Raw genomic sequence first — 47019 nt, 5'->3', positions numbered from 1 at the left:
TTTCTGCTGACGGAAGGGTTTAGACTGCAGCAAGATCACAGTATTTTCGTTTCCACCGCTTCTTGTCATGGATCTGCTCTCCGGTTTGCTTCACTTCTCCTAGCCCCCGACCTTTACTCCCTTAACGAAAGGGATAATCGTGCAAAGCGGCATGCAGAGACAACAAGACTCGAACCTTATTGATTGACAGGAGGATTTTCAGTTAATTATCCAATATTGTCTACTTACCAATTATCTAATTACCGCCTTGGGAGGTGGAACGATGCGGAAAGGGCCGGCGTATGCGCGGGAGGGGAAGACCCGTAATGCACGGTTTACTCAGAGCACCCGTAGCGCCCAAAGCACTCAGAGCACCCGGAAAATCCGGACGTGGCTGATCGCTAGCCTCGTCGTCGCGGCCGGCTTGCTGCTTGCCGGATGGAGGCTTGCTACGGACTCCGATGACGTGGCCACAGTAGGCGGCTACGAGATCACCGGGCAGGAAGTCGCCTTTCATATGAACCGCCTGCAGCCTTTGGTGCAAAACGAATTTCATAGCCGATACGGCGTGACGCTTGGCAAGCAGGATTGGACCCGCGCGATCGAAGGGCAACTTCCGCTGAATGTGCTGCAGGAGAAAGCACTGGAAGAAGCTTTGCGGGATAAGGCGATTTTCATGCTGGCGAAGGAAGAGGATTTGATCGATTCGGCCGATTTCTCCGATTTGATCCATGCGATGGAAGCGGAGAACCGGGCCAGGGAGGCCGCGGTAAGGCATGGAGAAGTGGTTTACGGCCTGGTTCGATTTACGATGGAGTCCTATTATGCCCATGCGTTGACCACTTTGCAAACCGAATTGAAAAACAAGCTAAGCCAAAGCGAAGGAGATCCGCTTTATCTGGAGAGGGGGGATGTGGAGAGCTATTACGAGGAGCATAAATCGGAATGGGCGGCCAAAGCGACGACCTATCGGGTGACCCGGCTTGAGGTTCCCGTCCCGCAAGAGGAGAAGGAGGCGGCGAGACGTCTCCTAAACGAGCTGGCCGCGCAGCGGATGGGATTGGAAACGATGGCGAGCCGGTTCGACGGGGCGGAAATCACGCAAGACGCTTTGACGGAAGCGAGCGGGGCAAATCTGAACACGCTAAGCCAGGAGATTGCGGCGAAACTCCGGGACGCAAGCCCCGGCGAAGTGACGCCGCCCGTGGAAACCCGCGAAGGGCTGTCGGTTTACCGGCTGGATGATGTGTTGGTTGATGAACAGCAGGCCTTGCAAGCCTATGCGTATCCAATCAGGCAACAGCTGCTGGAGGAACGCTTTGCATCCTATGTGGAGCAATACCAAAAATCGCTTTCGGTTCAAGTAGACCGGAAGAAGTTGGCCTCGATCCCGCTCACAAGCTCCTGAACCTGCCGTAAATGGAGGCCGGATAAACCTTACCCATAATGGAGGCGAATTATGTACAATACGAGAAGTCGTGCTAGATTGGTATGTTTATCGTTGTTTGCCATGGTAGTCACTTTGTTCTCGCCGGCGGCTGCGTATGCCGCCGAGACGTCCCCGGCGTCTCAAACCGCCGAAGCGTCCGCCGTTGCCGGGAACCGTCCCAACCCCTACGGGGGAACCGATTACTACATCGATGCGACGAACGGTAACGACGCCAACAGCGGAACCTCGAAGAAAACGCCCTGGAAAACGCTGCAAAAGGCGAATGCAACGGTGTTTTCGCCGGGCGACCGCATTTTGTTGAAGGCCGGGGAAACCTGGAACGACCAGCAGCTCTGGCCAAAGGGCTCCGGGACTGCAGGAAAGCCGATCGTCATCGACATGTACGGGAACGCCAAGGACGGTAAACCTTATATCGCTGCGGGCGGCAAGGTGGAGAATCCCGTCCGATACGAAAACGGGGATTTCAAGAAAGACAAGAACAAAGTCGGCTTGACGGGAGCCGTCGTGCTGCGGAACCAGCAGTATTGGGAAATCCATAACCTGGAGTTGTCCAACGACGACGACTTCGCCACCGATATCGACGTTTCCGCGAAAGTCCAATCGTTCGTCCGGGACGGCGTATCCATCACGATCAATGCCGATCTGCTGGAAGAGGGCGACAAAATCATGAATTACTTCCGCATCAGCAATCTGTACATCCATGATATCGACGGCCCTACGGACTGGCAAAAGATCCACTACGGCGGCATCGTTTTTCAAGTGTTCGGCGAAAAAAGCTACAAGGAATACGATCAAGGCGCCTACTACTTCCAGGACGTCCGCATCGAAAACAACCATTTCTACAAAACGGAGCTCCATGCGATCCAGTTTGCCTTCAACTGGTTTTACGACCGCGACGCCAGCTCCGGCGAATACGACGAAACCGGCAAATACCATGAGGGTTGGGAGCAGCTTTGGGTGAGAACCCGCGACCTTTACAGCCGCGACGTCTATATCGGGCACAACTATGCCGAAAGCATCGGCCAGGGGGCCATTCAACTGGCGGACACCAAAAACATGACCGTGGAATACAACGAGGTGAACGGCTATCTGGAGAGATACGATGCGGTCTCCTGCGGTCTGTATCTCTGGGCCGGGGCCGATTCGGTCATGCAGTTTAACGAGGTATACGGCGGACCTTACGGCGAATTCGACGGCACCCCGTGGGACCTGGAATACACCAACTTCAACGTGACTTATCAGTACAATTATTCCCACGACAACGCCGCGGGCTGGATGGCCTATATGGGCAACAGCTCCAATTCCGTGGCGCGGTATAACCTGAGCGTTAACGACAACGGCGTGCTGGTGAAAAACATGTTGTCGACCAACTATGCGCCAACGTATTTTTTGAACAACGTGTTCGTGTACGACGCCGAAAAAATGGACTGGTTCCACGATGAAGTGTTTAAGGATACGGTGTATTTCCTGAACAACGTCTTCTACAACATGTCCGAAACGACGCCGACGAAATGGTTCCGGAAAGAAGGCGCTTTGGATAAGGCGGTATTCTCCAATAACGCTTTTTACGAAGCGGGGGGCGTCTATTCCGAGCAGCAGCCGGACGATGCGCACGCCGTATTCGCGGACCCGATGTTCGTCAAAGATCCGAAGGATTACAAGAAGAGCAACGGGGTAGACCATATCGTGGACTCGGCGGCCAACTTCAAGCTGAAGAAGATATCCCCGCTCATCGACGCCGGCCGTTACAACCGGAACGTCGGCGAGGAAGACTTCTTCGGTACGCATCTCTACTATGGCAAAGGGATCGATATCGGCCTGCATGAATCGCCGGTCGGCAAGAAGGTAAAGGACCCGATCGACACGAATCCGATCGAGGACGAGGGCCAGTCGGACCGCGTCAATCTGGCGCTGCATAAGCCGATCGAAGCCAACTATACCCACCCGAACCCGGGGCTCGAAGCGGACAAGCTGGTCGACGGAAATACCGCAACCCGCTGGGCCAGCGCGGACCCGGAGGACATGACGGACGGTTATCCGATCGTCATCACGATCGATTTCGGGCAGCCGGCGACCTTCGATGAAATCTATCTTGATGAATACTCCGACGGCGGCACCAACCTCAGGATCCAGGAATTCGAGCTGCAGAAGCTGGGCCCGGAAACGCTGGAATGGGAGACGTTTAAAGCCTCGTCGGATGGCATGGGACATGACCTTACCCTTGACGACTTCGGCAGCGTGACCAGCAGCAAGCTCAGATTGGTGATCGCGAAGCAAAAAGAGACCGAATACTGGACGCCAACGATGACCGAGATCCAGGTGTACAACAACGGAAGCACGAATCTGTAAGGCAGATCCGGAGACCGGATTGCCCAATATCCCGCCCAAGAAAAAAAGCTTCGGAGGGCCGCAAATAGGCGGCTTTCCGAAGCTTCTTCCGTTTTGCTCGATCACCTTATTTTTGGGAATACTATCGGCGGATAAGTGTGATAAATGTCATGAACATTGTATAAACTAGACTGGAAAATAACTGGAATAAGAGGTGGGTTCATGAATTACTTCGACCAAGGGCCGGGCTCCTTGATCATCGGTATTGACGTTGGCTCGACCACCGTCAAAGCAACAGTAGTGGATACGAAGAGCATAGCGATCCTTTGGTCGGACTATCAGCGCCACCATACGAAGCAGGCGGAAAAGGTCATGGAGTTGCTCATTGCCATTGGCAACGAGTTCCCGGACGTCAAGAAGGAAAATGTCCGCGTCTTTGCGACGGGTTCCGGCAGCGGCCCCATCGCTCCGCATATCGGGGCTAAATTCGTGCAGGAAGTCAATGCCGTCACCATGGCGGTGGAAGAGTTGCATCCGGATGTCGGGAGCGTCATCGAGCTCGGCGGCCAGGATGCGAAGATCATCATTTTCAAAGAGAACGTGGAGACAGGAAGCAAGCAGGCGATCACGTCCATGAACGACAAATGCGCGTCCGGCACCGGCGCCACGATCGACAAATGCATGATCAAAGTGGGGATGCCCATGGAAGAAGTGGGGAAGCTGCACTTTGACGCTTCAAAATTGCACCATGTGGCCGCAAAGTGCGGGGTGTTTGCCGAAACGGATATCGTCAACCTGGTGAAGAGCGGCATTCCTTCCCCGGAAATCATGTGCTCGCTGGCGGATGCCATCGTGATGCAGAATCTGTCGGTGCTTACCCGCGGCAATACGTTGCGTCACCGCGTGCTTCTTTTGGGCGGGCCGAATACTTACCTGCCTTTCCTGCAGGAATGTTGGCGGCTACGGATTCCCCAGACCTGGCGGGAACGGGGATACGATTATCCGCAAGACGCGGAGATCGAGGACCTGATTTTCGTGCCGGACAATTCGCAGTATTACGCCGCCTACGGAGCCGTATTGTACGGCCTCCACGAACCGGCGGACGTCGGGTTGTATCAGGGACTGGAGGGGCTGAAGGAATTTATTGCCCACGGGCGCAAAGCCAAACTTGGCGAGAAAGCCGGTCCTCCCTTGGTGGAGAACGATGATGAACTGGAGCAATTCCGCAGAAGTTACAGCATTCCCCGGTTCGATCCCGCCTTATTCGCTCCGGGCCAGCACGTGAGGGCGGTGATCGGCCTGGACGGCGGGTCCACTTCGTCCAAAGCCGTTCTGGTGGACGACCGCGGCCAAATCCTGCTGAAAGAATACCAGCTTTCCAAGGGGAACCCGCTGGAGGACACGAAAGAGATGCTGCTGCGCATCCAAGGCAAGGTGCGGGAACAGGGGGCCGAGCTGGAGATCATCGGCTTCGGCGCTACGGGGTATGCCGCGGACGTTTTGGAAAAAACGTTGAAGGCGGACGTTAACATCGTCGAAACCGTGGCCCACATGATGAGCGCCGTCCACCAATTCGGCGATATCGACGTGATTTGCGACATCGGGGGACAGGATATCAAAGTGCTGTTTTTAAAAAACAGGGATATCCGCAACTTCAAGCTGTCCAATCAATGTTCGGCCGGGAACGGAATGCTGCTGCAGGCGATGGCCGACCAGTTCGGCATTCCGGTTCAGGAGTATGCGAATACGGCCTTTGGCGCGGATCTCAGCCCTAAATTTTCTTACGGCTGCGCGGTGTTTCTCGATGCGGACCGGGTGAATTTCCAGAAGGAGGGCTATTCCAAAGAGGAACTGCTCGCCGGGCTCGCCCTCGTCCTGCCGAAAAACGTGTGGCAATACGTCGTGCAGATTCCGCGCATGGCGGAACTGGGCCGCAAGTTCGTTCTCCAGGGCGGCACCCAGTATAACCTGGCCGCAGTCAAGGCCCAGGTGGATTATATCAAGCAGCGGGTTCCCGATGCGGAAATTTACGTCCATCCGCATCCGGGAGAAGCGGGCGCCATCGGAGCGGCGATGGAGACGCTGCGCGTGGTCAAACGGCGGGGATACTCCACCTTTTTGGGGCTGGATTCCGCGATCCATCTGCGATATACCAGCCGCAACGACGAATCGACCCGCTGCAATTTCTGCCCCAACCACTGCAGCCGCACCTTTATCGACTCCGAGACGCCGAACGGTCAAACCGCCCGTTATATTTCCGGCTTCTCCTGCGAAAAGGGGACGGTGGAGGATCAGGACGCGGTCATCAAGTTAACTAAAGAGCGGCAGGAGCTGAAGAAGCATTACCCCAATCTCGTCGAATACGAGGCGCGCCGCATGTTTCAGCATTTTTACGATCCGGAGCCGCTGCCGCAGTCGCAGCCTAAGGCGGAGGAGGCTCGGCCCAAACAAGGCCTGCTGGGACGGCTGGGTAGGCGCGCTGAACCCGGCCAGCTCCGGTTTGCGCGTTCTTCCGCCGAGGCGATGGAGCGGCGCGGCCGGATCCGTATCGGGATTCCCCGCGTGCTGAATATTTGGTCGACGGCGCCTTTTTGGCGGACGTATTTCGAAACGCTGGGCATCGGCGGGAGAAACATCGTGTTCAGCGACCACACCAGCGAGGAAATGTGGCAGGAAGGCGGCAAATACGGTTCGATCGACCCGTGTTATCCGTCGAAAGTGGCTCAGGCTCACGTGCACAATCTGCTGTTTAAGCACCATGAGCAAAAAGCGCTGGATTACATTTTTTTTCCGTGCATCACCCATATTCCGACGCATCTGAACAACGTGATGGATTCGACCAGTTGCCCGATCGTGGCCGGCGCCCCGAACGTGATCAAGGCGGCTTTTACCAAGGAAGTGAATTTCTTCGCCGCGCGCGGAATCGCCTATTTGGATCCGGCGGTGACGTTCATCGAACCGAATCTGATGAAAAGGCAGCTCTATGAGGCGTTTGCCGAGCTTCTGCAGATCACCGAGGACGAAAGCGATTTTGCCGTGGAGCAGGGATGGAAGGCGCTGGAGCTGTTCGACGCGGAGATGCAGGAGAAGGGGCGCCAGATCCTGGAGCAGGTTGAACGGGAAAACCGCCTCGCCATTTTGATGATCGGGCGTCCCTACCATTCCGATCCGGGCCTGAATCACGGCGTGCTCGAAGAGTTCCAGGTGCTGGGCTACCCCGTGTTGTCGATGCGCTCCATTCCCAAAGACGAAGCCTGGCTGCGCCGCTTTTTCGCCAGCGACCTGAAGAGCGGGCGGGTTCAATCCGCGCTCGAAGTCAGCGATGTGTGGCCGGAAAATTTCAGTTCCAACAGCGTGCAAAAAGTGTGGGCGGCCAAATTTGCCGCGCGCCATCCGCATGTGGCCGTGCTAGACTTGTCCAGCTTCAAATGCGGCCACGACGCGCCGACCTACGGGTTGATCGATTCGGTCATCAGCGCCGCGGGTACCCCTTACTCCGCGCTGCACGAGATCGATGCCAACAAGCCGGGCGGTTCGATCAAGATCCGGGTCAAAACGTATGCGCACAGCTTGGGGCTCCATGAGGAGCGCCTGGAGGACCTGGCCCGCAAAAAAGCCGAGCTGCAGCAGCGCCTGGAGCAAAAACGAGCTGAACTACTAGGTTTGAAGCAAGACGAGCAGGCCGGAGCGATTTAACCGGAGCGATATATTTCAAAGGAGTGAAACGACCTTGACTGTGGCCAAAAGAAAGATAAAACCCGCCGGACCGTCCCGGCTAGAGGACATTCTGGCGGAGTATCAGAAAGAACAGGAACAATTGCTGGGCTTGGAACAAGAGGATAAAAAGCATTGGTTCGACCCCGTTCCGCGCCAGTTTTTGGCCAAAGACAAAGCCGCTACGACGATTCTGTTCGGGGGGCTGACGATGGCTCAGGATTATCTGGTTGAGGGGGCGCTGAACGGGCTCGGGTACCGGGTGCGGCATATGGATTGCCCGGACAACGAGTCGCTGCGCTACGGCAAGGAATTCGGGAACCGCGGGCAGTGCAACCCGACGTATTTCACGGTCGGCAATTTGATTAAGTACCTGTGCCACCTGCGTGATGTGGAAGGCAAATCCAAGGAAGAGATCGTCGGCAATTACTTGTTCGTGACCAGCGGATCCTGCGGCCCCTGCCGCTTTGGCACCTATGTGACGGAATACCGGAAAGCTTTGCGCGACGCGGGATTCGACGGTTTCCGCGTGCTGCTGTTCCAACAGACGGACGGCCTGAAACAGGCGACCGGCGGGGAATCGGCGCTGAAGCTGGATACCTCGTTTTTCCTCGGCTTTCTGAAGGCCGTTCTGCTCGGAGACATTCTGAATGCTCTGGCTTACCGGATTCGTCCCTACGAGGTGGAGGAAGGCGCGACGGACGCCGCATTGGAACGCTGCAAACGGCTGTTATATGAAGCCTTGAGCGAGCGCAAGCGGTTGATTCCGGCCTTGCTCCGCTGCCGCAAAGAACTGCGGGCCATTCGTGTGGATCGCACCAGGGTGAAACCGAAGGTTAGCATTATCGGCGAGTTTTGGGCGATGACGACCGAGGGAGACGGAAACTATCAGCTGCAACGCTTTTTGGAAAGCGAGGGAGCCGAGGTGGAGGTGCAGTCGATGACCGCCTGGATCCTCTTTCTCATCTGGTCGGCGCGCTATGATACGTTGAAACGGATCTCTCTGCGGGAAGCCGATGCCGGGAAACACGGCCTGAAAGGGAAGAATCCGCACTCGCGCCTGCGCCTGTTATGGCTTGCGGATCGCGCCGTTCGCGTCATCTTTCAAAGCTATGCCAAAACGATCGGCCTGCGGGGCTACCATCTTCCCGATATGGAGGAGATCGCCCGTGTCGCCCATGAACACTATAACAACCAGGTGCGCGGTGGAGAGGGACATATGGAGGTCGGCAAGCTGATTTTGAACGTAGTGAAGCGGAAAGTAAACATGACCATTTCGGTCAAGCCCTTCGGCTGCATGCCGTCTTCCGGCGTTTCCGACGGGGTTCAATCGCTGATCACCGAAAAATACCCCGACGCGATTTTTCTGCCGATCGAAACGACGGGGGATGGAGCGATCAACGTACACAGCCGCGTGCAGATGATGCTGTTTAAAGCGAAACAGGCGGCGCAGAAGGAATTTGAAGAAGCGTTGACGCAAAAAAAACTGACGGCCGACGGGCTCCAGCAAAAGAAGTACCGGTTCGGATTCGCCGATCCGCTGCGGGCAAGCCGTCACGTCGTTGCTTGTACGGCAGCGAATGGGGTATACGGCTTGGCGAGGATTGCGAACGGTTTTGGACTCCGGAGAAATCAGCAAAATCTTCAAAGGATATAAAGCTTGGACTGAAGTTGACGCACAGAAAGGACCTTATCTTCCATCCGATCGTGGAATTTAAGGTCCTTTTGTATCTTGGCGGGCGTTACCGCCGCAAGGCGGGAAACGGCGTCAGGAATTCCCTTTAAGTCTGGCAGTAAAAAAGATTTCGTTATATAGAAAGCATTTTCGGAACTTTTTCAACACTTGGCAATCATACTGCTGATTTATAAATAACCGAAGGTAATCCTTCTCATTTCGGATATAGTTTCCGTCGTCATAGCGGGTCATGAACCAGTTATTGAAACGGTTTTCCTGACATAAATAAGGTTCAATGACGGCCAAATTTCCACCGGGCTTCAAAACCCGGCGGAACTCATATAAATAGTCTTTGACCAGCTCGTTCGATATATGGTGAAGGACCGCAACAATCAAGATGAGATCGATGGTTTGATCCGGTACCGGGATTCGTTTCCCGTTGAAAGGCATAAACGTATAATTCGGAAATAGACGTTTGGCAAATTGGATTCTTTTCAAATCGAGATCGATGCCGCAATACTGATCGACATGACTCATGCCGCAGTTTGCTCCGGTACCGCAGCCAAAATCAAGAACCATTTTATTTTCCAATGTGAAATGGCTTTTGATATGGTTGTGAATATATTTTTCGGTAAACCATCTTGGGCGTACCATGGAGTGATACAATCGTGGAGTTAAATACATGGAATCGACCTCATCATTTCATTCAGTTTAATTGGATTCGCGGTGAATGCTGCCGAATTCGGTCTTTTGAAATGACCTGGCTAACCATGGGGCCATCCCACCCGAACCAATCCCTTCCCTTTGTTGAATTTCCAACAAAATTATGTCCTAATTAAGTCGAATTATGCAGAAGCAAAAAAATGGTATATAAGCTTGAATTAAAAAACAAAATAAACCCTCCTGTTTGATGAAACAGGAGGGTTTATTTTGTTGGCGGAGTGAAAGTTTGTTCTATTACTGCGGCTGCTCCCCTGGGACATTCACCTGGAAAGTAACGCCGAACTTGTCCTTTACGATTCCGTACAAGGGGCTCCAATCCGTCATCTGAAGGGGCATGACGACTTGTCCGCCGTCTTCCAAAGCAGCGAAGATTTCTCTCGCATTTGCCTCTTCACTGGGATGGATAGCAATCTGAACCGTATCGCCTGGCTGATAGGGCATGCCCGGGAACGTATCGGAGAACATAAGGTCCGCGTCGCCGACTTTCAAGTGCGCATGCATGACGCGATCCTTCATGTCATCCGTCAACGGATGATTCGGGTCCTCCGGCATATCTCCGAACGTCATGATACCTATTACTTTCCCGCCGAGCACTTTCTCGTAAAAATAGACCGCTTCTTTCGTGTTTCCGTCAAAATTCAAATAAGGGTTCAAACTGATGGACATCATTCAGCAGCTCCTTTGACACAATTTGGACAACTTTATTTATTATACACCAAAAAGAAGCCGAGTAAACCATTTTTACGAACATATGATCTTATTTTTACAATGCGAGAACGCAAGCAGAGTTTCTTCCACTCGTAATACCGTCACTTGTTAGTACTTCCAATCCTTTAAACAATCCTTCAGCGGGATATATGACTTGAAATGAATAATTAATAAAGACCTGAGATACGCTTTACCTTGGGGGTGAGACTAACCATTGCTTTGGATCATTTTAGCTATTTCACTATTGGTTATCCAAATCATCGCGGTTATTCTCCTGGAATATTCGCGTCCATATAAAGCGATCGCATGGATTGTCATCGTGCTTATGGTTCCTTTGTTCGGTTTTCTGCTCTATTGTTTTATAGGAAAAGAATACTCCCTCAAACGTTCCGCAAGTCGGGCAGATCACACGGCGCTGGAGCAAATCGAAAAACAGCTGTCCGGCCGCTGCCGACACAAACGCGAGGAGGAACGGGGTACCCCGGCGGCTTTACCCGAGGGAATTCATTCGAAACTAAAACATGCGGCTTCGCTTCCCGTAACCTATGGCAATAAAACAACCGTGTACGCGGAAGGCGAAGAGGCGTTTGAAGACATGCTTCAGGCCATCGCTTTGGCCAAGCATCATGTTCATATCGAATTTTATATTATCCGCGATGATCACCTCGGTTCCCGATTTCGGCAATTATTGACCCGCAAGGCAGAGGAAGGGGTAAAGGTGCGGCTGATCTATGACGGAATCGGCTGCTATCATAAGTTAGGCAAATCTTATATGAGACGATTGCATGAGGCCGGCGTGGAAACCGGATGCTTTTCCCCTCCGCTCAGCTCCTTTTACAAGCAGTGCCTCAATTACCGAAACCACCGAAAAATCGTCGTCGTTGACGGGGAAATCGCGTATTTCGGCGGTTTGAACATTGGGGACGAATACCTGGGAAGAAATCCGAAAATCGGCTATTGGCGGGACACGTTTTTCCGCATCGAAGGCGATGCGGTGTTGTGGATTCAATATACGTTTCTGACCGATTGGCATTTCGTGAAAGGGGAATTGGTGGCCGGTCCGGACTACTATCCGCTTCAGGACAGCAAAGGGAACGAAAGGGTTCAAATCGTCAAAAGCGGTCCGGACGATCCGTTGCAGGAGCTCATTTTTTCCTGCTTCGTTTCCGCCAGGAGAAGGATCTATATCGAATCGCCATATTTCGTGCCGGAGGCTAGCGTTATGTCGGCTTTGAAAACGGCAGCTCTCAGCGGAGTCGATGTTCGCGTCGTCCTGCCTGCGGTTCCCGATTCCAAAGTCGTTTACTGGGCTTCGTTGTCTTATGTGCAGGAATTGCTGCAAACCGGGGTTCGCTTTTTTTTGTACGAAAAAGGGTTTATCCACGCTAAAGTGACGATTGCCGACGACCTGGCGTTTTCCGGATCCGCCAATATGGATTTTCGCAGTTTTTGCGGACAATTCGAACTTGATGCTTTTTTTTACAATAGGAAGACCGTTGACCGTTTACTGCGCGATTTTTACAGCGATTTGAACGTAAGCAAGGAGATCAAGCTAGGGCAATATGAAAAACGCCCGCAGCTTCAAAAGTACAAGGAAGTGTTCGCCCGCCTGTTGTCGCCTTTGTTTTAGAGACCCGCAAGCCAGGTGCATTTAGCCGTAAAAGCCGCCGCTTGCGGGCCTTTTTTTAGATATCGGAAAAGGATAAATATCGGAGCCTACGTATCGACTGAAACTTGAACAAGGCTCAGGCGCCGAGGAACATGCGCATATCCTCTTCCACGCTCGTAATGCCCCCGATGCCGAATTGATCGACCAGGACTTTGGTTACGTTCGGCGACAGGAAGGCCGGCAACGTGGGTCCGAGATGGATATTTTTGACGCCGAGATATAACAGAGCCAACAGGACGATAACGGCCTTTTGCTCATACCAGGCGATATTGTACGAAATCGGCAAATCGTTGATATCATCCAGACCAAACAAGTTTTTCAGTTTTAGCGCGATGACGGCCAGCGAATAAGAGTCGTTGCATTGACCGGCGTCCAGGACGCGCGGAATCCCGCCGATGTCGCCCAGTTCCAGCTTGTTGTATTTGTATTTGGCGCAGCCCGCGGTCAGGATCACCGTATCGCGGGGCAATTCCCGGGCAAACTCCGCGTAGTAGTCGCGCGATTTCATTCGCCCGTCGCAGCCGGCCATCACGAAGAATCTTTTGATCGCCCCTGTCTGGACCGCTCGGGCGATCTGATCCGCCAGGCCGGTTACCGCATGATGGGCAAATCCGCCCACGATCACGCCGCTTTCCAGCCCGGTTGGTGGCAAGCAGCGTTTGGCGTGGGCGATGATTTCCGAAAAGTCTTTAGATTGGCCGTGCGGGGCATCAGGAATATGCTGTACGCCGGGATATCCGGTGTTGCCGGTCGTATAAATGCGGTCCGCGTAGCTTGACTTCGGCGGGACAATGCAGTTGGTGGTCATCAGAATCGGGCCGTTGAAGGATTCGAACTCCCTTGTTTGCTCCCACCAGGCGTTGCCGTAATTTCCGACGAAGTGGTCGTATTTATTAAAAGCCGGATAATAATGGGCCGGCAGCATTTCGCTGTGGGTATAAACGTCTACCCCGCTTCCCTCGGTTTGCTGCAGCAGTTCCTCCAAATCCTTCAAATCATGGCCGCTGATTAAAATGCCTGGGCGATTCCGTACGCCGATATTTACTTGGGTCACTTCCGGATGACCGTAAGCGCTAGTATTGGCCCGATCCAGCAGGGACATGGCGTCCACGCCAAACTTGCCCGCCTCTAAAACCAAGGCGACGAGTTCGTTTGCAGTCAAGGAGTCGTCTATAGTTGCTGCCAGCGCCCGACGCATAAATAAGTCGATTTCCGCATTGGCATGGCCCAATTGAAAAGCATGATACGAATAGGCGGCCATCCCCTTGAGTCCGTAGGTCAACAGTTCGCGCAAGGAACGGATGTCCTCATCGGCGGTGGAGAGGACGCCAACCTGCTTCGCTTTGGCTTCAAACGAGGATTCGTCCTCGGCCTGCCAGACTGCGGCATCGGGCAGCGCAGGCGCACCGCCCGCATGTCGTTCGTCCCAGGCACCTCGCACGACGTCGCGCAGGCCTAGGGCTGTACGGATGCTGCCGACGAAGACGCTGCGGTCAAAATTGGCATTCGTAATCGTCGCAAACAAGGAGTTCATCGTGAAAGCGTTTAGCTGCCGCTGTATTGGTTCCGGCAGTTCGGCATCCAACGCGAGGAATGCCATGCCTTTGAGGAGATAGATAAGCAAATCCTGCAGATTGGCCACATCCTCCGACTTTCCGCAGACGCCCGCGATCGTGCAGCCCGTTCCGCCCGAAGCCTCTTGGCATTGGTAACAAAACATGGATGGACTCTGATGCTTGTCGGCATTTGAATGGCTTTGATTCATTGGGATAACCTCCTTGATTTGAATTGATAAGGGAGGCGGCTGACCTTATGTAATTAATTTCACATAGATGCGATTGAGAACGGTCGGACGGTATAACTAGCCAGTAAAGCCGTTGCGCCTCCGATTATGCCAGAAGCATACCGCCGGTTTTATAACGGCAGAGTGATTGCAATCACATTTTTTTCCACAAAAAATAAAAACAATTGGCGCAGCGCGGAGACATCCCGGGCAATCGCACGCGGGGTAAGCCTTGGAGTCAACGTGGTGATTTACATACTGGACTATTAGGGGGGGAGGGAGATACAATACGTTTTGTTGACCACTAAAGCGTGGAATTTCAAATGAGGTGAAACGATGCAATTTACACAGAGTATGCGGAAGCTGGCCGTGACCTGCGGCCTCGCGGCCATGATCGCGGGCATGTTGTCCGGCTGCGGAGGCAATGCGGGCAACAAGGCGGAAACATCCGCTACGGACCCGGCTTCGAGACAATATTATATTTTCGATACGGTAGTTAACATCAAATTGTACGACGATGACAAGGCCGAAGCGCATTTGGACCATATCGACGCGATGCTGAAGACGTTGGACGTGGAGTTAAGCCGGACGCTGGAAACAAGCCAGTTGTACAAGGTTAACCAGGAGGCGGGGAAACAGCCGGTCGAGGTGTCGAAGGACACGATGGCCGTCGTCAAACGGTCGCTCGATTACGCCGAATCGACGGACGGGCTGTTCGATCCGACGGTCGGCGGCTTGGTCGATCTGTGGAACATCGGGAACGAGGGGGCTCATGTTCCGGCTCCGGACGATTTGCAGCGCGAATTGGACCTGGTCGGATATAAGGACGTGGTCGTGGATGAATCCAAACAGACCGTATATCTCAAGCGTCCGGGCATGATTCTGGATCTGGGCGGGATAGGGAAAGGGTATGCCGCGGATGAAGTGGCGGCCTATTTACGCAATGAAGGCGTGAAAAGCGCTTTGGTCGACGTGGGCGGCAGCAGCATCATCGTCGTCGGCAGCAAGCCGAACGGCGACAGCTGGAACGTCGGCCTGCAGGACCCCGACAGCTCGCGCGGCATCACCGTCGGCACGATTCGCCTGAACGATCAGGTCATCGACACCTCGGGGATTTATGAGCGCTATTTCATCGAGGACGGCGTGATGTACCATCATATTCTGGATCCGCGAACCGGTGCGCCGGCGCAAAACGACCTGAAAAGCGTGACCATCCTCGCCGACAACGCCACGGATGCCGACGCATTGTCGACTTTTGTTTACGTCATGGGCCTTGACGAAGGTTTGAAGTACATTGAGGAGCTTGACGACGAAACGGAAGCGATGTTTATCACGAAGGACGACAAAATCTATGTGACCTCGGGATTAAAGGATGCTTTCCGCATTTCGAGCGAGCAATACTCGTTGGTTGAGTAGAAGGGGCGGACGTTCAAGCGATTGAGCGTCTTTTTTGTTAAGATATCTTCCTCATTCTTTTGTCGGGAGACTCTCCCCAAGCCTGCACGAAGGGAATAAGGGGATAAAAAGTCCTTATTTGGTTTAGAAACGTTCATTGGGCTCCGCTCATTCGTGAGCAAAGCGGTCAATACGAGCTTTCGGTGAATTTACAAGTTCCACGTTATAATTATTATACTGGATGATTCTCGCCTTAGCGGGTGATGGAAAAGGAAAAGGAAAAGGAGATGGCAAACGATGAAACTCATGTTTATATCCGATATTCATGGATCGGGCGCGTGGCTAGACCGGGCGATCGCCAAGGCGGAGGAAGAACGGCCGGACCAAATCGTCATGTTGGGCGATTTCTTGTACCACGGGCCGAGAAATCCGCTGCCGGAAGGTTATGATCCGAAGCGGGTGGCGGAGACGCTGAACCGGCATAAGCAGTGCATCGTGGCCGTCCGCGGAAACTGCGACGCCGAGGTGGACCAAATGCTGCTGGAATTTCCGATGATGGCCGATTATGCGATGATTTTCGCCGAGGGACGGCGGATTTACGCGACGCATGGGCACGGGTTTAACATCGACCAGCTGCCGCCGTTGACGGACAAAGACGTATTCATTCAGGGGCACACGCATATCCCGGTGGCCGACCACAAAAACGGGGTGTTCGTGCTGAATCCGGGGTCGATAGCCTTACCGAAGGAGAATTATCCGAACTCCTACGGCATCTTGCACGACGGGGAGTTTGCCGTCAAGGATTTTGACGGAGGCATCGTCAAGCGGATCGCTATATCTTGACCGATCATGACCCGAACCTGAAGAACGGCCTGTTGGCCGCTCTTTTTTTGTGCCCCGAAGGAACGGAGGGCGCTATAATAGTCCATGTACAAACTCAAAAGGGTGGTCTCTAAAAATGAACGTTGTGATACAAAACAAGCTCCGGGAGCTTCCCGCTTCACCGGGCGTTTATTTGATGAAGGATGCGGCGGGAGGCGTTATCTACGTCGGCAAGTCGAAAAATCTCAAGCAACGGGTCCGATCCTATTTTCACGAGTCCCGGGCCCGCTCCGCGAAAGTGGAAAGACTTGTGCATAACGTCAAGGATTTGGAGATCCGGCTGACCGACACCGAATTCGAAGCTTTTATGCTGGAATGCCGGCTCATTCATGAGCTCAAGCCGGTTTACAACAAACAAATGAAAAGCCCGCTCGGTTATGTATATCTTGCGATCCGGGACAAGCAGGGGAGCTGGCGAATGGAAGTGACGGGAGAGCCGGAGAACGAGCCGAATTTGGCCTGCTTCGGTCCGTTTACCGCCAAACGGAACACCGTGGAGCAAGCGGTTCAGGGCATACGGGAATACCTGAAGATTGCCTGCAGCAAGCCGGCTTCCGCCGGACGTGCGCCATGCTTGAACCATTCGCTCGGTTTATGCCTCGGGACGTGCCTGGGCGGCGAAGCCGTGCGGATCAACAACGAACGCGTCGGCCGGTTCATCGCGGTGCTTGACGGCAGCGATCCAAGCTTGTATGAAGAGTTGGCGGAGTCCATGCGGGAGGCGGCTGAACGGTACGATTTTGAAGGGGCGGCCAGGTGCAGGGACGCGCTGAGATCCATCGACTTACTCTTGCATCAGGAGCAAATCGTCGGATTCACCGTGCAAAGCCGAAACATCGCCATTCTGGAGCCCCTGAGCGAAACCGAGGCCAAGCTGTTTCTGGTGCGGCGGAACCGCGTTCTTTTTAGCGAAAAAGTCGGGCTTTCGGCTTATGGGAACAAAGCCATTCGCGCCGTGCTCGTCGAACAAGCGTTGTCCTGCTTCACCCGGCGAAGGTCTCCGCTGCAGGACAAGCTTACCCGCGAAGAAATCGACGAAGCCCAGATCATTTACCGTTATGTGCAAAGCAGTTCCTGCAGGCATGTCCTGATTCCGGAGGAATGGATTACGGCGGCCGACTATGCTCGAGTGGAGCATGAGCTGAAAGTTATATTTTGCTAAATCCATTAAAAAACTCTCTTATTGACAGCGCTTACATAAATAGTATATTCTAGTTATGGAAATATAAACCAAACCGAAACCAAAGGAGGATTTGTGATGAGAAGGAAAAGTACCGGTACTGCGCAAGACATCAGGATAATGCTCCGCACTTTGTTTTTATGCTTTATCATTTCGGTTTCGACGTTAAGCGGCTCGATGTTTGCGCCGCAGGCCAAGGCGGCGGAAGGAGATCAAGGCATGGGCGTTTCCCGAATCGAATCCGGCGGGTTTTTGAAAGCCAACGGGACGGTGCTAAGGGATAACTACGGGACCGGCAATATCGTCAATTTGCGGGGAACGAACCTGGGCGGCTGGCTGCTTCAAGAAGGCTGGATGTCGCCGCTCGGGGTCAAGGACGAATGGACGCTGCGCGAGACGCTGACCGGACTGCACGGCGCCGCAACGGCGGAAAGCTTGATCAAAACGTATCAGGACGCTTGGCTGACGACCCGGGATTTGGACAATATCAAAAATATGGGCATGAACATGGTACGCGTGCCGATATTGTACTTGGAGCTGATGGACAAGTACGGCAACTGGAAGCAAGATCCATGGAGCAAGCTGGATTGGCTCGTAGAAGAAGCGGGCAACCGGGGGATTTACGTGCTGCTCGATCTGCACGGCACGTTCGGCGCCCAAAATACGTTCGATAATTCCGGGGAAGCAAACTCGGATCCGCAATTATGGAAAAACCAAGTCTACCAGGACCGCACCGTGAAGCTATGGGAGGGCATTGCCCAGCACTATAAAGGCAATCCGACGGTGGCAGGCTACGATTTGCTGAACGAACCGGACCGGGTGAGCAAGGAACAGCTGAACGCTTTTTACGACCGGTTGTACAAAGCGATCCGCGCCATCGATCCGGACCATGCGATCTTTATCGAAGCGGCCTGGAGCTGGAGCCAGTTGTACGATCCGGACGTTTTCGGCTGGACGAACGTGGTGTACGAAATGCATTATTACGCCATGGCCGGCAGCGAGGCGTCGGATTGGAATGCCCAGAACAATCTGGTGAACGGAGCGCTGCAAGGGCTTCGCGATCATCAACGCAACTGGAACGTGCCGATGTATGTCGGGGAGTTTTGCTTGTTCGACTTTACCGATTTATGGGAGAAGTTTTTGGCCGGCATGAACGCCTCCAACATCTCCTGGACGAACTGGACGTACAAGGTCAGCTCGAATTACGGAAACTGGGGGTATTTCAACAATAACCCGAACCCGGTTCCGAACATCGCGAGCGACAGCCCGGCTACCATTGCCGCGAAATGGAGCAAGTTCAACACCGAAAACTTCAGACCGAACACCACGCTGCAAAATTTGGTGAAGAAATATACGACAGGGACTAACCCGCCTCCAACGCCGACCGGGTACGCTTATTTGATCTCGCAAGCCAACCAGAAGATCGTCAGCGCGGAAAACGCCGGCAGCGATCCGTTGGTTGCAAACCGGGACATCGTCCAGGATTGGGAGCTGTTTGAAATCATCAACAACAGCGACAATACGATTTCGCTCAAATCGAAAATCAACGGCAAGTATGTAACCGCCGATGTGAATGTAGGAGGCAAGCTGGTCGCCCGCGGCGAAAGCATTCAGCAGTGGGAGAAATTCCGGAAGGAGCAGCTGGACGACGGGACGATCGCGTTGTTCGCGCTCGCCAACAACAAATACGTCACCGTGGATTTGGATAACGGGGCGGGGCTGGTCGCCAATCGCGACAGCGTAGGCGGTGCATGGGAAGCTTTTTGGTTGATTAATCAGTAACGGATGCTACGGAAACGCACGCCATGGGAATTTTCACTTCCCCCAGGCGTGCGTTTTTTTGCATTGGTTACCATATCCAGTATTGTTGATATTTTCTGATCGTTTGGGGAATAACAAAACCGCATATTATTAGCTGAGAGGAGAGGTACTTTGCTGAACGATGAGCGACTTCAAGATTCGATAGAGCCAAACATAGCGATGTTCAAGCGGATCTTTGCCGGGGATACCACCATGAAAATCCGTAAATTTCAACACCCTACTACGAAAAGCATCTCCGGCTGCTTGATCCACATCGAAGGCATGGTGAGCAACGATACGCTAAGCAATAACATTATCAAGCCTGTATTAGGTTACCAATCCTCCGAGGAAAACAAAGACATTCCCTTTATGCAGCTTCTAATGGATTGGATTATCGATGCCAGCGAGCTCCGACTGTCTGACGATATGGACGAAATTCTCAACGCCCTGCTGTACGGAAACACGATACTGCTGCTGGAAGGGAACGCCGAGGCCATGATTATCGGTACGCAGGGCTGGCAGACTCGAGTCGTATCGGAACCGGGATCGGAAAAAGCGATGCTGGGGCCAAGGGAAGGCTTCACCGAATCGCTGGTGATCAATTTGACGCTCATCCGGCGGCGAGTGAAGAGTCCGGATTTGAAATTCAGGTTTATGGAGCTCGGAGCAACTACCAATACGACGGTTTGCCTTTGTTATGTGGAAGGGGCCGCTTCCACCAAAATTTTGGACGAGCTGATCAAACGTCTTGAAAAGCTAAATATCAATGCCGTACTCGACTCCGGGCAGTTGCAGGAAATGATCAGGGACGCCCCGCTGTCCCCCTTCGAAACGGTCGGCAATACGGAACGCCCGGATACGGTAGCAGGGAAAATCCTTGAGGGAAGGATCGCGGTTCTGGTTGACGGAAGCCCTTTTGCCCTCACGGTCCCTTATCTTTTCGTGGAGTATTTTCAGGTCAGCGAGGACTACTACAGCAATTACTTCTTTGCGTCGTTTAACCGGTCGATGCGCTTTCTCGGCGAGTTTCTGGCGATCAGCATTCCGGCCATCTATATATCCCTCGTCACCTATAATCAGGAGATGATGCCGACTCCCTTGCTGCTCAGCATTGCATCAGCCAGGCAATCCGTTCCCTTGCCGACCGTTGCGGAATGCTTCGTGATGCTGATCGTCTTCGAAATCTTGCGGGAGGCGGGAACCCGAATCCCGACCTCGATCGGCCAAGCCGTAAGCATTGTCGGCGCTTTGGTGCTGGGGCAAGCCGCGGTGGACGCCCGAGTCGTAAGCGCTCCGATGGTGATCGTCGTCGGCTTTACCGGGATTACGACGCTGTTGAACATCAAGATGAAAGCAGCCTCGATTTCGTCGCGGTTCGCCTTGTTGGTATTGTCTTCGTTTATGGGGCTTTACGGTTACTTGTTCGGGATGATCGCCTTGGTCATTCATCTGATGAGCCTGCAAAGCTTCGGGGTATCCTATATGCTCACGGTAGGTTCCTTTAAGGAAACGGACATAAGGGATACCGTCATTCGAGCTCCCTGGTGGCAGCCTAAGCTCAGAGCTCCCGTTTCCCAGGCCAAGCAGCGGATTCGTAAAGTCATGAGATGAGCGGAGGGAAGCTATGAAATCATGGGTGAAGTTGTTTTTCGCATGGATCATGGGTTGCCTTTTGATTTTTTCGTTGACCGGTTGTTGGAATTACCGGGAAGTCGACAAAGTGTCGACCGTGGCCGGAATCGCGATCGACAAAGGGGAAAAAGATAACGAGATCATGCTGACCGTCGAAGTGGTCGATAGTAAGGGGGGGGAAGACTCGATGCATACGGGCTCCCAGTTGGTTAGCCTGTCCGGACATACGATGTTCGAAATCGTGCGCAGGATGATCACAGAGTCCGGAATGCGGATGTATTGGGCTCACGCCAAATCGATTATTTTAAGTGAAGAAATCGCCCGAAGCGGGGCGGCGAAAGTCATCGACTGGTACGTGAGGGATTCGGAAACGCGGGCCGACATTCACATTCTGGTCTCCGGGGAAAAGACGGCAAAGGAAGTTTTGCGCACCGGCGAGAATTTAAACGAACCGCTGTCCTACCGGATCGATGAAATGCTGAAAAACGAGAAGAGCGTATCCGCTTCGCCCGTAATGGAAATTTTCGATTTTGCGGATACGATTAATACCGCGGGCATCAGCAGCGTGCTGCCGATGATTTACCTTTCGGACGAGGACGGGAAAAAGACGGCTTCGATCAGCGGTTTGGCCGTTTTCGACTTGGATAAAATGTTGGGGACGATGGATTATAACAAGACGAAATACGTCCTGTTTCTTCGGGACGAGATCAAGGGAGGCATCCTGCCTTTGGGCGGCTACGACCGGGCGCCGGGCATTTCCCTGGAGATCTTCAAGAACGAAACCAAAATTGAGCCGGTGCTCGTGGACGGGGAGGTCGAAATCAGGGTGAAGACGCGTACGGTTACGGCGGTGGACGAGGTGCAGGAGAACGTCGACTATTATACGTCCAAAGGCCGGGCGGAGATTGAGAAGATGGCCGAGGAGATGATGGTGAAAGAAATGGAGAACGTGATCGAGATTGCGCAGAAGCGGTATAAGCAGGATATTTTCGGTTTCGGCAATCGGATCCATAAGAAGATGCCGAACATTTGGAAGTCCCTTGAACCGAATTGGGACGAGAAGTTCTCCCGATTAAAGGTTACCGTCCAGGCCAAGGTCAAGATCAAAAATACGGCGTCGACCCGAAAGCCGATCAAAATGGAGGAAGAGGATTTGTGATACTATTTACGGTCATCGCTTATGCCCTCGTCGTGCTGTTTGATCAGGTCCAGACCTATAAAAACGGCTATAAGAAGGATTTCTACGTAAGTTGCGCCATGTGCCTGTTGTCTTTCGCGGTAGCCCTGCTGCTGGCGAGCGGCGTAAAGCTGCCAAGTCCGTCGCGGCCGATCGAACAATGGGTTGGCCTGTTGTTCAGACAATAACGCCGGAGGTGGTTTCGGTTGAACAAGGAATTGATTACCCGCGGCGAGGCCAGGAATATCCTGATCTTGTTCATTATGGGCAGCACGATGATCCTGGGAACGGCGGGACAAGCCAAAAACGATGCCTGGATCGCGATTCTGATCGCCATCGGCATGTCCTTTCCGGTTGTTCTGATCTCGGCGAGGCTGCTGGCTCTTTATCCCGGACAAAACCTATACGATATATTTCAGAATGTGTTTGGGAAGTTGCTCGGAAAAGTGTTTATCTTGCTGTACGTTTGGTATGCCATTCACTTAGCGGCTTTGGTGCTCAGAAACTTCGGGGAATTCATGGATGCCGAGGCGATGCCGGAAACGCCGATGCTCGTACCGATGCTGTTCGTTAGCGCGCTCAGCGTCGGCGTCGTCCTGTCCGGCATCGAAACGATGGGAAGGAGCGCGCGTTTGCTGTTTAACGTTTGCCTGGTTACGATTTTGATGGTGCTCTTACTTACGATCGGGAGGATGGAATTCGACAACCTTCTGCCCATCTTGGATAAGGGCTGGGGACCGGTCTGGGAGGGGGCCTTCTCCACATTTTCCTTTCCCTTTGCCGAAATCATTTTGTTTACGGCCATCTTCTCCTGCATAAAGAGCCAGAAGTTGCTCGTCAATGTTTTTATTCCTGGTCTTTTGATAGGCGGTGGCCTGGTGCTGTTTATCTCCTTCCGCAATGTATTCGTGCTGGGCGTGTACACGATGAGCAACGTTTATTTTCCGTCTTATGTGGCCGTAGGCCGAATCAATGTCGGGGATTTCATCCAAAGAATCGAAGGCACGGTGGCCATCGTATTCGTCATTTGCGCGTTCATGAAAATTAGCGTGTGCCTGCTTGCGGCGAGCAAAGGCATCGCAAAGCTGTTCGGTCTGAACAGTTACCGCAGCGTCGTCATCCAGACCGGGCTGCTGGTTACCTATTTGGCCCGCATCCTTTACGGCAATGTTATGGAAATGGAGTATTTTGCCATGGAAATCTACTCATATTATGCTTTTCCGTTCCAGGTCATCTTTCCCGTGATTTTGCTGCTGTTCGCGGAAATCAAGGTCCGGCGGGCCCGCAAGGCGAAGTCGGGATAGGGCACCCGGTTTACAAAAGCCGCCGGTTTGGCATATCATGGGGCTATAAATCAGAGACGGAAGGAATGTGGAGATGGAGATTAAGGAAACAAAGCTTGCACGGCCGGAAGCAATGATTTTCGACATGGACGGTACCTTGTTTAAGACGGAGACGCTGCTGATCCCGGTTTTTCATAAGGTATTCGACCGGCTGCGGGAAGAAGGGCTGTACTCCGGGAAGACGCCGCCGGAAGAATTGATCTTGGGTTGCCTGGGCATGCTGTTGCCGGAAATATGGAAAAGGGTGATTCCGAACCAGAGCGAAGCGGTGCACCGCCGCGCGGACGAACTGCTGCTGAAGTTTGAGCTGGAAGGGCTGGAGCAAACGGCCACCGAACTGTACCCGCAGGTGCCGGAAACGCTGGAGGCGCTGAAGCGGCGCGGCGTGCGGCTGTTTGTGGCCAGCAACGGGCTGGAGCATTACGTCAAAGGCGTAGCCGGCACGCACCGGATTTTCCCGCTGTTCGAAGGGATCTTCAGCGCAGGCGAACATCAAACGGCGACCAAGGTCGATTTGGTCAAGCTGCTGCTGGACAAACACGGCGTCTCCCGCGCATGGATGGTCGGCGACCGATCCTCCGACGTCGAGGCCGGCAAGAAAAACGGGCTGACGGTGATCGGCTGCGCCTATGCCGGATTCGGCGACGGCGGCGAGCTGGCCGGGTCCGACGTGCTGATCCATACCTTTGATGAGCTGCTTCAGCTCTATGGCGAAGCCGATGAAGCGTAGACTGACAAAAATATAGGGACAATCACCCGGTGACGGTTACGACAGAGGGTATCACGTTCCTACAATAACCAGAAAGCCGCTCCCCTCCTAATTGGAGGTGGAAGCGGCTTTCTGCTTGTGCATCCACAAGGCATATTCCAGCGGCTTGACGATGGCCATGCGATAAGCTTCCGCATCGCCGGACTGGTTGAACACCTCGCGCGCCGGCTTCGGGTTTACTTCGAGCAAATAGATGTGGCCGTGCCGGTTGATCGCCAGATCGAGCGCCAGCTCGCATAACGCGCCAAAAGTTTCCTCCAGATAAGCGGCCACCTCCAGGCTAAGCCTCTCGGCGGCTTTGCGGACGTCCTGCCGCCGTTCCTCGCCGGGAATCCACTGCTTCAGCAGCGTATTCATCGCCACCGCATGCCCGCCGCCATGCAGATTGGAGGTGACGCTGCGCGGGGGCCCGACCCGGCCGGCGCAGCCGGTCATCTCCCACTTGCCTTGGCCGTTCTTTTGCACGAGCATCCGGTAATCGTGAACCCGGCCGCTGGGAAGCTTGATCTGAATGCCCTGTTGGGCGATAAAACGGCCGCTTCCTTTCCAGCCGAGCAGAAAGGCGCCCAGCCGGGACTTATGGATTTTCCGGGGAGCGACGATGCTGCGGTTTTGCCGACGGCCCTGGATCAGGAACATGTCGCCATCCAGGCGTTCGACCCGGAGGATGCCGCGTCCTCCCGTTCCGTTGATCGGCTTGACGTAAATGGTCGAATGCTTCTTCAGCAGTCTGAACGCGTCGCCGCTGTTCTGGAACAGCACGGTTTCCGGCAAATTGGCCCGGAAGCGCGCTTTGTGGGATAGGGTTTGGTAAATCGTCCATTTATTGCGCAGCGGCCGATTGAGAAACGCGAGATGGCCGTACCGGGCCCTGAAACGCAGGAGCTGCTCGAAACGTTTGCTGCGCTGAATCCGGCAGCGGTCGAAGATCAGGTTCGGAAAATTACGCCACTTGCGGTACCATTTCCTATGCTGAGGGTCGTAAACGAGCGCATAAATCAAATTTTTCTTATCGGATACGTCCATCGGCGTGAACACGAAGACGTCCAGGCCGATCTTTTGCCCCTCCGTGATCATTTTTTGATAAATATGCCGTTCCTCAAGCTGCTTCTTGTCATTGAGATATAAAGTCAAGATGCCCAGGACGGGGTGTGGCAAACAAATCACCTTCTTTGCTGAAATGGGCGGCGGATTCCTCGGATTCCGGGGAGGCGAGGCTTTTCTCCAGCAGGAGGACGGGTTTCCCGCCTGGAGCATGGATCAGCCCGCTGGCGTACAGGCCGGCGCGAAAACACATCTGCAGGCTGGAGACATGGCCCAAGGCTACCCGGCAGGACAGCCGCCCGAGCAAGGCCAACTGCTCCGACAGCAGCCTTGAGCCGAGACCCCGTCCGCGGTACAGCGGATGTACGACCACGAGGCACAGCCCGCGGCCGTAATCGGTGACGCAGCAAACCGCGGCGAGCCTCTCGCCGTCTTCCGCATGAATCCTGGCAAGGAGGAGCGAGCTGCCGGGCTGGCTGAGGTCCCGCGGCGACAGCTTAAGCAAAGCCCGGAAGGCGGCGGGCGAGATGCGGCCCGCCCCATATTTCTGCGCAAACGCCAACGCTTCGCCGTGCTGCCTTTCCCAGGCGCCTTCGTCGCCCGGTTGAGCGGCTCTGATCTCCATCGCGTCCTCCTCCTTCTTCTTAATCCTAAGCCTTGATTTTCGGCTGCCGGGATAAATACTGGCTATATTGAAAAATCCGCTCAAGCGATTTTTTGCGGATATGCGGCTCATCGAATTTCATCGGTTTGGCATTGGCTTCAAAAAACCATAATCTTCCGTCGGTATCGATCCCGAGGTCCATGGACATTTCCCCGAGCGGAAATCCGGCTTCCTTCTCGATCTGCTTGGCGATCAGCAGCGAGCTCGATTTGATCCGGCTGAGCAGGAAAGAGGTCATGTCGGCACCGAACGCCGAGACCAGCAATTTCTCGGGGTCCTCGATGCTGCCTCCCTGGGGCACATGGGTCGTGATCCGCTTCGGTCCGGCGAGCCGGGCCCCGATCCCGGTGACCGTCCAAATGCCTTTGCCCGTTTTTTGCACCAGCACGCGCATGTCGAAATGCCGGTTGCGGAACGAAGTGAGCGTAATGCTCTCCTGCATAATGTACGGCGTCCCGCCGGCTTCCGCCTTGATTCTTTTCCAGAGGGCCGGAAGGCTGGGAGTTTTGTAAATGATGTTTTTGTTTTTTTTGCCTTGGATCGTCAACCGATACGGCTTGATTTCGTTTTCGTTCAGCCGCAGCAGCATGATGCCTTTACCGGCTTTGCCGCTTTCCGGCTTCAAATACAGACTGCCGTATTTCTGCAGCATCGCGGACAACGTCTTGGGCCCGAGCATTTTTTTCGTGTCGGGCACAAGCGTTTTGGTCGCCCGGTTTTTTCTCAGCCATTCGAACAGGCGGCGTTTGTTGAAGAAAAAGGGATTGAACAGATGGATCGACTCGTGCTGGATGACCTCTTCGATTTTACGGCGCACCTCCGGTTTTCGTTCGTCCTCGCGCAGCGGGATGCGGTTATAGATGACGTCGGGAAGCGGGAACCAGTGTTTTTTCCATGTTTTATCCTCCGCATGGAACACATATCCCTGAACTTTTTTGGCACTGAGCTTCAGATCCCTGGCGGTGACGATGTAAATGGGGTAATCAAGTTCCTGCCCCGTTTTCACAAGGTCCCTGAAGTTGGCGCGGTTCCCCCGGAACTGCTTGATTTCGTCATCAACCGTCAGTACGGCGACGATTGGTTTTTTCTCGCCCAGGAGCGGAGTGCTCATGAGCCATCCCTCCTCCGGAATTTGCTTAAATAAAGGCAGTGTTCAAGGATGTGGTCCACCGACGCCTTGCCTTCGGCGCGGAGCGAGGGGTGCTTGAAGATCGAACGACCCGGTTTGGCATTGGCTTCGAACATCCAGATTTGCTCCTCGCGGTCGATCCCGATGTCGAACCCGATTTCGCCGATCAGATGCTGCTGATGGGTTTCGATCGCTTCCGCCAGCGTCACCGCGATGCTCTTGGCATGGCGCAGAACCTCGTCGGACCGCGCGCCGAAAGTGCGACCCAGCGCCTGCTCGGGCGTCAGGAGGGAACCGCCGTTTTTCAAATGGGTGGTGACGCTGCCCTTGCCGGCCTTTTTGGCGCCGATCCCTACGACCACCCATTGGTTCTTGCCGTTTTTGTGCATATGGAACCGGAAATCGATCGGGCAGCCGTCGATTTCGATCAAGCGAATTCCTTGCTGGGCGACGTATCCCCGCAGCGACCGTCCGTGCCTGGCCTGCAGCGTGCGCATCAGGCTACCGAAGGAGGAGAAACGCAGCAGGGCGTTGCGGCCGTTCTTCCGATAGCGGGCGTAATAACCGCTTTTCGGGATATAGGAGAGGCGGTATATCCCATTGCCGAGACTGCCTCCGTTTGGTTTGTAATAAACCAGCGAGTGCCGCTCGAGCATCTCCTTGATTTGCTCGGGGGTTGGACTCATGACCGACTCGGGGACGTAGCGGCCCACGGTGACGTCTTTTTCCAGAAGGCGGTAGATGTCCGACTTATTGAAGAAGCTCCAGTTGAAAAAAGGGATTCTTCGGCGGACGAATCTTTCGCGCAGCTGATTGATGGGAGTCGTGGTTTCGGCCCGGCGGCTGGGCAGCCGGTTGTAGACGACGTCGGGAAGCGGCACCCGCTTCCGGATGAAACGTCCGGCTTCATTCAGAAACCAACCGTTTACCGTCTCGTCTTCCCAATGGATGTCCCGCGGAGTAAACGCGAAAATATAGGATTGCCGGCTGCCTTGGCGTAGGAGCTGCTTGATGAAGCCGGTGCGCGAACCAAACGGGTTCGTCGGCGAAGAGGTAGGACCGTCGGACAGGACGCCGATGAGCGGCCCGAGCTGGACTTCCCCTTCTTGCAGGCTGCGCAGGAACACGCTGCCCGGCTTGGGGATTTTGATGCCCCTGCGTACGCCGCTGGCGAGGTAAAGATGTTTTCCCGCTTTATTGATGCGTTTGATGGTGGCGGGAACCCGTTCTCCGCCTAATCTGAGATGAACCGACTTCTTCCCCGACAGCTTCAGGTTTTTCATTAGAGCCCCTGACACGTAGACGACCCGCTCGGGGGCCTGCGTGAAATGGACGTTGCAAAAAGTCAAACTCATGAATTTTATCCTCCTAAAAGTTTTCAGGGTTTGCTCAGCAGCAAATAGCGGGCGTATGAGATCGGATTTTCAAGCGATTTTTTGGCGCTTTCCGGGTCGCCGATCCGAAAAAACGAGGCGCGCCCCGGTTTGGAATTAACCTCCAGCACCCACACATGGCCATGGAGGTCGACTCCGAAATCAAGGCCTAGCTCCGCCAGCCGGCCGAAACGGGTCTCCAGATGCGCCGGAATCAAGAGTGACAGTTTGCGGATCGCTGCGACAGCGGCTCTGCCGCCGGCTTCCCCGAGCTCCCGAATCAGGAAAGGCAATGCTTTGTGGGCGGTTCCGCCCCCGTGCAAATTGGAGGTGAGCGAATGCTTTTGGCCTGCCCGGACGGCCATTCCCGTTAAGCTCCATTCGCCTTTTGCGTTTTTCTGCATGAGGACTCTGACATCAAAAGGCTCGCCCTCCGCGCTGGTTAGCTGCAGATAGGGCTGGATCAGGAAGGGTCTGGCTCCGGCAAACCGGTCGATCCATTCGAGGCCCGCCTTCCGGGATGAAAACCGGCGGCGAAACACCGCGTTACGGCAGCTTCGCCCCATGATCCGCACCTCGTCCCCCGGACGGTGCAGCTTGACGTGCAGCGTTCTTTTCCCGTGCGTACCGTTGCGCGGTTTCAGGAAAGCTTCGCCTTGATGGGTCTGGAGCCATTCGGCCAAGTGGGCGGGCCCTTCGTACAACGCGGTCTCCGGCAGGAACGGGACGACTTCCGGGCATTGGCTTAGCGCCTGGTAGACGGCCCATTTGCCGGCGAGCCCACGGGTTAAGTAGATGAAGGGATGCTCCTCGGCCAACCGGGAAAGCAGGCGCTGTTTGCGCAGTTGCTGCTTGCGGTCATGGGTAAAGCAACGGTCGTAGATGATGTCCGGCCTGGGGAACCATTTGCGGACCCAGGTTCCGTGCTCATAGGCGTAGGCCGGGATGCCGCTGCCGTTCCCTGCGGTAATCCAGGTAAGGCAGAAGACGTAAACGCAAAGTCCCTGCCTTTCTCCGATACGGCAAAGCTTGCGGCAGAAAGCGGCCTCGGCGAAAGGGAAAGGGCCTTCGCTTTCGGCGACCAGGATGCCGACGGCGCCTTGGGGAGCTTTATTCATGGTTGCTTCCTCCTTAGAAGAGGTAGTTCAAAAAGTCATCTTTCGATCACGAAGCAGGTCATGGGGGGATTAGGCTTTATCCAGTCTTCTCGGTGCTGAAAACCTGACTTTTTGAACCCGCACTAAAAGCCGGACAAATAACGGGTATATTCAATCACTTGCTTGACCGACGGGCGGATTTTGCCTTCGCCCATCGGGGTGTTGTCATTTTTGGACGGCTTGGAATTGACCTCGAGCAGCCATACCCGGCCGCTGGTATCCACGGCCAAATCGATGCCGAATTCGCCGAAATGCGCGGGGATCTGCGCATCCACGCTTTGGGCGATGTCCAGCGCCGCCTTCTTCAGCTTCGCGCCGACCTTCGCTTTGACCCCCGCCGGCAGCAGGCTGCGGGCGATCGCGTCTTTGACGGTGCTTAACGTTCCGCCGCGGGCCAGATTGGAGACGAAATGCTGGCTGCCGGCAATCCGCGCGACGATGGAGGTCGTATTCCATTTGCCGGAGAGATTCTTCTGCACGAGTGCGCGGAAATCGACCGGACGGTGGTCCACCTCGATCAAATGAAGCCCCTGCTGGATCTGGTAGCGGGTTGCTTTCATTTTGCCGGATAACGCCGAGAACAGCTTGGTGAGGTTCGGATAGGTTTGCCGCCGCGTACCTCCGACCTGGGCGGTGAGCGTCTGGTAAGCGCCGCCTTCCAGCCGGGAAATGCGAATGATCCCTTTGCCCAGGCTGCCTTTGATCGGTTTCAAGAATACGATCGGATGCTTCGCGCACATCGTTTTCAGCATGGCGTAGTTCCGGAACAGGTGGGATTCCGGCAAATAACGGAGGATCGAGACGTCGCGACTCAGCGCGTCGAACACTTCGGTCTTGTCGAGATACTTTTCATTGAAGAAATGGCTTCCGTAACGGGATTTTACTTCTTTCATAAAATGCTGTACGCTAGGTTTGTTCTCCAGTTTGCGTGAATTCAGCCGATTGTAGAACACGTCTGCGGCCGGCAGCTGGGCCTGTTTCCAGCCGTTGTTATAGACCCAGCCCGATACCTGGTTTGAGCTTGCGCCTATATGCTTGGGCGTGAAGAAGTAGACATAGACCCCCTGCCGCGAGCAAGCGTTCGCGAGTTCCTTGCAGAACAGGGTCATCTGGCCGAACGGTCTTTCCGGGTTGCCCGGGTAGTCCTGGCTGAGCAATATACCGAGCAGCGGCCCGAGCTGTAGGGTGGATGAATGCGGGCGGTAGGTGAGCCGCAGCGGAGACCGCGGCTGAATCCCCATTTTCCTTGCAAGACCAGAACTCATTCGAACTCCGTCGGACCTTGATAAGGGAATCACTCTGACGCGGTGCCGGGATGATCCGAAGGTAAGCAGAAGCGGAAGATGCGTCGGTATTTTCCATTGCTTGATCAGAATGTCTCCGAGCACGAGGATATCGTCTTCGAGCAGGCCCGGACTCATGATCTGTACCGTTATTTTTTTGGAGGGCATGTAGCGGATCTCCTTCCAAGCTAAGCTTGAGTCTTGGATGCAAGTAAAGATCATCTGCGTAAAATGCATGTAATGCATCATATGAGGACATAGAATCCTTGGTGATTAACCTAAGCCCGTTTTCGCCTCCGCCGGGACAGGGGAACAAACCGGCAGATTCCGCTCCGGGCGCGGGTTAAGTGCCGTCTTGGCAGGGGGCAGATAGGGCGGCAGCCTAAGAGAAGGAGGAAAGCAGGGTGGCCGATTGGCTTTTTATCGTAGTTAGCGTCGTGGTGGCTGCCTTTGTAGGCGGAGTGACCAATCATCTGGCGATTAGAATGCTGTTTCATCCGAGAAATCCCGTACATATTGGAAAATTTCACGTCCCTTTTACGCCGGGACTGATTCCCAAGCGCCGCGACGATATCGCGGAATCGTTGGGCAAGGTCGTGGCCGACTATCTGGTCACGGCCGAAGGACTGCAGGAGACGGTGCTGCGGCCTTCGTTCCGCAGCAAGGCGGAGGACACCCTGCGCGGATTCATCGAGCGCTTGGGGGACAGCGACTTGACGCTGCGGCAGGCCGCATTGCGGGTATGGAGCGAAGCGGAGTTCGATTCGCTGAAGTCGAAGCTGGCCGGCGGCGCCAAAAGCGTGGCCGTGCGGGGCTTCGAACGGCTGTGGGAGCGTTCGGACTGGGGGAGCTTGCCGCTGAATCGGCTGGTTCCCGGCTGGTCCGAGGAAAACCGCAAAGCCTGGAGCGCCGCTTTGGCCGAGGCGCTCCTGAACGTCGCCGAGGAGGAACTGTTGTCCTCGAACGGTCAGCGGATGTTGTCCAAAATGGCCTCGGGCATGATGGACAAGGCGGGCGGATTCCTCGGGACCATGGCGGCAATATTCATGGACGAAGACAAGCTGGTGCAGAAAATGACGCCCGCGCTCGTGCAAGCCTTGCGGGGCAAGGAGGCGGCGGGCAAAACGGCCGAAGCGATCGAGAGACGGCTGGAGCTGTACGGAGAGAAGCCGGTCGCGGAGCTGCTCGCTTCCCTGACCGGGGAAGGGGCGCTAGGCTGGCTCACCGCCAAGCTCGCGGGACTGCCGATCGAAACGTGGCTCGAACGGGCGGAGGACGTGCCGCTTCGTTCCCTGATCGAGCCGTGGAGGCTGCAGGCGATTGCCCTTGTCCCGTTGCTTACGGAGCGGCTGCTGCGTCTTGTCGCCAAAGGCATTCCCGCGGCGATGCAGGCTGTTCAGCTTCCTCGGCTGGTGGAGGAGCAGGTGCAGAAGTTCCCGGTCGAGCGGCTGGAGGAGGTCATCCTCAGCGTCTCGGGCAAAGAATTTCGCGCCATTACCTGGCTCGGCGTACTGCTGGGGGGCATCATCGGGTTGTTTCAGTCGGGGCTCATACTGTGGATGAGGTAGGCCGGCGGGGGCGAAAGAGCGGCGGAAGAACGACTCAACAAATAAAGGTAAAAAAGGGCCTTATTCTCGCAATATAGGGAGTGCGGCACGAAATAGAGGTATATTTTGGCTCTATTTATCCGGCCAAGGCGATAAAAAGGCGGTTTTCGGGGCGAGCGCGGAAATAAGGCCAAAATGTACCGCTATTTTTTATGAATGGCTAAATTTAGGAGGATCTTTCGATGAATATTTACGACAAAGCGCATGATCTGGCGACAGCCTTGAAGGACAGCCAGGAGGTGGCGGAGATTACGGCGGCGATGAAGTTGGTCGATGCCGATCCGGAAAGCAAACGGATGCTGGACGATTTCCGGGTTCGCCAGAACGAGGTGCAGCAGCGGATGATGGCGGGGGAGATGCCATCGCCCGAAGAAATGGAACAGATGGAGAAGCTGTTTGAGGTGCTCAGCCTCAATTTGAACATTCGCCGCCTGTTTGACGCCGAACGCAGACTTAGCCTGATCATCCAGGACGTGAACAAGATCATTACGGACAGCCTGCAGCATTTGTACGGCTCGGGAATGTAAATAAGTTGACGGACGGCTGGCAGCGCCGGCTGGTCAGGCCTCACCGCATTATTAGAAAAAAGTTTCTCTCATATTCTTGCAGCCGACTTCATAGAGATAGAAGAGACAAGTTCGACGAGGCAAATCTCGTATTCTATGAAAATGAAGGAGCTGCGGAAGATGAAGACGGTGAAGAAAACAAGCAAATGGAAGCATGTTGTCTATTTGATTCTAGCATTGGCGATGCTCGTGTATGCGTTGCCGCTGATTTCTTTTGAGCCCGGAGCCGGGTGGATATCGCTGTTTGGTGCCGTTTGGGCGGCGTTTGCTTTCCTCGTGATCGGCGCGCACCTGCATTTTATCCTGGGCGTGAACGAGGAAAAACAACGCGAGCTGGACAAGATCCGGCGGGCCAAATACCGTGAATTGGAGCTTAAGTGGCAGGAGGACGGCAAGCGGAGCGAAAATGCTTAAGCCAGGGCGGGGCGGCAGGAGGCCAAGCCGTAAGGAGAAAGGGACTCTCCCGAGAAGAAGTCAGGTTCTTCCCGGGAGAGTCCCTTTTTCTTTCCACGGCTATGCTTGGCGAATCACATGGCGTATTTACGGCATTCCTGCGCGCAATGCAAACAAATTTGCCCGCATTTTTGCGATAGTTCGTCAGGATGCTGCAAACAGTGATTTCCGCATATTTCGCAAACCTGGGCGCAATACCCGGCCAGCGATTTGGCAAACCCGCTGTGACGTGCGACGTATTTGGCCGTCAGGGTGCAAATATCGGCGCAATCCCTGAGCAGGGCCACTTGTTTTCGCCGCTGTCCCGCGTCCCCCCTTTGGATAATAGCGGAGTCGGTAAACTCGCATACGGCCTCGCAATGCTGCAAGGCTTCGAGCAGGGACGAATGAAGCATAGAACCGCTTCCGGTTTGATAAGGCATAGCACTCGTAGGATGCAAAAGGAAAACCTCCCATGGATTTCAAAATTGTTTTCTTATTAACCTATGTGCTATAGCCCGCCTATGCTCTAGGCATCGGCCTAATTTGCCTATATAGACGTCAGACGAACCAACTGTTGTTAATGGCTCCCCATCGCCGGTCAACATGTTGTCGTTGCTTTCTCCCGGCGGCACCATCGGATACACGTTTTGCTCCTCCTGCACGTTGAATTCCATCAGGACGGGGCCGGGGATGTCCAGGGCCTGTCGGATGATCGATTCCGCCTCCGAGCCGGTCCGCGCACGCAACCCGGGAACGCCGTACGCTCCGGCAAAAGCGACGAAATCGGGCGACGAGATCTGCACGGAAGAATAACGCCGTTCATAAAACAGCTGCTGCCATTGCCGGACCATGCCCAGATAACCGTTGTTCAGGATGGCGATTTTGACCGGCAGCGCGTAATCGACGGCCGTCATCAGTTCCTGCAAATTCATTTGAAAGCTGCCGTCCCCCGTGATGCAGACCACCGGACGGTGATCGGTCCCCTCAAGCGCAATCGCCGCCCCGAGCGCGGCGGGAAACCCGAAGCCCATCGTACCGAGACCGCCCGACGTCAGGAAAGAGCGGGGGCGGGAGAAGCGGTAATGATGCGCGGTCCAAATCTGGTGCTGGCCGACGTCCGTCGCCACGACCGCGTTGCCCGCCGTAAGCTTGTCGATCAGCCGGACGACTTCTTGCGGATTCAGCACACCCGGCGCGGCGGAGTAATGCGGCACTTTTTGGTGCCATCCGGCCGTCTCCGCGGCCCAGTCCGTCTTGTTGCGTTCGAAAGCGAGCGCATTCAGCTTGAATAGCAGCTCCCTGACATCCCCTTGGATCCCGACATCCATGGGGATGTTTTTGCCAAGCTCCGCATCGTCGATATCCACATGGATTTTCCAGGAATCCGGAGAGAACGACCGGACTTTGCCCGATAAGCGGTCGTTGAATCGCGTGCCCAGGCACAGCAGCAAATCCGCACGATGGACCGCGCGGTTGGCGGCGTACGTGCCGTGCATGCCCAGCATGCCGAGATGCCGGGGATGGCGGGCGGGAAAAGCGCCGATGCCCATTAACGTGGTGACGACCGGAATCTCCAACCGTTCGGCAAAACGCAGAAGCTCCTCGGCGGCGCCGGAGGCCGCCGCCCCTCCGCCGACGACGAGCACCGGACGAAGGGCGGAGCCGATCCTCTCGGCGACGCGGCGGACGTCATCCGCGGCGATCTCGGAAGCAGGGGCGTAGCCGCGGATGGCCGCTTCGGCCGCCGGAAGCAGGCCGGTTTTGGCGGTCATGACATTTTTCGGCAAATCGATCAGCACCGGGCCGGGTCTGCCCGTGGTTGCAATGCGGAAAGCCTCTTTGATGACCCGCGGCAATTGTCCGATGTCCCTTACGGAATAATTATGTTTGGTGATATCCATCGTCATGCCGAAAATATTGACCTCCTGGAAGCTGTCGCGGCCGATCAGCTCGGTGGGGACCTGTCCCGTCAGGACAACCATCGGGACCGAGTCCATGAAGGCGTTGGCGATGCCCGTTACGGCATTCGTCGCTCCCGGACCGGAGGTGACGAGGGCCACGCCCGCCCGGCCCGTTACTCTGGCATAGCCGTCCGCCGCATGGACGGCCGCTTGCTCATGGCGGGTCAGGATGTGGCGGATCTCCTGGCAGTCGTACAGTGCATCATAGATCGGTATGACCGCCCCGCCGGGATAACCGAAGATCGTGTCGACCCGTTCGGAGAGCAGGCATTCGATGAGCAGCTCCGCCCCCGTCCTAGCCATAGCCTGCATCTTTTCGTTCTTGTTCTTCACTCCAAGTGACCTCCCGTTTGGTTTTTGACCATTTTATCGTTAGCAAAAGCCGCGTGGAGTGACTCCAGTCATAAAACGCCGAAGGTTCTGGGTTTACGATAGCTAAGGATGCAGAAGGAAGCCGCTTTGCTTAAGCGTTAAAGCAAATGCGGCAAGAAGGAGGAATCAACATCGTGGGCAAATCCATAGCGGTCATCGGCGGGGGGATCTCCGGGTTAAGCGCGGCCTATTACGCCCGCAATCAGCTGCGCGATCAGGGGATCGATGCCGGGATTACGGTCGTCGAGCAAGCCGACAGGCTGGGCGGCAAAATCCGCACCCTGCGCCGGGACGGTTTTACGATAGAGCAAGGCCCCGATTCTTTTATCGCGCGTAAAGCGGCTGTGCTGGAGCTGACGAAGGAATTGGGTTTGGAGCATCGGCTGACGGGAACGAATCCGCTGGCCAAGCGGAATTACATCATGCACCGGGGGCGCTTTCACCCGATGCCGCCGGGACTTATGCTCGGCATCCCTACGCAGGTGTGGCCGATGGTCAAGACGGGACTGTTGTCCCCGGCCGGTAAGCTGCGGGCGGCCATGGATCTGCTGCTGCCCGCCAAACGCGGCGGCGAGGATGAATCGCTGGGCGGTTTCATCCGCCGCCGGCTCGGCAAAGAGGTGCTGGACAACATGACCGAGCCGCTGCTTGCCGGCATTTATGCCGGAGATACGGCGCAGCTCAGCCTAAGAGCGACGTTTCCCCAATTCATGGACATGGAACGCAAATACCGCAGCCTGATCCTTGGCCTGTTGGCCAGCAAAAAACAACCGCCGCCTAAACCGCAGGCCGGGCTGCCGAAAGCGGCTTCCGCCAGCATGTTCCTGACTTTGGAAGGCGGCCTGACGGGTTTGACCGACGCGTTGACCGAAGCGCTGCGGGATGAGCGGATTATCACGGGCCAAGCGGTCACCGGACTCGTCAAACACGCGGAGCGTTACGAGCTGACGCTAAGCGGAGGCGAGCGCATCGAGGCGGACGGCGTCATCGTGGCCGCGCCGGCTTTCGCAGCGGCCCGGTTGCTGGGGCAAGTAGACGAGGCCGCCTATTTGGAACGGATCCGCTACGTGTCCGTCGCCAACCTGGCGTTCGCTTACCGACGGGAGGACGTCCCTCATGACTTGAACGGCTCCGGGGTACTGATTCCCCGCGGGGAAGGACGGTTGATGACGGCGATCACGTGGACGTCTTCCAAATGGCTGCACTCGGCACCTCAAGGCAAGGTGCTGCTGCGAGCGTATATCGGACGCTTGGGAGACCAGGCGTGGACGACGCTGTCGCCGGAGGAGCTCCAGCGCCGTATAGCCGCGGAACTCCAAGATTTGATGGGCATTGCCGCCGAACCGCTGTTCTGCGAAATCTCCGCTCTGCCGGAGTCCATGCCGCAATATCCGGTCGGCCATGTCGAACGGCTGCGGGAGCTGCGCGGCGCATTGCGCGCCAAGCTGCCCGGGGTGCTGCTGTGCGGGGCGGGATACGCCGGCGTCGGCATTCCCGATTGCATCCGTCAAGGCAAGGAAGCCGCCGCGGAAATGATATCCTGGTTAGGAGATGAACGGTGATGCAACTGATCGGGCATAAAGACTATAATATGAATCCTTTTATCGTCATTTGGGAGGTGACGAGGGCTTGCGCCTTGAAATGCCTGCACTGCCGGGCGGAGGCCCAATACCGTCCCGACCCGCGCCAATTATCCTTCGAGGAAGGCAAGAAACTGATCGACGACATCGCCGAAATGGACGATCCGCTCTTCGTGTTCACCGGGGGCGACCCGCTGATGCGTCCGGACTTATTCGAGCTCGCCAGTTATGCGATCCAAGAGAAGGGACTGCCCGTCTCGATGACGCCAAGCGCTACGCCGCGGGTTACCTTCGATGCCGTACGCAAAGCGAAAGAGGTCGGGTTGTCCCGCTGGGCGTTCAGCCTGGACGGATCCACGGCCGAAATCCACGATCATTTTCGCGGCACGCCGGGTTCCTTCCAAATGACGATGAGAGGGATCGAATATTTGCAGCAGCTGGACATTCCGATCCAGATCAACACGACGGTGTCCCGTTACAATCTGGATGATCTGCCGCGGATTGCGGAAACGGTCAAAGGGATGGGGGCCGTGTTATGGAGCGTGTTTTTCCTCGTGCCGACGGGACGGGGGATGGTCAAAGACATGATTTCTCCGGAAGAGCACGAGCAGGTGATGATATGGCTGGCCCAATTGCAGCGAGTCATGCCGTACGGCATCAAGGCGACCGAAGCTCCCCATTACCGCCGCGTATTTATGCAGCAGCAAAAGCTGAGCATGAATTCGGACGGGGAGATGGCGGCGGCGCCGAAACGCAAGGACTTGCTCGGCCGCTCGCCCAAAGGCGTGAACGACGGGGACGGCTTCGTATTCATCAGCCATGTCGGCGAGGTATATCCCAGCGGCTTCCTGCCGGTCAGCTGCGGGAATGTCAGGGACTCGTCGCTTACGGACATTTACCGTAATTCGCCGATCCTGCAGGAGCTCAGGGACAAATCCTTGCTGAAGGGCAAATGCGGGGCTTGCGAATTCAAGCAGCTGTGCGGCGGTTCGCGGGCAAGGGCGTATGCGGTGACCGGCGACTATCTGGAGAGCGATCCGTATTGCGCCTATATTCCGAAGGGGTATGCGGGAAATCCAAACGAATAAGAGCATGAATCGTGCCGCAAGCTTGCGGCACGATATAAAAAAAGAGGCCGAACGGCCTCTTTTCCTCTTTTTAATGGGTGATTTCAGGCAATTATCTTGGATCAGCTTTTGCGCGTAAACGTGACCTTCCAATGGTCCGCGGCGAGCTGTTCGCAATCGTTGCAATAGCCTTTCGTCTCCAGCAGCTTCAGCAAAGGAACGGGATTCATCGTCGCATGGAGCACGAAGATATCGCCTTCCTCCAACTGGCCGACCGTATCCATAATAATGCGGAACGGCTCCTCTCCTTGGCGCAGCTGCAGGCGGACGTCCAACTCCACGACCCGGTTTTTCATTATGCGTTCACCTCCAGGTCCGTACGTTCGGCCGCCAGCGACCGGCATAGCCTTGCCGTACCGCTAAGACCCTTCATGCCGCCGTACAGCGTATAAAAGAAGGAATCCGGCGCATCCAGCGAGAAAGAAAGATACTGCTTCGGATCGATGCCCAGCATTTTCTCGAACAAAGCGGCGGTATCGTAAGCGTAGAAACAGAAATACGTAAATTGGAACTCGGGCATTTTTTCGGCGATCGTGAGGATTTCTCCGGCATAAAGCTCCAGATGGCTCTCCGCTTCCTCGATCATGCGCAAAGCATCTTCCAGCTCAACCGCGATTTTAATCGTCTTGTCGTCGATAACCGTGATGGTTGCCATAGGGCATTCCCCCTGCTTTAGTTTTTGCCGATTTTCACCTGGAACATTTCCGGTCCTTGCTCAATGTACTCCCAGGTGAACCCGCCGGGATGCATCGCATCGAACTGAAAACGCAGCGGTACCGGGTCGTGATCGTTGATCAGCAGCATCGCTTCTCCCGGCTCGAGGGAATTGAATGCGGCAAAAATCGTCTTATGCTTCAACTGCGGCGGATATTCGGTGGCGTTAACGGTAGCTTTAAATTGACTCATGTGAAGTCCTCCCAAATGTTTAAAATTTAACGATTCGACCTCATTATATCAACGGCGCGGCATGTGATTGTGATATCAGTCACAAGATAGTCGCTCACGGAATTTATCCCCGCCGATTTGTCCGGAAGCTGCCATGGATACAGTGACGCCTGTCACTGGTACGCTTAGGATAGCCGACTATAATGTCGATAACTTAAGCAAGCTCAATGAACGTGAAGGAGGAACGAATATCGTGCGCGTCAAAGATTTCATCCCGAATCAACATGGGGCATGGGCCATGCTTGTCGTCCCGTTCCTGTTCGGCATGCTTGCCTCCACCCCCGGGGGAATCCATGTTTTGCTGTTTGCTTGCTGGCTGCTGATTTACCTGCTGATGTTTCCGTTGCTGCAGTGGATCCGGACGGGAAAAGCGGCCCGCTTCCGGCCTCCGGTTCTCTTATACGGGGCATTGCTGATTCCCGCAGCGATCGGGCTTGTGTGGGTTCGTCCCGGCGTCGTCGTCATGGCCTTGATGTTTCTTCCGTTGTTTGCGGTCAATGCGTATTATGCCAAGCAAAAACGCGAACGGGCCTTGCTGAACGACATCGCCGCCATTGTGCAGTTCAGCCTGATGGTGTTCCTCTCGTTCGAGCTTGGAGGGGGAACGGATTACCGCCTCGCGGCCGAGCTGTTCCTGATCAGCACGGGATATTTTATCGGGACGGTGTTCTATGTAAAAACGATCATCCGCGAAAGAAACAATAAGCGATTCTATTTCTACTCCGTCTTCTACCACCTGGCTATGGCGCTGCTGGCTTTATGGCTGCTTCCCCCGGCATTGCTGCTTGCGGCTTTGGTGCTGCTGGCCCGGGCCGCCTGGTTTCCGCGCACGAAAATCACCGCCAAGCAGTCCGGCATGCTGGAAATTGTCTATTCTGTTATCGTCCTCGCCGTAGTCTGGATGACTTATGCCTGAGTGTGTATAATAGAAACAGAATAGTACAGATTCGGGCAGGGGGGTATAACAGTTGGAGGGACCGGAGGAAAGCGTCACAAAACACGAGCAACTGCTGCAGCATATCGAGGGACTGAAGATCGGTACGAAAATATCCGTGCGCAAGCTGGCCAAAGCGCTCAGCGTCAGCGAAGGCACCGCCTATCGTGCAGTCAAAGAGGCGGAGAATCTCGGGATCGTCATCACGAAGGAGCGAATCGGCACGGTGCGCGTGGAGAAAAAGCCGCGGAACATCTCCGATCAGCTAACCTTCGGCGACGTCGTCGAAATCGTCGAGGGGCATGTGCTTGGCGGCGGCGATGGGCTGGATAAAACCCTGCACAAATACGTCATCGGCGCGATGAAAATCGATGCGATGGCGCGGTATATCGACGCGGGCAGCCTGCTGATCGTCGGGAACCGCGACAACGCCCATTCGCTTGCCCTGGAGCAGGGCGCCGGAGTGCTGATTACCGGGGGCTTCGGGACGAGCCGCGAGGTGAAGGCGCTGGCGGACAAGCTGTCGCTGCCGATCATTTCCTCCCGCCACGATACGTTTACCGTCGCCTCGATGATCAACCGGGCGTTGTTCGACCGTTTGATCAAGAAGAAAATCATGCTGGTGGAAGATATCGTCGCCCGCAAGCCGAGGGTGAATATGCTCAAGGCGACGAGCAATATCTCCGATTTCGACCAGCTGTCGCTGGAGACGGGGCAGCAGCATTTCCCGGTCGTGGACGAATGGAACCGGGTGATCGGGATCGTCAGCCGCAAGAACGTCGAGGAGCTCAGCGGCGATCAAATGATCGAAAAATGCATGACCCGCCATCCGATCACCGTCGGCTTGCAGACGTCGCTTGCCTCCGCGGCGCAAATCATGGTTTGGGAAGGGATCGATTTCCTGCCGGTCGTGGACCGCAACCGAAAGCTGGTCTCTTCGGTGACGCGCCGCGAGGTGCTGCAAGCGATGCGGGACGTGCGTAACCAGCCGCAGCTGGGGGAAACGTTCGAGCATTTGATGTGGAACGGCTTTGCCGAGGAGCGGGATGAAGAGGGGAGACTGTTCTTCCGCGGCATGATTACGCCGCAGATGTCGACCGATCTCGGGACGATTTCGCACGGCGTGCTGACCTCGCTGATGACCCAGGCAGGCCTCCGGGCGGCCAAGGATGTTAGCGGCGGGGACTTCGTCGTCGATAACATCACCACCTACTTCGTCCGTCCGGTGCAAATCGAAAACCCGGTCGTCATCAGCTCCATGGTGCTGGAGATGAGCCGCCGGGCATGCAAGCTGGAGATCGTGCTGACCTATCAGGATTCGTTGATTTCCAAAGCCGTCATGACGCTGCAATCGATCGACCACGCTTAGCGATTTGGCTTGGCGATGGATACGGGGTCATTAACCGGTAAAAGAGGGAAGCCGACTATGCCGGTTATCCCTGCTGCCGCCGGGACAGGATGCCGTGATTACGGATGCCGGCAAAGATGTTAAAAGCCCCAAGCACCATAAACAAAGCGCCGATCACGACGCGAAGCGTGGAGCCGCTGAACAGGAACATTTGAATCAAGGCGAGAATGATGAGCATCACGCCCATGCTGATGTTCGTTTTGGCGGCGGCCAGCCCCCGCACCCGGGGATCGAGCGTCCGCCGCGATTTAAAGCTGAAGAACACCGAACTCACGCAAGTAATAATCAGAAACGCGTACAAAACATACTGGATCGTCTGAATCATAGGGATTTATTGCTCCTTTTTGTGGTTTATCGTGCTTCGGAAAGAAGTGCTTGACGAAATAAATTAGACCTTGACTCTAATGATGGGTTCGTGTCTCGATGCCCCTGCACGCTGCTTTGTACGATTATCCCTCTCGTTCAGGGGATAGGGGTGGGGGTTAGGATAGGTATTCGTCTGTTTCTCTGTTTCTCTGTTTCTGATCAAACGGGATAATCATGCAAAGCGTCCGGACTTGCGAGTGTTTATTGATCTGCGCCCAACCTACCTGCCTGCCAAGCCGTCAAGCGCTGATTTCTAGCTTGAGCCTGAAAAATCATATAGATTCAAGCACTAACGGTGGACAAATTCAGGAATTAAGCAACGCCGAATCCACTTTTTTAATTACCACTATTTTAACATGAATTGCTAGAGTCGGATATACGGCCTCATCTCCACCCAAATCTGCAGCACCCCTTCGCTCACGAGCATCGTCTTGATCTGGATGGTGTACTCCTTGTCGCGCACGACGTAGATTTTGCGGTTCAGCAGCGTCCGGGCCATTTTGGCGTCGGAATCGATGTCGAAAATATTACGGCCGCGCAGCACCTCCAGCTCGTCGTGCAATTGCTCGGCGACCTCCTTGACCGCAAGCGAATCCAACGGAGGGTCGCGTTCCTCCACCCGCACCTTGATCTCCTTGATGACGGTCGAGCGGTTGTTGTATTTTTTCAGCGTCCGGATGTCTTCTTCCGCCTGATGCAGTTGGATTTGCAGATCCTTGTTCTGAATCCAAAGCAGGTTGTAGCTCGTCTGATAAACGACGTTGTATACGATGCTGCCCATCACCATCCCCAATACGAATACGGCGGCAAACTGCATGAACCGGCGGAAGCCGGAGCGCTCCGGACGCTTCGTCTCATTCATCCCCGGCCTCCCCCGCACATCCATCTCACCAGCTCCGAGCCCATGTGGGCGCCCAAAAAGGCGAACAGCAGGTATAAGATCTGTTTGATGGCCGGGGACAGGTTTCCGTCAAAAAAATTGCTCTCAATCACCCGCATCGGATCGATCGTTCCTCCGACGGCGGCGGCCAGCGCCCATATTTTGATGCGGTCGGCGATGTCCAGCATCGTATGCGTCGGCGGCTGCAGGGAAACGACCGCTCCGATGCCGCCGACCATCGCGCCACCTACCACAATGCCGAAGGCAATGAAAAAGTCCATTACCGCTTTAGTCAAAAACGTACTCACGCGCAAGTCCCCTTTCCGAGGTTTGTCCAGTCTCCCTACCATTCTATGGGCGCGCTCTACACATGTATGATAAAATATTTATAGGCGACGTTTGCTCGCAAAGTTAAGTTTTGGACTCATTTCATCAACAGGGAAAGGAAGGGATCGCATTGGACTTTGTTCATTTGCACGTACATAGCGAATACAGCTTGCTGGACGGAGCGGCCCGGCTCGAAGAGCTTGTGGCCAAAGCCGCGTCATCCGGGATGAAGGCGTTGGCGCTGACGGATCACGGGGTCATGTACGGCGCGGTTCCTTTTTATAAATTGTGCAAGGCGCACGGCATCAAGCCGATCATCGGCTGCGAGGTATATTTTACGGCAGGCTCGCGCAAGGAACGGGGGAGTCGTCAGGACCAGCCGATCCATCATTTGATCTTGCTGGCCAAGAGCGAAAAGGGATACCGCAATCTGATGAAGCTTTGCTCGATCGGTCATCTGGAAGGCTTCCATTACAAGCCGCGGATCGACTGGGAGGCGCTGGAACGGCATCATGAAGGCCTGGTTTGCTTAAGCGCCTGCTTGGGCGGGGAAGTACCGCATCATCTGCTGCGCGGCAACTACGAGGAAGCGAAGAAAGCGGCGCTGCGTTATCAGGCGGCTTTCGGCGAAGATTTTTATCTGGAGCTGCAGGATCACGGCATCGCGGAGCAAAAGAAAGTGAATCCGCAGCTCGTGCAGCTGGCCGGGGAAATCGGAGCCGAGCTCGTGGTCACCAACGACGTGCATTATTTGAGCAAAGAGGACGCGGAGGTCCAGGACGTGCTCATTTGCGTCGGCACGGGAAAAACGGTGGACGACGAGGACCGGCTCAAAATGAATACGAATCAGCTCTACCTCAAAACCGCCGAAGAAATGGGGGGATTGTTCCCGCACCTTCCCCAGGCCTATGCCAATACGGCGAAAATTGCCGAATCCTGCGGGCTCACGCTGGAGTTTGACCGGCATATTTTGCCCGCTTACCGTCCGATTCCGGAAGGTTTGGAGGCGGGGAGCTACTTGGCGGAGTTATGCCGGCAAGGACTGGCCGAACACTACGGCCATCTGGACGCGTGGAACGACCCGCAGGAGAAGGAACGTCTCGAGCAGCGGTTGAGTTACGAGCTTGAGGTCATCGGCCGCATGGGCTTTTCCGATTACTTCCTAATCGTGTGGGATTTCATCGCGTTTGCCCATCGCAACGGGATCGTCACCGGTCCGGGCCGGGGCTCCTCGGCGGGCAGCCTGGTCGCATACGTGCTGCGCATCACCGACGTCGATCCGATGAAATATAACCTGCTGTTCGAACGGTTTTTGAATCCGGAACGGGTGACGATGCCGGATATCGATATCGACTTCAGCGACGAGCGTCGAGACGAGGTGATCGCCTACGTGGTCGACAAATACGGGGCGGAGCACGTGGCTCAGATCATCACGTTCGGGACGATGGCGGCGCGCGCGGCCGTCCGCGACGTGGGCCGTGCACTGAATGTGCCGTTCGGCGAAGTGGACAAAGCCGCGAAGCTGATTCCCGGCAACCTCGGGATGACGATCGAACGAGCCCTGAAGGAAAGCCCGGATCTCAAGGCGATGTACGACTCCTCCACTCGGATCCATGGTCTGCTGGACATGGCGATGAAGGTGGAGGGTAAGCCGCGGCACGCCTCCACGCATGCCGCCGGCGTCGTCATTTCGCGGGATCCGTTGACCGACGCGGTTCCTCTGCAAGCCGGCAGCGAGCAGACCGCCTTAACGCAATATTCGATGGAGAACCTGGAATCGATCGGCCTGCTCAAAATGGACTTTTTGGGGTTGCGCACGTTGTCGATCATCGAACGCTGCATGCGTTGGATCGGCGAACAAACGGGCAGCATCCCCGATTTTCGGCAGATTCCGGATAACGATCCGGCCACCTATGAAATGCTGGGACGCGGAGAAACGACGGGGGTGTTCCAGCTCGAATCCTCGGGGATGAGGCGGGTATTGAAGGAGTTGAAACCGTCGGCGTTCGAAGACATCATTTCTGTCAATGCGCTGTATCGACCGGGTCCGATGGAGTTCATCCCTAAGTTTATCGCCAGCAAACACGGGCAGAATTCCGTGGAATATCCGCACCGCGACCTCGAGCCGATCCTGAAGGATACGTACGGCATCATCGTTTACCAGGAGCAAATCATGCAGATCGCCTCCCAAATGGCCGGCTTTTCGCTGGGCGAAGCGGATTTGCTGCGGCGCGCGGTGTCCAAGAAAAAACGCGAGGTGCTGGACGAGCAGCGCGGCCATTTCGTCAGCGGCAGCGTAGCGCAGGGGTACAGCGAAGCCGAAGCGAACGTGGTGTACGACATGATCGTGCGGTTCGCCGACTACGGCTTTCCTCGCGCTCATGCGGCCGCTTACGGCGTGCTGGCGTTCCAGACGGCGTACCTTAAGGCGCATTACCCCGTGCATTTCATGGCATCGATGCTGACCGCCGTCATGGGGAGCCACCGCAAGGTGGCGGAATACATCGTCGAATGCCGCCGGATGGGGATCGTCGTGCTTCCGCCGGACGTGAACGAAAGCAAGGTGCTGTTCACGCCGCAGGCGCGGGCAGGCACCGGCATTGCTGTGGTTGGTGCCGGGCAAGACGGCGGACCGGGGGAGAGCCGGCCGGAAGGGATGAGCCCCGCTGCGGACGTGGTCGCCGGTTCCGCAGCGACAACGGCGGCGGAGGCATCCAAGGGAGCCGATCCGGCCGATGAGGCGCATCAGGACGTTTCCGGCGCTGGGCAGGAGCCCTTGGGCGTGATTCGCTTCGGGCTGGCCGCGATCAAAAACGTCGGCACGCAGGCAATCGAAAGCATTTTGCGCGAGCGGCAGGAGCGGCCGTTCGACAGCTTGCTCGATTTTTGCCGCCGGGTCGATTTGCGCACCTGCAACAAACGCGTGATCGAGTCGCTGATTCAGGGGGGGGCTTTCGATTCTCTGCCGGGCCATCGCGCCCAACTGCTGGCGATGCTGGACGAGACGGTCGAGGCGGCGCTGAAGTGGCGCAAGGAGCGGGATGACTTGCAGATCCAGCTGTTCGATTTCGTGGAATCGCCGAACTGGGAGATCGAATACCCGGACGTGCCGAAGTTTACCGCGGGACAGCAGTTGGACTTGGAGCGCGAGCTGTTGGGACTTTATCTGTCCGGTCACCCGCTGGACGATTTCGACGAGCTGCTGGAAGGGGACGGCGTCGACCGGCTGATGGACCTGGCCGATGCGAACGACGAGAGCCGCACGGTCGTGGCGGGCATGGTCGTATCGGTCAAGACGATCACGACGAAGCAGGGCAAGGCGATGGCCTTCATGGAGCTGGAGGACCAGATCGAGCGCTGCGAGGTCGTGCTGTTCCCCGAAGTGTGGCGGCGTTCGGCCGCCCACGTCAGCAAAGGGGCTTTGCTCGCGCTGCGCGCCACCGTCCAGTTGCAGGACGAAGGCTTCAAGCTGCTGGCCGACGAAGTGGCCCCGCTGAGCGAGCAAAGCCTGGCGCAGCTGCGCCGTGGCCGCGCGCGCGCGCGCGAGGCCGCGGGTGCGCCTGCGGCTCCGGGCGGGCGAGCAGCACGCCCGCCGTACTCGCCGCCATCGCCGGAGCGATCCCGGTCATTACGCGGGTTCTCATCGGCGCGATG

Annotated in this window: 39 protein-coding genes; 22 read left to right on the top strand and 17 right to left on the bottom strand. The window is 55.6% G+C overall.

Translation table 11 applies throughout. From position 1 onward, the window contains the following. Nucleotides 1-262: 262 nt before the first annotated feature. The 4 genes from ACQ4N8_RS20005 (at nt 263) to ACQ4N8_RS19990 (ending at nt 9128) form a co-directional block, all read left to right on the top strand. Nucleotides 263-1387: a peptidyl-prolyl cis-trans isomerase gene (locus ACQ4N8_RS20005; RefSeq protein WP_430706113.1), complete on the top strand. Its 1125-nt coding sequence runs from the start codon at nt 263-265 to the stop codon at nt 1385-1387. A gap of 51 nt (nt 1388-1438) precedes the next feature. Continuing rightward, nucleotides 1439-3778, top strand: a complete 2340-nt coding sequence (locus ACQ4N8_RS20000; RefSeq protein WP_430706112.1) for a discoidin domain-containing protein — start codon at nt 1439-1441, stop codon at nt 3776-3778. Nucleotides 3779-3979: 201 nt separating this feature from the next. Continuing rightward, complete coding sequence (locus ACQ4N8_RS19995; RefSeq protein WP_430706111.1) at nt 3980-7453, top strand: BadF/BadG/BcrA/BcrD ATPase family protein; 3474 nt, start codon at nt 3980-3982, stop codon at nt 7451-7453. Nucleotides 7454-7493: 40 nt separating this feature from the next. Beyond that, nucleotides 7494-9128, top strand: a complete 1635-nt coding sequence (locus tag ACQ4N8_RS19990) for a 2-hydroxyglutaryl-CoA dehydratase (protein ID WP_430706117.1) — start codon at nt 7494-7496, stop codon at nt 9126-9128. A gap of 111 nt (nt 9129-9239) precedes the next feature. On the opposite strand, the gene ACQ4N8_RS19985 is transcribed toward ACQ4N8_RS19990, so the two are convergent. Continuing rightward, complete coding sequence (locus ACQ4N8_RS19985) at nt 9240-9830, bottom strand: class I SAM-dependent methyltransferase (RefSeq protein ID WP_430706110.1); 591 nt, start codon at nt 9828-9830, stop codon at nt 9240-9242. A gap of 273 nt (nt 9831-10103) precedes the next feature. Continuing rightward, nucleotides 10104-10535, bottom strand: coding sequence for a VOC family protein (locus tag ACQ4N8_RS19980; protein WP_430706109.1), 432 nt, complete (start codon nt 10533-10535; stop codon nt 10104-10106). 256 nt (nt 10536-10791) lie between these two features. On the opposite strand from ACQ4N8_RS19980, the gene cls reads away from it, so the two are divergent. After that, on the top strand, nt 10792-12207 hold the full coding sequence (cls, locus tag ACQ4N8_RS19975; protein WP_430706108.1) for a cardiolipin synthase: 1416 nt from the start codon (nt 10792-10794) through the stop codon (nt 12205-12207). Between the two features lie 115 nt (nt 12208-12322). On the opposite strand, the gene hcp is transcribed toward cls, so the two are convergent. Continuing rightward, nucleotides 12323-14011: a hydroxylamine reductase gene (gene hcp, locus ACQ4N8_RS19970; RefSeq protein WP_430706107.1), complete on the bottom strand. Its 1689-nt coding sequence runs from the start codon at nt 14009-14011 to the stop codon at nt 12323-12325. 354 nt (nt 14012-14365) lie between these two features. Here hcp and ACQ4N8_RS19965 point away from each other — a divergent pair, with 354 nt between their 5' ends. From ACQ4N8_RS19965 to ACQ4N8_RS19925, 9 genes are all read left to right on the top strand, one after another. Next, nucleotides 14366-15445 carry an FAD:protein FMN transferase gene (locus ACQ4N8_RS19965; protein ID WP_430706106.1) on the top strand — a complete coding sequence of 360 codons (1080 nt, stop codon included), beginning with the start codon at nt 14366-14368 and terminating at the stop codon, nt 15443-15445. A gap of 276 nt (nt 15446-15721) precedes the next feature. Beyond that, complete coding sequence (yfcE, locus tag ACQ4N8_RS19960; protein WP_430706105.1) at nt 15722-16267, top strand: phosphodiesterase; 546 nt, start codon at nt 15722-15724, stop codon at nt 16265-16267. A gap of 115 nt (nt 16268-16382) precedes the next feature. Next, nucleotides 16383-17468 carry a GIY-YIG nuclease family protein gene (locus tag ACQ4N8_RS19955; RefSeq protein WP_430706104.1) on the top strand — a complete coding sequence of 362 codons (1086 nt, stop codon included), beginning with the start codon at nt 16383-16385 and terminating at the stop codon, nt 17466-17468. Between the two features lie 96 nt (nt 17469-17564). Continuing rightward, nucleotides 17565-19268 carry a cellulase family glycosylhydrolase gene (locus ACQ4N8_RS19950; protein ID WP_430706103.1) on the top strand — a complete coding sequence of 568 codons (1704 nt, stop codon included), beginning with the start codon at nt 17565-17567 and terminating at the stop codon, nt 19266-19268. A 198-nt stretch (nt 19269-19466) separates the two neighbouring features. Continuing rightward, nucleotides 19467-20897 (top strand): spore germination protein, encoded by a 1431-nt coding sequence (locus tag ACQ4N8_RS19945; RefSeq protein WP_430706116.1) that lies wholly within the window; start codon nt 19467-19469, stop codon nt 20895-20897. Between the two features lie 13 nt (nt 20898-20910). After that, nucleotides 20911-22077, top strand: a complete 1167-nt coding sequence (locus tag ACQ4N8_RS19940; RefSeq protein ID WP_430706102.1) for a Ger(x)C family spore germination protein — start codon at nt 20911-20913, stop codon at nt 22075-22077. Continuing rightward, nucleotides 22074-22283 (top strand): hypothetical protein, encoded by a 210-nt coding sequence (locus tag ACQ4N8_RS19935; RefSeq protein WP_430706101.1) that lies wholly within the window; start codon nt 22074-22076, stop codon nt 22281-22283. Before ACQ4N8_RS19940 ends, ACQ4N8_RS19935 begins: the two co-directional genes overlap by 4 nt. Nucleotides 22284-22301: 18 nt before the next feature. Beyond that, nucleotides 22302-23399: a GerAB/ArcD/ProY family transporter gene (locus ACQ4N8_RS19930; RefSeq protein ID WP_430706100.1), complete on the top strand. Its 1098-nt coding sequence runs from the start codon at nt 22302-22304 to the stop codon at nt 23397-23399. A 73-nt stretch (nt 23400-23472) separates the two neighbouring features. Further along, the gene (locus ACQ4N8_RS19925) at nt 23473-24168 is read left to right on the top strand and encodes an HAD family hydrolase (RefSeq protein ID WP_430706099.1); all 696 of its coding nucleotides are present in this window, start codon (nt 23473-23475) and stop codon (nt 24166-24168) included. Nucleotides 24169-24255: 87 nt separating this feature from the next. On the opposite strand, the gene ACQ4N8_RS19920 is transcribed toward ACQ4N8_RS19925, so the two are convergent. From ACQ4N8_RS19920 to ACQ4N8_RS19895, 6 genes are all read right to left on the bottom strand, one after another. After that, entirely contained in the window at nt 24256-25365 is a 1110-nt protein-coding gene (locus ACQ4N8_RS19920; protein WP_430706098.1) for a YheC/YheD family protein, read from the bottom strand. Further along, nucleotides 25322-25876: an N-acetyltransferase family protein gene (locus ACQ4N8_RS19915; RefSeq protein WP_430706097.1), complete on the bottom strand. Its 555-nt coding sequence runs from the start codon at nt 25874-25876 to the stop codon at nt 25322-25324. The genes ACQ4N8_RS19920 and ACQ4N8_RS19915 overlap by 44 nt, the downstream gene beginning before the upstream one ends. Before the next feature lie 25 nt (nt 25877-25901). After that, nucleotides 25902-27026: a YheC/YheD family protein gene (locus ACQ4N8_RS19910; RefSeq protein ID WP_430706096.1), complete on the bottom strand. Its 1125-nt coding sequence runs from the start codon at nt 27024-27026 to the stop codon at nt 25902-25904. Further along, a complete protein-coding gene (locus ACQ4N8_RS19905) occupies nt 27023-28399 on the bottom strand; it encodes a YheC/YheD family protein (RefSeq protein WP_430706095.1) in 1377 nt (458 codons plus the stop codon). Before ACQ4N8_RS19905 ends, ACQ4N8_RS19910 begins: the two co-directional genes overlap by 4 nt. 23 nt (nt 28400-28422) lie before the next feature. Continuing rightward, nucleotides 28423-29535 carry a YheC/YheD family protein gene (locus tag ACQ4N8_RS19900; protein WP_430706094.1) on the bottom strand — a complete coding sequence of 371 codons (1113 nt, stop codon included), beginning with the start codon at nt 29533-29535 and terminating at the stop codon, nt 28423-28425. 122 nt (nt 29536-29657) lie between these two features. Further along, complete coding sequence (locus ACQ4N8_RS19895) at nt 29658-31025, bottom strand: YheC/YheD family protein (protein WP_430706093.1); 1368 nt, start codon at nt 31023-31025, stop codon at nt 29658-29660. A 236-nt stretch (nt 31026-31261) separates the two neighbouring features. On the opposite strand from ACQ4N8_RS19895, the gene ACQ4N8_RS19890 reads away from it, so the two are divergent. The 3 genes from ACQ4N8_RS19890 to ACQ4N8_RS19880 all read left to right on the top strand — a co-directional run bounded on the left by ACQ4N8_RS19890 (nt 31262) and on the right by ACQ4N8_RS19880 (nt 33444). Next, entirely contained in the window at nt 31262-32425 is a 1164-nt protein-coding gene (locus tag ACQ4N8_RS19890) for a DUF445 family protein (protein WP_430706092.1), read from the top strand. 221 nt (nt 32426-32646) lie between these two features. Next, a complete protein-coding gene (locus ACQ4N8_RS19885; protein ID WP_430706091.1) occupies nt 32647-32991 on the top strand; it encodes a YlbF family regulator in 345 nt (114 codons plus the stop codon). A gap of 159 nt (nt 32992-33150) precedes the next feature. Next, nucleotides 33151-33444, top strand: coding sequence for a hypothetical protein (locus ACQ4N8_RS19880; protein WP_430706090.1), 294 nt, complete (start codon nt 33151-33153; stop codon nt 33442-33444). 113 nt (nt 33445-33557) lie between these two features. Here ACQ4N8_RS19880 and ACQ4N8_RS19875 read toward each other — a convergent pair whose 3' ends face one another. Together ACQ4N8_RS19875 and ilvB are read right to left on the bottom strand one after the other, a co-directional pair. Then, entirely contained in the window at nt 33558-33923 is a 366-nt protein-coding gene (locus ACQ4N8_RS19875; RefSeq protein ID WP_430706089.1) for a four-helix bundle copper-binding protein, read from the bottom strand. A 21-nt stretch (nt 33924-33944) separates the two neighbouring features. Next, entirely contained in the window at nt 33945-35738 is a 1794-nt protein-coding gene (gene ilvB, locus ACQ4N8_RS19870) for a biosynthetic-type acetolactate synthase large subunit (RefSeq protein WP_430706115.1), read from the bottom strand. A 194-nt stretch (nt 35739-35932) separates the two neighbouring features. On the opposite strand from ilvB, the gene hemG reads away from it, so the two are divergent. Both hemG and ACQ4N8_RS19860 read left to right on the top strand, forming a co-directional pair. Further along, on the top strand, nt 35933-37360 hold the full coding sequence (gene hemG, locus ACQ4N8_RS19865; protein ID WP_430706088.1) for a protoporphyrinogen oxidase: 1428 nt from the start codon (nt 35933-35935) through the stop codon (nt 37358-37360). Continuing rightward, nucleotides 37360-38466, top strand: coding sequence for a TIGR04053 family radical SAM/SPASM domain-containing protein (locus ACQ4N8_RS19860; RefSeq protein ID WP_430706114.1), 1107 nt, complete (start codon nt 37360-37362; stop codon nt 38464-38466). Before hemG ends, ACQ4N8_RS19860 begins: the two co-directional genes overlap by 1 nt. Nucleotides 38467-38567: 101 nt before the next feature. Here ACQ4N8_RS19860 and ACQ4N8_RS19855 read toward each other — a convergent pair whose 3' ends face one another. From ACQ4N8_RS19855 to ACQ4N8_RS19845, 3 genes are read right to left on the bottom strand one after another with little or no spacing between them, the layout of a single operon-like run. After that, nucleotides 38568-38801, bottom strand: a complete 234-nt coding sequence (locus tag ACQ4N8_RS19855) for a DUF2249 domain-containing protein (protein WP_430706087.1) — start codon at nt 38799-38801, stop codon at nt 38568-38570. Continuing rightward, nucleotides 38801-39160 (bottom strand): hypothetical protein, encoded by a 360-nt coding sequence (locus tag ACQ4N8_RS19850; RefSeq protein WP_430706086.1) that lies wholly within the window; start codon nt 39158-39160, stop codon nt 38801-38803. Before ACQ4N8_RS19850 ends, ACQ4N8_RS19855 begins: the two co-directional genes overlap by 1 nt. A 17-nt stretch (nt 39161-39177) precedes the next feature. Continuing rightward, a complete protein-coding gene (locus tag ACQ4N8_RS19845) occupies nt 39178-39411 on the bottom strand; it encodes a DUF2249 domain-containing protein (protein WP_430706085.1) in 234 nt (77 codons plus the stop codon). Between the two features lie 232 nt (nt 39412-39643). Between ACQ4N8_RS19845 and ACQ4N8_RS19840 the strand changes: the two genes are divergently transcribed. Together ACQ4N8_RS19840 and ACQ4N8_RS19835 are read left to right on the top strand one after the other, a co-directional pair. Further along, entirely contained in the window at nt 39644-40366 is a 723-nt protein-coding gene (locus tag ACQ4N8_RS19840; protein WP_430706084.1) for a YwiC-like family protein, read from the top strand. A gap of 52 nt (nt 40367-40418) precedes the next feature. Continuing rightward, complete coding sequence (locus ACQ4N8_RS19835; RefSeq protein ID WP_430706083.1) at nt 40419-41753, top strand: DRTGG domain-containing protein; 1335 nt, start codon at nt 40419-40421, stop codon at nt 41751-41753. Nucleotides 41754-41817: 64 nt separating this feature from the next. Here the strand turns inward: ACQ4N8_RS19835 and ACQ4N8_RS19830 are convergent, their stop codons facing one another. From ACQ4N8_RS19830 to ACQ4N8_RS19820, 3 genes are all read right to left on the bottom strand, one after another. Continuing rightward, nucleotides 41818-42117 carry a YtpI family protein gene (locus tag ACQ4N8_RS19830; protein ID WP_430706082.1) on the bottom strand — a complete coding sequence of 100 codons (300 nt, stop codon included), beginning with the start codon at nt 42115-42117 and terminating at the stop codon, nt 41818-41820. A gap of 405 nt (nt 42118-42522) precedes the next feature. Continuing rightward, nucleotides 42523-43020, bottom strand: a complete 498-nt coding sequence (locus ACQ4N8_RS19825) for a hypothetical protein (RefSeq protein ID WP_430706081.1) — start codon at nt 43018-43020, stop codon at nt 42523-42525. After that, nucleotides 43017-43346 (bottom strand): YtrH family sporulation protein, encoded by a 330-nt coding sequence (locus ACQ4N8_RS19820; RefSeq protein ID WP_059046083.1) that lies wholly within the window; start codon nt 43344-43346, stop codon nt 43017-43019. Before ACQ4N8_RS19820 ends, ACQ4N8_RS19825 begins: the two co-directional genes overlap by 4 nt. A 149-nt stretch (nt 43347-43495) precedes the next feature. Here ACQ4N8_RS19820 and ACQ4N8_RS19815 point away from each other — a divergent pair. Next, nucleotides 43496-47019, top strand: a 3524-nt coding sequence (locus ACQ4N8_RS19815) for a DNA polymerase III subunit alpha (protein ID WP_430706080.1), incomplete at its 3' end; no start/stop codon positions are given.

Source organism: Paenibacillus macerans (genome assembly GCF_050565405.1).
GTDB lineage: Bacteria > Bacillota > Bacilli > Paenibacillales > Paenibacillaceae > Fontibacillus > Fontibacillus macerans_B.
Note: the sequence above shows the minus strand (reverse complement) of the source record. Positions and strands in the feature narration are given on the sequence as shown.

Coding starts and splice junctions, on each gene's coding strand:
- ACQ4N8_RS20005 (WP_430706113.1), top strand. CDS start 263: ATGCGGAAAGGGCCGGCGTATGCGCGGGAGGGGAAGACCCGTAATGCA.
- ACQ4N8_RS20000 (WP_430706112.1), top strand. CDS start 1,439: ATGTACAATACGAGAAGTCGTGCTAGATTGGTATGTTTATCGTTGTTT.
- ACQ4N8_RS19995 (WP_430706111.1), top strand. CDS start 3,980: ATGAATTACTTCGACCAAGGGCCGGGCTCCTTGATCATCGGTATTGAC.
- ACQ4N8_RS19985 (WP_430706110.1), bottom strand. CDS start 9,830: ATGTATTTAACTCCACGATTGTATCACTCCATGGTACGCCCAAGATGG.
- ACQ4N8_RS19980 (WP_430706109.1), bottom strand. CDS start 10,535: ATGTCCATCAGTTTGAACCCTTATTTGAATTTTGACGGAAACACGAAA.
- hcp (WP_430706107.1), bottom strand. CDS start 14,011: ATGAATCAAAGCCATTCAAATGCCGACAAGCATCAGAGTCCATCCATG.
- ACQ4N8_RS19965 (WP_430706106.1), top strand. CDS start 14,366: ATGCAATTTACACAGAGTATGCGGAAGCTGGCCGTGACCTGCGGCCTC.
- yfcE (WP_430706105.1), top strand. CDS start 15,722: ATGAAACTCATGTTTATATCCGATATTCATGGATCGGGCGCGTGGCTA.
- ACQ4N8_RS19955 (WP_430706104.1), top strand. CDS start 16,383: ATGAACGTTGTGATACAAAACAAGCTCCGGGAGCTTCCCGCTTCACCG.
- ACQ4N8_RS19950 (WP_430706103.1), top strand. CDS start 17,565: ATGAGAAGGAAAAGTACCGGTACTGCGCAAGACATCAGGATAATGCTC.
- ACQ4N8_RS19945 (WP_430706116.1), top strand. CDS start 19,467: ATGTTCAAGCGGATCTTTGCCGGGGATACCACCATGAAAATCCGTAAA.
- ACQ4N8_RS19940 (WP_430706102.1), top strand. CDS start 20,911: ATGAAATCATGGGTGAAGTTGTTTTTCGCATGGATCATGGGTTGCCTT.
- ACQ4N8_RS19925 (WP_430706099.1), top strand. CDS start 23,473: ATGGAGATTAAGGAAACAAAGCTTGCACGGCCGGAAGCAATGATTTTC.
- ACQ4N8_RS19915 (WP_430706097.1), bottom strand. CDS start 25,876: ATGGAGATCAGAGCCGCTCAACCGGGCGACGAAGGCGCCTGGGAAAGG.
- ACQ4N8_RS19910 (WP_430706096.1), bottom strand. CDS start 27,026: ATGAGCACTCCGCTCCTGGGCGAGAAAAAACCAATCGTCGCCGTACTG.
- ACQ4N8_RS19905 (WP_430706095.1), bottom strand. CDS start 28,399: ATGAGTTTGACTTTTTGCAACGTCCATTTCACGCAGGCCCCCGAGCGG.
- ACQ4N8_RS19900 (WP_430706094.1), bottom strand. CDS start 29,535: ATGAATAAAGCTCCCCAAGGCGCCGTCGGCATCCTGGTCGCCGAAAGC.
- ACQ4N8_RS19895 (WP_430706093.1), bottom strand. CDS start 31,025: ATGCCCTCCAAAAAAATAACGGTACAGATCATGAGTCCGGGCCTGCTC.
- ACQ4N8_RS19885 (WP_430706091.1), top strand. CDS start 32,647: ATGAATATTTACGACAAAGCGCATGATCTGGCGACAGCCTTGAAGGAC.
- ACQ4N8_RS19880 (WP_430706090.1), top strand. CDS start 33,151: ATGAAGACGGTGAAGAAAACAAGCAAATGGAAGCATGTTGTCTATTTG.
- ilvB (WP_430706115.1), bottom strand. CDS start 35,738: ATGCAGGCTATGGCTAGGACGGGGGCGGAGCTGCTCATCGAATGCCTG.
- ACQ4N8_RS19860 (WP_430706114.1), top strand. CDS start 37,360: ATGCAACTGATCGGGCATAAAGACTATAATATGAATCCTTTTATCGTC.
- ACQ4N8_RS19855 (WP_430706087.1), bottom strand. CDS start 38,801: ATGAAAAACCGGGTCGTGGAGTTGGACGTCCGCCTGCAGCTGCGCCAA.
- ACQ4N8_RS19850 (WP_430706086.1), bottom strand. CDS start 39,160: ATGGCAACCATCACGGTTATCGACGACAAGACGATTAAAATCGCGGTT.
- ACQ4N8_RS19845 (WP_430706085.1), bottom strand. CDS start 39,411: ATGAGTCAATTTAAAGCTACCGTTAACGCCACCGAATATCCGCCGCAG.
- ACQ4N8_RS19830 (WP_430706082.1), bottom strand. CDS start 42,117: ATGATTCAGACGATCCAGTATGTTTTGTACGCGTTTCTGATTATTACT.
- ACQ4N8_RS19825 (WP_430706081.1), bottom strand. CDS start 43,020: ATGAATGAGACGAAGCGTCCGGAGCGCTCCGGCTTCCGCCGGTTCATG.